We start from the raw sequence: 56,423 nt of genomic DNA on the forward strand, positions 1-56,423 counted from the left end.
ACCCCGGGGCAACGCCACGGGAATGGGGAGAGCGTCGCATGGGTTCGATCACGCACCCGAGCCGCAGCGGTACCGCCGGACTGGCTTGGTCGGTACTGCCGTCGCCGAGGGGCGCCGACCCCCGCCCGACGGGGGCGCCGGAGCTCTCGCTGACCCCGGGGACCCCGCCGCTCGCGCCGCTGGTCCCGTCCCGCCGGACCGCCCCCGCGGGCCGCGGTCGACTATTCTCCGAAGCGAACGGGGCCGCACCGGGCTCCGGAACGGCGCTTGAGGAGGTGGGTCCGGTCACTGGGACCGACGCGGGGACCGACGACGGCCATCAGGAGCCGCCCGGGCGGTCCGAGGAGACGGCGACGGAGCGCAACGCCCGGTTCGAGCGCGATGCGCTCGGCTTCCTCGACCAGATGTACTCGGCGGCGCTGCGCATGACGCGCAATCCGGCCGACGCCGAGGACCTGGTGCAGGAGACGTACGCCAAGGCGTACGCGTCGTTCCACCAGTTCCGTGAGGGCACCAACCTCAAGGCGTGGCTGTACCGCATCCTGACGAACACCTTCATCAACTCCTACCGCAAGAAGCAGCGGGAGCCCCAGCGCAGCGCCGCCGAGGAGATCGAGGACTGGCAGCTCGCGCGCGCGGAGTCCCACATGTCCACCGGTCTGCGCTCCGCCGAGTCGCAGGCCCTGGACCACCTGCCGGACTCGGACGTGAAGCAGGCGCTCCAGGCCATCCCCGAGGAGTTCCGCATCGCGGTCTACCTGGCGGACGTCGAGGGCTTTGCGTACAAGGAGATCGCGGACATCATGGGGACTCCCATCGGTACGGTCATGTCCCGGTTGCACCGGGGCCGTCGCCAACTGCGCGGCATGCTGGAGGACTACGCGCGCGAGCGCGGGCTCGTCCCGGCCGGTGCCGGAGAGGCGAACGAAGCGAAAGGCTCGGGCTCATGAGCTGCGGAGAGCCGCACGAGACGGACTGCACCGAGGTGCTCGACCACCTGTACGAGTACCTGGACCGGGAGATGCCCGAGGGCGACTGCACCAAGTTCGAGGTGCACTTCGAGGAGTGCTCCCCGTGCCTGGAGAAGTACGGGCTCGAACAGGCGGTGAAGAAGCTGGTCAAGCGGTGCTGCGGACACGACGACGTCCCCAGCGACCTCCGGTCCAAGGTCATGGGCCGGATCGAGTTGATCCGCTCCGGCGAGACCGTGACCGAGCCCCTGTCCGGATCGCTGCCCGACCAGGACGCCAAGCCCTCCCCCGAGGGCGTCTGACCCCGGTACGCCCCGCGGGTCCACATCCCGCTCTGCTGCGCAAGAGCACGGCGTGATATCACCCGAACGTGCTAATCCCTCGGTGGGAGCCCCGGCGAATCCCGCATTACCGCTCGTCCGCCACCCCCGGCCCCCTATTCTCCGTGGCCTGTGACGGGGCGGCCCGGCCCTGACGGCCGGGCCCGGGGGAGGAGCGGTGGATGGGGTCGTCGACACCCGTCGCGGGTCGGGCGTACGTGTACGGCCTGACCTGCCTGGCGGTCCTCTGCGCGGCGCCCGGGCTCACCGTCCCCGTGCACGACCCGCATCCGGCGGGCGGTCCGCTCACGGTCGTGGTCCTGCTCGCCCTGCTGTACGCGGGCAGCGAAGCGGTCCCGTACGGGCCCGCCCGGGACCGCCGGGTGCCCCCGGGCACCGGCGCCTTCTACCCGGTGCTCCTTGCCGGAGCGTTTCTGCTGTCCCCGGCCGCCGCCGCCCTCGTGGCGGTGCCCGGCGCACTGGTCCGCCGCCCCGAACGGCACCCGGCCGGCCTCCGCCGCTGCTGGGCCGCGGCCCGGCTGACCCTGGCGACCTGGGCCGCGGCCCGGGTCCACCACCTCCTCGGCGGCCCCGCCGCCCTCGGCGCGGTGTCCGGGCCCGACGTCCCCGGGGCGCTGCTGCCCGTCGCCGGCGCCGTCACCGCCTTCTGCGCCGTGCTCGCCCTGCTCGACGGCGGGGTGCTCGCCCTCGCCGAACGGGTCCCGGCCCGGCGGGCCTGGCGCGGACGGTTCCTGCCCACCCTCGCCCCCGCCAGCGTGCACGGCCTGGTCGGGCTGATGATGGCGGTGCTGTGGCGCAGCCCGTACGGGCCGGTGGCCGCCCTGCTGGTGCTGCTGCCGATGTACGTGTCCTGCTGGTCGTTCGCCCAGTACCACCGCGAACGCGCCGCCCACCAGGCCACCGTCCGGGCCCTGGTGCAGGCCGTGGACCTCAAGGACGGCTACACCCGGGGCCACAGCGAACGCGTCGGCCGGGCCAGCGTCCTGATCGCCCGCGAACTCGGCCTGGACGACGCCCGGGTGGAGACCCTGCGCCTGGCAGGCATCCTGCACGACGTCGGCAAACTCGGCGTCCCCACCCGCTTGTTGCGCAAGGACGGCCCCCTCACCCCCCAGGAGCGCCGGGTGATCGAACTGCACCCCGAGTACGGGCACGAGATGACCCGGGGCATCGGCTTCCTCGGCGAGGCCCGGGCGGCCATCCTCCACCACCACGAGCGCGTCGACGGCAGCGGCTACCCGTACGGGCTCGTCGGCGACCGGATACCCGAGTGCGCCCGGGTGGTGGCCGTCGCCGACGCCTTCGACGCGATGACCTCCACCCGCTCCTACCGCCGCGCCCGCCCGGTGTCCACCGCGGTCGCCGAACTGGAACGGTGCGCGGGCGCCCAGTTCGACCCCCGGATGGTCGCCGCCCTGGCCCGGGCGCTCGCCCGGCACGGCTGGCACCCGGAGGTGACCGCGGACGACCCGCCCGTCCCCCCGCCCCGGTCCCCGCCCGGCGAGGTCCCGCCCTTCCGGAGCGCCCGGTGACCGCGCCGCGCCGCCCGGGCCGCACCGGCGTCCTGGTGCTCGCCGCCGCCGTGCTGTCCGGCCTCTGGGGCATCGGCGGCACGCTGGCGCACGGGGTGCAGGAACCCGGCACCGCCCTGGCCTTCGGCGTGCTGATCGCCGTCGGCGAGCTGGTCCGTTCGCGCGCGGCGGTGGAGGGCGAACGGGAGACCGCGCCGCTGGCCTCGGCCGGGGCCCTGGCCTACGCGCTGCTCGGCGAGAACGCCGGCGCGGCCACCCACCACGGGGTCGCCCAGGTGGTCGCGGTGACGGTGACCGCGGGGCTGCTCGGCGGGGTGCCGCACCTGCTCGCGGGGCGTGGACCCGACCCGGTCGACATCGCGCGCCGGGTGCTCAGCGTCGCGTTCGCCGCGACCTGCTTCCAACCCCCGTACAACTCCGGCGCCCTCGCCGAACTGGTGGACCCCGGGCCGTGGTACGCGCTCTGGATCGTCGGGGTGCTGGTGGCGACCGGGCTGTGCGACGCGGTGGTGGCCACCGCACTGGCCCGGTCCCGGACCGGCTGGCCGTTCGGCCCGCTGCTCCGCGACGAACTGCGGGCCATGGCGCGGATCGGCTCGGCGGTCTGCGCGACCGGCGCGGTCATGGCGCTCACCGCCGCCGTCGCGGGGCTGTGGGCGCTGCCGGTGTTCGCGCTGCCGCTGCTGCTGGCCCAGCTCTCGCTGCACCGCTGCGCCGGGGTGCGGCGCACCTACCGGCAGACGATCGCCTCGCTCGCCCGGGCCACCGAGGTCGCCGGTCACACCCCGCACGGGCACGCCCACCGGGTGGCGGCGCTGAGCTTGGCGATGGGCCGTGAGCTGGGGCTCTCGCAGGCCGAGCGGACGGCCCTGGAGTACGCGGCGCTGATGCACGACATCGGCCAGCTCTCGCTGGTGGACCCGGTGGAGGGCGGCGCCACCGCCTCGCTGCCGGCGTGGCGGCAACGGCGGATCGCCCAGCTGGGCGGCGCGGTCGTGCGACAGACGGGCGTGGCCGTGAAGGTGGCGCTGATCGTGGAGGCGCAGGCCGACCCCTACCGGGAGCAGCCGCTCAGCGCGCGGATCGTCCGCACCGCCAACGCGTACGACGAGATGGTGCGCACCGCCGGAGCCGGGGGTGCGCTCGCCGCCCTGGAGCGGCTGCGGCTGGCGACCGGCCGGGACCACCATCCGGAGGTGGTCGCCGCCCTGGCCCGGGTGCTGGCCAGGGCCACCGCCACGGCCGCCGGGGGACCGACCGGGGCCGGCCGGGTAACCCATCGGTAAGGAGCGGCCGTGAGACCGGTCGTGGTTGGATGCGAAGGGAACGGCCGGAACGCTCGGTACGGCCCTGGCCCGGGCTCGGGTGGCACCGGCGATCCGGGGAAGGAGCCGGGTGGGGTCGGGCCGCGCGGCGCCGGCCCGATCGGAGCAGGACCGGAAGGACGGGCGAAGGCGCTGCGGGAAGGGTGTCCCGGGGCGGCTGGCCCTGGCAGGGTGGGGTCGGGGCGCACGTCCGCGCCCCCGTGAGGACGGCAGGCGGGAATCGTGAGGATCTTCGGCAAGGGACGGCACCGGCCCTCCGCGTCCTGGCGGCAGGCCACGGACCGGGCGTTCACGCTCATCGGTGACGGTCGTTACGAGGACGCCGGAGCCTTGTTGACCCGGGCCGCCGACCTGGAGCCCTGGCTCTCGGAGTCCTGGTTCAACCTGGCCCTGCTGCACAAGTTCCGGCACGACTGGGAGCAGGCCCGGGCCGCCGGGCTGCGGGCGGTCGCCCTGCTGGACCGGGAGACCGGGGCGCCCGACTGGTGGAACGTGGGCATCGCGGCGACGGCCCTCCAGGACTGGCCGCTGGCCCGGCGGGCCTGGCAGGCGTACGGACTGAAGGTGCCGGGGCGGTCCGGGGCGGCGGGCGAGCCGGTCGGCATGGAACTGGGCAGCGCCGCGGTCCGGCTCTCGCCGGAGGGCGAGGCCGAGGTGGTGTGGGGACGGCGGCTGGACCCGGCCCGGCTGGAGGTGCTGTCGATCCCGCTGCCCTCGTCGGGGCGGCGCTGGGGCGAGGTCGTCCTGCACGACGGGGTCCCGCACGGGGAGCGCACCACGGAGGCGGGGCACGCCTACCCCGTCTTCGACGAGATCGAGCTCTGGGCGCCCTCGCCGGTGCCGACCTGGGTGGTCCTGCTGGAAGCGGAGGGCGAGGAGGACCGGGACGCCCTGGAGCGGCTCGCGGCCGACGCCGGCTACGCCGCCGAGGACTGGTCCTCGTCGGTGCGGCTGCTGTGCCGGACGTGCTCCGAGAGCCGGATGCCCAGCGACGAGGGCGACGGCGAGCACCTGGACCCGCACGACCACAGCGAACCCGGTCAGCCCGGCCCGCTGGGCCACCGCACGGCCGGGCGCAGTTGGGTGCGCGAGCGGGAGTGCGGGATCGCGGCGCCCGCCCCGATGGTCCGCGGGTTGCTGGACGGTTGGGTCGCCGACAGCCCGGACACCCGGGACTGGCGCGACCTGGAAGAGGTGTGCTGACCGGCTCCCCCTCTCCCGGCACCCGCGGCGGGCGACCCGTCCGGGCGTGCCGTGGGGCGCCGTAGGGTGGGTGCCGGCAGTCGCCCGGTTCCGGACGTCCCGCCGGGGGGTGTCCCGGGTGGACCGGCGCCGGGCCCTTGAGACACCGAGGAAGGCGTACGGCGGACATGTCCCAGCAGGACGAGCAGCAACACGGCGGAGTGCTCCCCGTGGACGACGAGGGTTTCGTCATCGACACGGCGCAGTGCGCGGAGCGCGAGGCGGCCTACCGCGAGCGGGGCACGTCCCGTCCGATCACGGTGGTGGGCAATCCGGTGCTGCACAAGGAGTGCAAGGACGTCACGGCCTTCGACGACGAGCTGGCCCGGCTCGTGGACGACATGTTCGCCAGCCAGCGCACCGCGGAGGGCGTGGGCCTCGCCGCCAACCAGATCGGCGTGGACCTCAAGGTCTTCGTGTACGACTGCATGGACGACGAGGGCACCCGGCACGTGGGCGTGGTGTGCAACCCGGTGCTCCGGGAGCTGCCGGCGGACCAGCGGGTGCTCGACAGCTCCAACGAGGGGTGCCTCTCGGTGCCGACGGCCTACGCCGAACTGGCCCGCCCGGACTACGCGGTGGTGACCGGACAGGACGAGACGGGGCACCCCGTGACCGTCCGTGGGCACGGCTACTTCGCCCGGTGCCTCCAGCACGAGACGGACCACCTCTACGGCCACCTCTACATCGACCGTCTGTCCAAGCGGGACCGTAAGGACGCGCTGCGCCAGATGGAGGAGGGCACCCCCCGCTACCCCGTGGTGGCCAACCCCTGATCGTCTACGGGGGGCGTCACTCGAACGAGGGATGAGCCGGCCCGTGCCCTCGGACCGATGAGGTCCTCGCACGGAGGCGTGCCCGCCCGTCTTCCCTTGTGATTAAAGGGGCTCCAGGGTTTCGGGAGAACTCCCAAGCCTGGTGATGGGCTCATATGACCGCGCAATGATCGCGCACCAACGGCGTCCGGCCGGGATACGCTCCCGCCGGGCGCCGTGCTTGTGCGCCGTCATGCGCCCCTTAGCGCCCGGGTCACGTGCGATCCAAATTCAGTCACGTATGGGGATGTTCTCGGCAGCTTGGGACGGTGAACGGAGTAAGTCTGTTCCCACCCCGGTCAGTCGTGGTGCTGAATGGAAAGTGCGCGGGGATGCGCGACGGCGCGGTGCGGAGCACCATAGTGCGCCCTACCGTGTGGCAAGGCCGACTGAGAGGGGACGTTCGTGCCTGCTTTCTTCCACAGCGCTACGTCGACGAAGACGCAGATCGCTGTTCCGCCAGCACTGGCACTTCCGCTGATCGAGGACCGGTTTCCCCGGCAGCTGCACCCGCATTGGCCGGACCTCCAAGCCGCGACGCGCACCTGGCTTCTGGAAAAGGAGCTGATGCCGCCCGAGAAGGTCGCGCGGTATGCGGACGGGTTGCGCTACACCGATCTCATGGCCGGGTACTACCTCGGTGCGCCCGTGGATGTGCTCCAGGCAATTGCCGATTACAGTGCGTGGTTCTTCGTCTGGGACGACCGCCACGACCGGGACGTGGTCCACCGGCGCAGCGCCGCCTGGACCCGGCTCCGCGACCAACTGCACGTGGCCCTGGACGCACCCTGGCACCACCTGAGCCACCCGGACGCATTGGTCGCGGCCTTTGCCGACAGCATGGTCCGCTTGTACTCCTTCCTGGGCGAGCGGTGGAACGCGCGTTTCGCCGGACACTTCCACGAAGTGATCGAGGCGTACGACGTCGAATTCCGAAACCGCATGACCGGACGGGTCCCCAGGGTCGCCGAATACCTGGAACTCCGACGCCTCACTTTCGCCCATTGGATCTGGCTGGACCTCCTGGAACCAACAGCACGCTACGAGATACCGCAGCACATTCGCGAACATCCGGCCTATCAGCGGGCCGGACTTTCCTGCCAGGACTTCGCCGCCTGGTACAACGACCTCTGCTCCTTGCCCAAGGAAATCGCGGGAGACGAACACCACAACCTCGGGATCAGTCTCATCCGACATGAGGGGATGACCCTGGAGGACGCGGTGACCGAGGTTCGGAGAAGGGTCGGCGACTGCGTGACGGATTTCATCGAAGCCGAAAAGGAGGTGAACGTTCTGGTGCGGGAACTGAGGGACGGCACCTGGCGCGGTGAACCCCTGGCGGACGCCGTGGAACTCAGTGTGTCGAACATGCGGAACTGGATCAGCTCGGTGTACTGGTTCCACCACGAGTCGGGGCGCTACCAGGTCGACAGTTGGGCCGACCGCTCCACGCCCCCCTACGTCAACGACCAACCGGCGGCGTGCGCCCCCCGCCCCGAGCGGTCGAAACGGGTCAAGCGGGCCAAGCGCAAGGGGGGTTCCCGATGACCGACCGCCGCGCCCCCGCCACCGCGGAACACCGGCGCACGGTGCCGGCCGCACCCCCCTTCGCCAAGGGCGGCGCACCCCTGCTCGGGCACGCCTGGAACCTGGTGCGCGACCCGCTGGGCTTCCTCTCCGGACTGCGCGCCAGCGGGGACCTGGTGCGCATCCGGCTCGGTCCGCGCCAGGCGTACGCGGTGTGCGACCCGGCGCTCGTCGCCACGCTCCTGAAGAGCCCGGACTTCGCGGTCGGCGGTCCGCTGTGGGACACCATGGAGCTCCTCATCGGCAAGGGCGTCGCCACCAGCAACGGACGGGTCCATCGACGGCAGCGACGGATGATCCAACCCGCCTTCCGCATCGACCGGATCGCCGAGCACGCCCGGGTGATGGAGGAGGAGGCCCGGGCGATGGCGGGGCGGTGGCGGCCCGGCGCCACCGTCGACCTCGGGGAGGAGGTGTTCCGGGTCGCGGTGCGGATCGTGGCCCGCTCGCTGATGCACGTGGACTCGATCGACGAACGGGCGGAGCGGCTCAGCGGATCGCTGCACACCGTCTTCGGCGGGCTGTACCGCCGGATGGTCCTGTCGGCGGGGCCGTTCTACCGCATCCCCCTTCCGGCCCACCGTCGGTTCGAGGACGCATTGGCCGATCTCCACCGACTGGTCGACGAGATCATCGCGGAGCGGCGCGAATCGGCCATGGACCGCGAGGACTTGCTGACCGCTTTGTTGGCGGCAAAGGACGAGAACGGTGAAGCCCTCACCGAACAAGAGGTTCACGACCAGACCGTTTCGCTCCTCGTGGCGGGAGCGGAAAACGTCGCCTCGACACTGATGTGGACCTTTCAACTGTTGGCCGAACACCCCGCAGAGGAAAGCCGAATCCGCACCGAGGTCCGGGAGGTCACCGAAGGCCGGCCGGTCGATTTCGGCGATCTGCCCCGCCTGTCGCACACCCGGAATGTCATCACCGAGGCGATGCGGGTGCGCCCCGCCGTGTGGATATTGACCCGGCGCGCGGTGGCCGATTCCACACTCGGTGGCTATCGCATTCCGGCCGGTGCGGACATCGTGTACAGCCCGTATGCGATGCAACGCGATCCGCGGGCCTTCGTCCGGCACCTGGAGTTCGACCCGGACCGTTGGCTCCCCGAGCGGACCCCCGAAGCGGGCCGGCGGGCGATGATGCCGTTCGGCACCGGCAACCGCAAGTGCCCCGGCGACCACTTCAGCATGGCCGAGATGACGATCGTCCTGGCCACCATCGCCCCGCGATGGCGTTTCGTCGCGCTCCGTGAGACCGACGCGGAGCCCCGCATCGGCATCACGCTCCAGCCGCGCCGACTGAAGGTGCGCGCGGTGCCGCTGAGCGGGTCCTGAACCCCCGCCCCGCCGGCCGCGAGCGGCCGGTGGCCGGCCAGGTCCCGGGCCGGTCACCGGGGCCGCACGCCGCGCGGCCCGGCCACCCCGAGGGGCGACCGGGCCGAGGACCGGACGGGAGGGCCGTCAGAAGTCGTCGTCGAAGCCGACGGTGCCCTCCACCGCCACCTGGTAGGCGGAGGGGCGGCGCTCGAAGAAGTTCGTCAGCTCCTGGACGCCCTGGAGCTCCATGAACGCGAACGGGTTCTCCGAGCCGTAGATCGGGGCGAAGCCCAGCCGCTGGAGGCGCTGGTCGGCCACGCACTCCAGGTACTGCCGCATCGACTCGGTGTTCATGCCTGGCAGGCCGTCCCCGCACAGGTCGCGACCGAACTGGAGCTCCGCCTCGACCGCCTCCTTCAGCATGTCGGTGACCTGCTGCTGGAGGGCGTCGTCGAACAGCTCCGGCTCCTCCTTGCGGACCGTGTCGACGACCTCGAAGGCGAAGTTCATGTGCATCGTCTCGTCCCGGAACACCCAGTTGGTGCCGGTGGCGAGGCCGTGCAGCAGACCGCGGGAGCGGAACCAGTAGACGTAGGCGAACGCCCCGTAGAAGAAGAGGCCCTCGATGCAGGCGGCGAAGCAGATCAGGTTGAGCAGGAACCGGCGGCGGTCGGCCTGGGTCTCCAGCCGGTCCAGCTTCTCCACCGAGTCCATCCACCGGAAGCAGAACTCGGCCTTCTCACGGATGGAGGGGATGTTCTCCACCGCGGCGAAGGCGGCGGCCCGGTCCTCCGGATCGGGCAGGTAGGTGTCCAGCAGCGTCAGGTAGAACTGGACGTGCACCGCCTCCTCGAAGAGCTGCCGCGACAGGTACAGCCGCGCCTCGGGGGAGTTGATGTGCTTGTACAGCGTCAGGACCAGGTTGTTCGCGACGATCGAGTCGCCCGTCGCGAAGAACGCCACCAGGCGCCCGATCATGTGCTGCTCGCCCGGGCTCAGCTTGGCCAGGTCGGCGACGTCCGAGTGGAGGTCGACCTCCTCGACGGTCCAGGTGTTCTTGATGGCGTCGCGGTAGCGCTCGTAGAAGTCCGGGTAGCGCATCGGACGCAGCGTCAGCTCGAAGCCGGGGTCCAGCAGGTTCTGGACCCGCCCGCCGCCGGCGGACTGGGTGGGGATCGTCATTACTGGCACGCCTCGCAGGACTCGGGGTTCTCCAGGGAGCAGGCGATCGCGTCGGTGTCCGGCGCGTCCTGCTGCACGGGGAGGGGGGAGGGGGACGCGGTGGGCTCGGCGACCGGGGCACCGGCCGCGCGGGCGATCCGGGTGGCCGGACGGGACCGCAGGTAGTACGTGGTCTTCAGGCCCGACTTCCACGCGTAGGCGTACATCGAGCTGAGCTTGCCGATGGTCGGCGTCTCCAGGAACAGGTTCAGCGACTGCGACTGGTCCAGGAACGGGGTGCGGGCGGCGGCCATGTCGATCAGGCCGCGCTGCGGGATCTCCCACGCGGTGCGGTACAGCGCCCGCACCTCCTCGGGGACCCACGGGAAGTCCTGCACCGAGCCGCTGGCCTCGCGCAGCGCCTCCCGGGTCCGGGCGTCCCACACGCCGAGGTCCTTCAGGTCGCGCACCAGGTACGAGTTGACCTGGAGGAACTCCCCGCTGAGCGTCTCGCGCTTGAACAGGTTGGACACCTGCGGCTCGATGCACTCGTAGACGCCGGCGATGGAGGCGATGGTGGCGGTCGGGGCGATCGCCAGCAGCAGCGAGTTGCGCATCCCGGTGGTGGCGATCCGCTCGCGCAGCTTCGCCCACCGCTCGGGCCAGTGCAGTTCGACCCCGTAGTGGTCGGGGTGCAGCACGCCGCGGGCGGTGCGGGTCTTCTCCCAGGCGGGGAAGGTGCCGGCGCGCTCGGCGAGGTCGGCGGACGCCTCGTAGGCGGTCAGCATGATCCGCTCGGCGAGCCGGGTCGACAGGGCGTGGGCCTCGGCGGAGTCGAAGGGCAGCCGCAGCCGGAAGAACACGTCCTGGAGGCCCATGGCCCCCAGACCCACCGGCCGCCAGCGGGAGTTGGAGCGGCCGGCCTGCTCGGTCGGGTAGAAGTTGATGTCCACGACCCGGTCGAGGAAGGTCACCGCGGTCCGCACGGTGGCGTCCAGCCGCTCCCAGTCGATGGCCTGGTCGGCCGGGGTGCCCGGGGCGCCCACGACGAACGCGCCCAGGTTGACCGAGCCGAGGTTGCACACCGCGGTCTCGCCGTCGTCCGTGACCTCCAGGATCTCCGTGCAGAGGTTGGAGGAGTGGACGGTGTGGCCGGGCTCCGCGGTCTGGTTGGCGGTGCGGTTGGAGGCGTCCTTGAACGTCATCCAGCCGTTGCCGGTCTGGGCCAGGGTGCGCATCATCCGGCCGTACAGGTCCCGCGCCGGCATGGTCTTGCGGGCCAGCCCCGCGGCCTCCGCCGCGCGGTAGGCGGTGTCGAACGCGTCGCCCCACAGGTCGACCAGCTCGGGCACGTCGGAGGGGGAGAACAACGACCACGGGCCGTCCTCGGCGACCCGCCGCATGAACTCGTCGGGCACCCAGTGCGCCAGGTTGAGGTTGTGGGTGCGCCGGGCGTCCTCGCCGGTGTTGTCCCGCAGCTCCAGGAACTCCTCGATGTCGGAGTGCCAGGTCTCCAGGTAGACCGCCGCCGCGCCCTTGCGCCGTCCGCCCTGGTTGACCGCGGCCACCGAGGCGTCCAGGGTCTTGAGGAAGGGCACGATGCCGTTGGAGTGGCCGTTGGTGCCGCGGATCAGCGAACCGCGCGAGCGGATGCGGGAGTACGACAGGCCGATGCCGCCGGCGTGCTTCGACAGCCGGGCCACCTGGTGGTAGCGGTCGTAGAGGGAGTCCAGCTCGTCCTTGGGGGAGTCCAGCAGGTAGCAGGAGGACATCTGCGGGTGCCGGGTGCCGGAGTTGAACAGCGTCGGCGAGGAGGGCAGGTAGTCGAGGCGGCTCATCAGGCCGTAGAGCGCCGCGACCTCGTCCACCGCGCGGGTGCTGTCGTCCTCGGCGAGCCCGCAGCCCACGCGCAGCAGGAAGTGCTGGGGGGTCTCGATCACCTTGCGGGTGTGCGGGTGGCGCAGCAGGTAGCGGCTGTGCAGGGTGCGCAGTCCGAAGTAGCCGAAGCGGTCGTCGGCGTCCTGGTCGACCAGGGCGTCCAGGCGCTCGGCGTGCCGGGCGACGAAGTCCGCGGTCCGGTCGGCGATGAGCCCCTCGCGGTGGCCGGTGGCGACCGACTCGGTGAAGGTGCGCACCCCCTGCGAGGCGGCTTCGGCGGCGATGGAGAGGGTGAGCAGCCGGGCGGCGAGCCGGGAGTAGGCGGGGTCCTCGGAGATGAGTCCGGCGGCGGCCTCGGTGGCGAGTTCGCGCAGTTCGGCCTCGTCGGCGCGGGCGGACCGGCCGCGCAGCGCGGCGGCGGCGACCCGGCCGGGGTCGGCGTCGGGGAGGTCGGCGGTGAGGTCGGTCAGGGTCCGCAGCAGCGCGGTCCCCGGGCCGTCGGTCTGCTCGGCCCGGTTCCCCGGGGCGCCTTGGTCTGCGGACCGCTCGTTCGCAGGAGCCCGATCGACGGTTGACGCCGGATCGGCTGGCGCGATCGTCACGTGAAGCTCTCCCTCGCTCGGCACGGGCCTGACGGGGAAGCGGGCGCGGGCACGCGGACGTGCCCGCCGAAGGCGGTCCGCCGCGTCCACCGGCCCAGTCCACGAGGCCCGGACGTCTCATCTCCACCCGGACCGGTCGGAACGGGTGCGCCACCAGCAGGTCATCGGACTGCTGGGTGTGCGAAAGCACACCGAATACACCGTTGCGGGACAGTTCCGGATTCGCACCGGATTCCCCTGGGGTGGCGGCGAGCATGAGCATACATCTTGTGTTGGGTCCCGATGCTGAGCCCACATCTTGTGTCTGTGTGGCGCACGGCACGTAGGTGGCGAGGACCCTCGGGGCGGTGCGGCACGGCTCGAACACGGCCCCGGGGCGCGGCCGTCGGGGCCGCTCGCGGGGCGTGGCGGGGGCGGGGAGGGGCGCTCGTCGGATGCGGGGTGTCCGGCGGTGACGGGTGCGCCGCGGTGCGTCGTGGCGCCGCCTCGCGGGGCCACCCGTCCGCCGTCGGATTCCCGTGGTGGTCACGCCGGGTGAGCGGTCGGGGGCGGTCTGAAAGTGGCGGCAGAGGTCCAGACAACATCCCCGCAACCGGGGTTCGTGGTCGGCCCTACGCCATTCGACGGGCCGTCGTCCAGCCTGTGGTGCGAGGTTCCTGGGACAGGAGGGGGAGGGGTGTCGGGTGCCCGAAGAGGCCCGTCCGTCCCGTTCCTCCGGTGCTCCGGAGCGGACGCGCCGGTGCCCCGGCGGGCTCGGGAACGGCCCGCCGGGGCACCGGGGTGCGCGGGGTCAGTCCTGGGGGCGCTTGAGCCGGGCCACGAACTTGTAGCGGTCGCCGCGGTAGACCGAGCGCACCCACTCCACGGGACGTCCCTCGCCGTCCACGGAGTGGCGGGAGAGCATCAGCATCGGCAGGCCCACGTCCGTGCTGAGCAGGCCGGCTTCGCGCGGGGTGGCGAGCGAGGTCTCGATGGTCTCCTCGGCCTCGGCCAGGTGGATGCCGTAGACCTCGGCCAACGCCGTGTACAGGGAGGTGTACTTGACCAGGGACCGGCGCAGCGCGGGGAAGCGCTTGGCGGACAGGTGCGTGGTCTCGATGGCCATCGGCTCGCCGCTGGCCAGCCGGAGCCGCTCGATCCGCAGCACCCGCCCGCCGGCCGTGATGTCGAGCAGCTCCGCGAGCCGGTCGTCGGCGGTGACGTACCCGACGTCGAGCAGCTGGGAGGTGGGCTCCAGCCCCTGGGCCCGCATGTCCTCGGTGTAGGAGGTGAGCTGGAGCGCCTGCGCCACCTTGGGCTTGGCGACGAAGGTCCCCTTGCCCTGGATGCGCTCCAGTCGACCCTCGACCACCAGTTCCTGGAGCGCCTGGCGTACCGTGGTGCGGGAGGTGTCGAACTCTGCGGCGAGTGTCCGCTCCGGTGGGACCGGGCTACCCGGTGCCAGCGTGTCGGTCATGTCGAGCAGGTGTTTCTTCAGCCGGTAGTACTTCGGCACGCGTGCGGTGCGGCCCGTTGTTGCCGTTTCCGTCGCCGCGGACGTACCCATCCGGGTAACCTCGCTGGCCATCGTCCGCCTTTCCGGCTGTCGTGCTGCTGCCGCCACCGGCTCCTCCGTCTGTAGCGGCTCACATCGTGACACGGCGTGCCCGGAGTGAGCCGAGCCCCCTCAGGTGTCGGTCCGATAACGGACGTGACAGCCCTTCTTATACACCCTTGACACCCCTAAAGGTCTAGGCCAAGCTCCGGGTACTGGTCTACACCATTAAAGGCCAGGTCCCAGTCCCACGTGCAGTTTCTCGCGTAGTCATTCGCTGTGGGTGTGGGGGGTAGGCATCCTGAGGAGGGTGACGTGAAGCGCAAGCTCATTGCGGCCATCGGTGTCGCGGGCATGGTGTTCTCGGTCGCGGCGTGCGGCAGCGACAAGGACGAGGACAAGAAGGGCTCCGGCGACTCGAAGAAGGGCGGGACGATCACCGTCTGGTCCATGGACGGGTCGACGCCTGACGCCTGGAAGTCGGCCGTCGCGGCCGACTTCGAGAAGAAGACCGGTGCGAAGGTCAAGTTCGAGACCCAGGTCTGGAACGGCATCCAGCAGAAGATCACCACCGCGCTCTCCGAGTCCTCGCCGCCGGACGTCATCGAGGTCGGCAACACCCAGACCCCCGCCTACGCCGCCACCGAGGGCCTCGCCGAGCTGGGCGACCTGAAGAGCGAGATCGGTGCGGACTGGACCCCGGCGCTCAACCAGTCGGCCATCTACAACGGCAAGCAGTACGCCGCGCCGTGGTACGTCACCAACCGCGTGGTCCTCTACAACAAGAAGATCTGGGCCGAGGCCGGTCTGAAGGACACGCCCAAGACGCGTGACGAGTTCTTCAAGGCGCTCGACACCATCAAGGAGAAGACCAAGGCCGAGCCGATGTACATGGCCGGTCAGAACTGGTACTTCTTCGACGGTCTGACCATCGGCAAGGGTGCCGACCTGGTGAAGAAGGAAGGCGACAAGTACGTCTCCAACCTGTCCGACCCGAAGGTCGGCGAGGCCATGGAGCTGTACAAGAAGTACGCCTCCTACTCCAAGGCCCCCAAGGACAAGGACGAGGCCACCCCGCAGCAGGCGGACGTCTTCGCCAAGGGCAAGGTCGCGACCTTCATCGGCACCCCGTCCGAGGCCGGCATCGCCACCAAGGCCAACCCGGCCATCGCCAAGGACATCGGCTACTTCGCCATCCCGGGCGACACGGCCGACAAGCTGGAGGGCGTGTTCCTCGGCGGCTCGAACCTGGTGGTCCCCGCGGGCAGCAAGAACCAGGAGCTGGCCAAGGAGTTCCTGAAGATCGCGTTCGCCGACGAGCACCAGATCGCCTTCGCCAAGCTGCAGGGCTACACGCCGAACAAGGAGTCCCTGCTCCCCAAGATCAAGGGCGCGAACCTTGGTCTCGACGAGGCGTCCAAGGGCGCTTCGTTCGGTGGCACCACCCCGCTGATTCCGGAGTGGGCCGCGGTCGAGAACGTCCCGAACCCGATCAAGGACTACATGACCGCCGTCCTGAACGGTAAGTCGCACGCCGACGCCGCGAAGGAAGCCGACAAGGAGATCAACGAGCGTCTCGCCAAGAAGAACTGACCCCACCGCGCCCGGCGGCGGCGGGCCCGGACCCAGTAGGACACCCGACGGGGTGACCTGAACAGAGGACCGGCCCGCCGCCTCCGGGCGCACCGGTGTGCGCTCCGACGGCGGGGCGACACCAGCATCGAGTACGTACAGCCAAGGAAGAGACGGCGACGACGATGTCAGTGCAGACAGAACAAGCGGACGCGGGCGGGGTGTCCGGCGTCCACAAGGGCGAGGCGCCACCGCCTCGCGGCGCGGGGAGCGCCACCAGGAACGACGGGGGCGGCCAGAGACGGCCACGGCAGAGTGGTTCGCTCATCCCCTACCTGTTGCTGCTGCCGGCGATGATCGTCACCATCGTGCTGCTCGGCTGGCCGCTGGTGAAGAACGGCATGCTGTCGTTCCAGAACCTCAACGCCAAGCAACTGATCCTCCACCTCACCGAGTGGAACGGGATCAAGAACTACACGGAGACGCTGAGCAACAACGACTTCTGGAACGTCGTCCTCCGCTCGTTCTTCTTCACGGTGGCCAACGTCACCCTGATCATGGTGCTCGGCACCCTGGTCGGTCTGCTCCTCGCCCGCCTGGGCAAGCGGATGCGGGTCGTGCTGATGCTGGCCCTGGTGCTCGCCTGGGCCATGCCGATCATCGCGGCCACCACGGTCTTCCAGTGGCTGTTCGCGCAGCGCTTCGGCGTGGTCAACTACCTCCTGGTCCAGCTGGGCTTCGAGGGCATGGCCGACCACAACTGGCTCGGCACCCAGTTCTCCACCTTCGCGGTGGTGACGCTGGTGATCGTCTGGATGTCGATCCCGTTCGTGGCGATCAACCTCTACGCGGCCACCACCACCATCCCCAAGGAGCTGTACGAGGCCGCGGCGCTCGACGGCGCCGACTCCTGGAAGATCTTCCGGACGGTGACCTTCCCGTTCCTGAAGCCCTTCCTGTGGGCCACGCTCTTCCTCGAAGTCATCTGGGTGTTCAAGTCCTTCGCCCAGATCTTCGCCATCAACCAGGGCGGACCCAACCGCTCGACCGAGACCCTCCCCGTGTACGCGTACATCGAGGGCTTCGGCAACCAGCACTTCGGCATGGGCGCGGCGATCTCGATCCTCACGATCCTGATCCTGCTGCTGCTCACCTCCTACTACCTGCGCACGGTGCTCAAGCAAGAGGAGGACGAGCTGTGAAGAGCTCCTTCCTGGGTCGGGTCTGGCCCAACGCCACGGCGGCCCTCCTCGTCGGGGTCTTCGTCTTCCCCGTCTACTGGATGTTCTCCACGGCCTTCAAGGAGGCCAAGGACATCGTCACGGACACCCCGATGTGGTTCCCGACGAGTCCGACGTTCCAGCACTTCAAGACCGCGACCGAGGCCGAGGGCTTCTGGACGCTGCTGCGCAACTCCCTGCTGGTCACGACCATCGCGGTCACCCTCTCCCTGCTCATCGCGCTCTTCGCGTCCTTCGCGCTCGCCCGGATGCGGTTCAAGGGGCGGCGCGGCTTCATCCTCGCGGTCATGATCGCGCAGATGGCGCCCTGGGAGGTCATGGTCATCGCGATCTACCTGATCGTGCGTGACGCGGAGATGCTGAACAGCCTGGTGCCGCTGACCATCTTCTACATGGTCATGGTGCTGCCCTTCACCATCCTGACGCTGCGCGGCTACGTGGCCGCGGTGCCCAAGGAGTTGGAGGAGTCCGCCATGGTCGACGGCTGCACCCGTCCGCAGGCGTTCATCAAGGTGATCTTCCCGCTGCTGGCCCCCGGTCTGATGGCGACCTCGCTGTTCGGCTTCGTCACGGCGTGGAACGAGTTCTCGATGATCCTGGTCCTCAACAAGGACCTCGAAGCCCAGACCCTGCCGATCTGGCTGACCAGCTTCCGGACCACCTTCGGCGACGACTGGGGCGCCACCATGGCGGCCTCCACCATCTTCGCCATCCCGGTCCTGGTCCTGTTCGTCTTCCTCCAGCGCAAGGCAGTCAGCGGCCTCACCGAAGGCGCAGTGAAGGGATAGCACCCGATGACGACGCTTGCTTCCACCGACGTCCTCACCAAGGACGCGCTCACCGTCCTCCAGCCCGGCTTCCCCGGCACCAGTGCACCCGACTGGCTGCTGCGCAGGCTCGGCGAAGGGCTCGCCTCCGTCGGGCTGTTCGGCCGGAACATCCACACGGCCGACCAGCTGGCGGCGCTCACCGCCCAGTTGCGGGCCGAGCGGGACGACGTCCTGGTCGCCATCGACGAGGAGGGCGGTGACGTCACCCGCCTCGAAGTACGGGACGGCTCCTCCTTCCCGGGCAACCTCGCCCTCGGGGCGATCGACGACGTCGACCTGACCCGTGCGGTCGCCCACGAGCTGGGCCGCCGCCTCGCCGAGTGCGGGGTCAACCTCAACTGGGCGCCGTCCGCGGACGTCAACGCCAACCCCGACAACCCGGTCATCGGCGTGCGGGCCTTCGGGGCCGACACCGACCTGGTGGGGCGGCACACCGCCGCCTACGTCGAGGGCCTCCAGGCCGCCGGGGTCGCCGCGTGCACCAAGCACTTCCCCGGCCACGGCGACACCGCGGTCGACTCGCACCACGCGCTGCCCCGCATCGACGTGGACCTGGAGACCCTGCGCGCCCGTGACCTGCCGCCGTTCCTCGCGGCCATCGCGGCCGGCTCCCGGTCCGTGATGAGCGCCCACATCCTGGTGCCGGCGCTCGACCCCGAGCGTCCCGCCACGCTCTCCCGCCGCATCCTCACGGGTCTGCTGCGCGAGGAGCTCGGCTACGACGGCCTGATCGTCACCGACGGCATGGAGATGCAGGCCATCGCCGGCACGTACGGCATCGAGCGCGGCAGCGTGATGGCCATCGCGGCCGGCGCCGACGCGATCTGCGTGGGCGGCGGGCTCAACGACGAGGACACCGTGCTGCGGCTGCGCGACGCGCTCGTCGCCGCCGTGCGCACCGGTGACCTCGCCGAGGAGCGGCTCGCCGACGCGGCGGCCCGGGTGCGGGCGCTGGCCGCCTGGACGGCCTCCGCCGCCCGGGCCACCGAGGCCCGCACCGACATCGGCCTGGTCGCCGCCCGGCGCGCCCTGACCGTCACCCGCGGCGAGGGCTACACCGGCCCGGTCACCGGGGCGCCGTTCGTGGCCTCGTTCCCGCCGGTCGCCAACATCGCGGTCGGCGACGAGACCCCCTGGGGCCTCGTCGGCGAGCTCCGCAAGCTGCTTCCCGGTACCGAGGGCGAGGGCTTCACCGGGGACACGGCGGGCGAAGCGGCGCTGAAGGCCGCCGGGGACCGGCGGATCGTCGCCGTGGTCCGCGACGCGCACCGCCACCCGTGGATGCGCGAGGCCCTCGGCACCCTGATCGCCGCCCGGCCGGACACGGTCGTGGTGGAGATGGGCGTGCCGCGGTCGACCCCGGTCGGCTCGCTGTACGTGGCCACCCACGGTGCCGCACGGGTGTGCGGTACGGCCGCCGCCGAGGCGCTGACCGCCACCCACTGATAGACCAGACCCCCGTGCCGAGTTGGGGCTCGGCACGGGGGCCTGTTCCACGTTCCGCACCGGATGCGGAAAGAGGCGTCGGGCGCCCCCCTCCGAGGGGGGGCGCCCGACGCCTCTTGGTGCGGGTGGCCGCCGGCGGCTCAGATGCCCTGCCAGGCGGGCTTGTTGGCGTAGGCGTGCCGGAAGTAGTCGGCCAGCCTCAGCTTCGAGGCGGCGGCCTCGTCCACCACGACCGTGGCGTGCGGGTGCAGTTGCAGCGCCGAGGCGGGGCACACCGAGGCCACCGGCCCCTCGACGGTCGCGGCGACCGCCTCCGCCTTGCCCGCGCCGGTGGCGAGCAGCACCAGGTGGCGGGCGTCCAGGATGGTCCCGATGCCCTGGGTGATCACGTGGTGCGGCACCTGGTCGATGTCGTCGTCGAAGAACCGGGCGTTGTCGACGCGGGTCTGCTCGGTGAGCGTCTTGATCCGGGTGCGCGAAGCGAGCGAGGAGCAGGGCTCGTTGAAGCCGATGTGCCCGTCGGTGCCGATGCCGAGCAACTGGAGGTCCACGCCCCCGGCGGCGGTCAGCGCGGCCTCGTAGGAGGCGCAGGCTGCGGCGACGTCCTCGGCGGTGCCGTCGGGCCCGAGGAACGCCTCGGCGTTGATGCCGAGCGGCTCCAGCACCTCCTTGCGCAGCACCGAGCGGTAGGACTCGGGGTGGTCGGCGGGCAGACCGACGTACTCGTCAAGCTGGGCTATCCGGGCCCGCCCGACCTCCACCGCACCGGCCCGCACCTTCGCCTCCAGCGCGCGGTAGACGGGGAGCGGGGTGGAACCGGTGGCGACGCCGAGCACCGCGTCCGGCTTGCGGCGCAGCAGCGCCGCCATGGCCTCGGCGATGAGCTCGCCGCCTGCCGCCGCGTCGGGGACGATCACAACTTCCACGCTGGGCCTGCCGATCTGGAGAACGAACACGGACGGAACCACGATAGTGGTATAGACCAATCTAGCAGAAGTGCCCGGTCGCACGGGGGGCGAGCGGATGCGCCGCGGCGCGACCACGGCCGGAGCCGGGGAGCACCACGCCCCCCTGGACAGGCGCCCAGGGCGCTGGGGGAGTGGAATGGGAGGGGGCCCCACCCGCCCCGGAAGCCCGCCCGCCGGAGGGAGCCCGCATGACCGCCACCCCCGTCCCCGACCCCCAGCGCGAGCGGCCCGGCCGGATCATGTCCCGCGAGATGGCGGAACAGCCCGCCGTGCTGCGCCGCATCCTCGACACCGGCGCCCCCGCCGTGCAACGGGTCGCCGAGCGGATCGCCGCCCGGCGCCCCCGCTTCGTCCTGCTCACCGCCCGCGGCACCTCCGACAACGCCGCGCTGTACGCCAAGTACCTGCTGGAGATCCGGCGCGGACTGCCCTGCGGGCTCACCTCGATGTCCACCACCACCGCCTACGGGGCCCGCCCCGACCTGCGCGACGTCCTCGTCATCACGGTCAGCCAGTCCGGCGGCTCGCCCGACCTGGTGGCCTCCACCCGGGCCGCCCGCGAGGCCGGCGCCCTCACCCTCGCCGTCACCAACAACCCGGACTCCGCCCTCGCGGCGGTCTCCGAGTTCCACCTGGACGTCCTGGCCGGCCCCGAACGCGCCCTGCCCGCCACCAAGACGTACACCGCCTCCCTGCTGACCCTGTACCTCTTCGTGGAGGGCCTCGCCGGCGCGGACGGGGGCGCCGCACTGCCCCTGCCGGAGTTGGCCGCCCGGCTGCTGGACCGGCAGGCGGAGGTCCGGGCGCTGGCCGCCCGCTACCGCTTCGCCGAACGCATGGTGATCACCTCCCGCGGCTACGGCTACCCCACCGCCAAGGAGGCCGCCCTCAAGCTCATGGAGACCAGCTACATCCCGGCCCTGTCCTACTCGGGCGCCGATCTGCTGCATGGCCCGCTGGCGATGGTCGACAACATCTCCCCGGTGATCGCCGTCGTCACCGCCGGCAAGGGCGGCGAGGCCCTGCAACCCGTCCTCGACCGGCTGCGGGGCCGCGGCGCCGACCTGGTGGTCGTCGGCCCGCGGGCCCAGGTGGAGGCCGCGTCCGCCGGGTTCGTGCTGCCCACCGAGGACGTGCCCGAGGAACTCCAGCCGGTCCTGGAGATCATCCCGCTGCAACTCCTCGCCCACGAGGTCACCCTCGCCCGCGGCCAGGACCCGGACGCCCCGCGCGCCCTCGCCAAGGTCACCGAGACCCGCTGACCGCCGCCGGTGCGGGGGCGCCCCGGGGCGGCAAACGTCCCCCGGATAGCGTCGCCCCCATGATCGAGCCGTCCCCGCCCGCCCGCCGCACGAGACCCCGCGCCCCGCGCCCGACCCCGGGGGAGGGCACGCCGTGACGCTCTGGGAGATGGTCGCCGTCCTCGCCGCCGGGGCGGGCGCCGGCGCCATCAACGCCGTCGTGGGCTCCGGCACCCTCATCACCTTCCCCGTCCTGCTCGCGGTCGGCCTGTCCCCGGTCACCGCCACCGTCTCCAACGGCCTCGGCCTGGTCCCGGGCGCGTTGAGCGGCGCCTTCGGCTACCGCCGGGAGCTGGCCGGGCAGCGGGCCCGGGTGCTGCGCCTGGGGGTCGTCACCGGGATCGGCGCGGTCATCGGGGCCGCGCTGCTGCTCACCCTGCCCGAGTCGGCCTTCGAGGCGGTGGTGCCGGTCCTGGTCGGCATGGCGCTGGTGCTGGTCGTCCTCCAGCCCCGGATCAGCCGTGCGGTCAAGCGCCGCCACGAGCGCGCCGGCTCCCGTCCGCACCCGGAGGGCGGGGTGCCGCTGCTGGTCGGCATGGGACTGGCCAGCGTCTACGGGGGCTACTTCACCGCCGCCCAGGGGATCATCTACCTCTCGCTGATGGGCTCCCTGATCGACGACACCCTGCAACGGCTCAACGCCGTCAAGAACGTGCTCGCGGCGATCGTCAACGGGGTGGCCGCGGTCTTCTTCCTCTTCGTCGCCGACTTCGACTGGACGGCCGTGCTGCTCATCGCGGTGGGCTCCACGCTCGGCGCCCTGGCCGGGGCCGCGGTGGGACGCCGCATCAGCCCGACGGTGCTCCGCGCGGTGATCGTGACCGTGGGCACCGCCGCACTGGTCCAACTGATCGTGCGGTGAACGCCGGAGCGATCACTTCTCGCCAGCGTCGACCCCCGCCCGACAAACATGGGCCAACGCATGGACAGACGCGAATGGTCTAGTCCAGAATGGAAAACGATGGACCTCCGGGGACTCCCCGGGACCACCATTCCGTTCTCCCCGCACAGGAGGACGGTCGAGGAACCGGAGCTCTCTGCCCTGACTGCACCGGCTCCTCACCCAACGGCCGACCGGGACCGCACACCCGCCGGCCGGGTTTGCTCCGGGCTGCGGTGCCGGGAGGGTTGAGGGTCCCTCCCAGGCACCGTGGCCCGCGGGCCTTTCCGTGACCGTGCGCCCGCCGCCCCGCACGGCCGTCTTCGGACGTCGTCCCCGGGCCGTCGTGATCCGGCCAGGTACGCTCGCCCCGTGCCCTCCATGAACGATCTCGTCCGCCAGCACGCCGCCCTGTCCGACACGGACCTGGAGTGGCTGCACCTGCTGGTGTCGGAGTGGCAGTTGCTCTCCGACCTCTCCTTCGCCGACCTCGTGCTGTGGGTGCCCACCCGGGACGGCACCCGCTACGTCTCCGTCGCCCAGATGCGGCCCAACACCGGGCCCACCTCGTACCAGGACGACATGGTGGGCCACCTGGTGCCGCGCGGCCGGCGCCCGCTGCTGGACGTCGCCCTCGACGAGGGGCGCATCGTCCGCGAGGGGGACCCGGAGTGGCGCGAGGAGGTCCCGGTCCGGGTCGAGTCCATCCCGGTCAGCAGGGAGGGCCGGGTGCTGGGCGTCATCGCCCGCAACACCAACCTGCTGACCGTCCGCACCCCCTCCCGACTCGAACTCACCTACCTCCAGAGCGCCTCGGACCTGGCGCAGATGATCGCCGCGGGCTCGTTCCCCTTCCCCGGCCAGCAGGTCGACATGGACGCCTCCCCCCGGGTCGGCGACGGGCTGATCCGGCTGGACGCCGACGGGGCCGTGCAGTACGCCTCGCCCAACGCCCTCTCCGCCTACCACCGGCTGGGGCTCGCCGCCGACCTGGTCGGCCACCACCTGGGCACCACCACCGCCGAACTCGCCCCGTCCCGGGGGCCGGTGGACGAGGCCCTGGTGAAGATGGCCAGCGGCTGGGCGCCCCGCGAGTTCGAGATCGAGGGCAGCGGGGGAGTGATCCAGCTCCGGGCGATCCCCCTGAAACCGAAGGGCCCGCGCATCGGGTCCCTGGTGCTGCTGCGCGACGTCACCGAGCTGCGCCGGCGCGAGCGGGAGCTGATCACCAAGGACGCCACCATCCGGGAGATCCACCACCGGGTGAAGAACAACCTCCAGACGGTCGCCGCCCTGCTGCGGCTCCAGGCCCGCCGGATCGAGTCCGAGCGCGGCCGAGCGGCGCTGGAGGAGGCGGTGCGCCGGGTCGGCTCCATCGCGATCGTCCACGAGACGCTGTCCCAGAACCTCGACGAGCGGGTGGAGTTCGACGAGATCGCCGACCGGGTCCTCGCGATGGTCGCGGAAATCTCCCCGGGCAAGGTCACCGGCCGCCGCACCGGCCGCTTCGGCGTCCTCGACGCGGAGGTGGCCACCCCGCTGTCCATGGTCCTCACCGAGGTCCTCCAGAACGCCCTGGAGCACGGCTTCGGGCCGCTCGACACCGGCACCGTCGAGGTGTCCGCGGTCCGCGGCGGATCGGTGCAGGAGGCCCGCCTGCTGGTCACCGTCCAGGACGACGGGGTGGGGCTGCCCGAGGGCTTCGACCCGCACCGCTCGGGCAACCTGGGGCTCCAGATCGTGCGCACCCTGGTCGAGGGCGAACTGGGCGGCACCTTCGACATGGCCACGGCTGCGGAGGGCGGCACCCGGGTCACCCTGGACCTCCCGGTCCGCCCCCACCAGCCCCGGCGGGACCCCCGTCAGGCGTAGCCGCCGTTGCTGAGCAGCAGCTGCCCGTTGACCCACCGCCCCTCCGACGAGCAGAGGAACTCCACCAGCCGGGCGGTGTCCCCGGGGGTGCCCAGCCGGCCGAGCGGGGTCCGGCCGCGGACCTCCTCGCGGACCTCCTCGGACATCCAGCCGGTGTCGACCGGGCCGGGGTTCACCACGTTGGCGGTGACGCCCAGGGCGGCGTACTCCCGGGCGGCGGCCAGGGTGATCCGGTCCAGCGCGCCCTTGCTCGCCCCGTAGGGGACGTTGTCCACGGTGTGGTCGCTGGTCAGAGCGATGATCCGACCCGTTCCCGGCTGCGCCGCGAACCGCCGCCCGAACTCGCGGATCAGCAGCCAGGAGGCCCGCGCGTTCACCGCGAAGTGCCGGTCGAAGCTCTCGACCGTGGTGTCCAGCAGACCGGAGTCCACCGACTCGCAGTGGCACATCACCAGCGCGGTGACCGGCCCGAACCGCTCCTCGGCCGCGTCGAAGACCCGCCCGGCCCCCTCCGGGTCGGCCAGATCGGCCGGGATGCCGAGGCCGGCCGCCCCGTGCGCGGCCAGCTCCGCGGTGACCGCCGCGGCGGCCCCGGGCTCCGCGCCCCAGGGCATGCGCTCGTCGTAGGGGGTCCAGTAGGTGAAGGCGAGGTCCCACCCCGTCGCGGCCAGCCGGGCGGCGATCCCCGCGCCGATCCCGCCGGTGCGGCCCACCCCGGTCACCAGGGCCACGGGGCGGGGCGGACGGCCCGTCGCGTTCGGTTCGTCGTCATCGAAGTGCGTCACGGTCCGGGATCGTCGCCCGGGTCCGGACCGGAGGGCAAGGGATTTGTCGCCGCACCCCGATTCCCGTGGCGGGGGTGGGTGTCAGAGAGGCCCGGTCACGGGATATCTTGATGTCGAGACAATGCAGACGTGAAAGGGAGCAACGGTGACTGACTCGACCATCATCTACACCCACACTGACGAGGCTCCGGCCCTGGCGACGCACTCCTTCCTGCCGGTGGTCCGGGCGTACGCCGCGACGGCCGGGATCAGTGTCGAGAGCCGTGACATCTCTCTGGCCGGGCGGATCATCGCCAGCTTCCCCGAGCACCTCGAAGAGTCCCAGCGCATCGACGACGCGCTCGCCGAGCTCGGCGCGCTCGCCAAGAAGCCCGAAGCCAACATCATCAAGCTGCCCAACATCTCGGCCTCCATCCCGCAGCTGAAGGCGGCCGTCGCCGAGCTCCAGCAGCAGGGCTACGCACTGCCGGACTACCCGGACGACCCGAAGACCGACGAGGAGCGCGAGATCCGCGCCCGCTACGACAAGGTCAAGGGCAGCGCCGTGAACCCGGTGCTGCGCGAGGGCAACTCCGACCGCCGCGCCCCCGCCTCGGTGAAGAACTACGCCAAGACCCACCCGCACCGCATGGGCGCCTGGACCCCCGAGTCCAAGACCAACGTCGCGACCATGGGCGAGAACGACTTCCGCTCCACCGAGAAGTCCACCGTGATCGCCGAGGCCGGTTCGCTGCGCATCGAGCTGCTGGGCGAGGACGGTTCCACCACCGTGCTGCGCGAGTCGGTGCCCGTCCTGGCCGGCGAGGTCGTCGACGCCTCGGTGCTCCGCGTCGCCGCGCTGCGCGAGTTCCTGACGGCGCAGGTCGCCCGGGCCAAGGCCGAGGGCGTGCTGTTCTCCGTGCACCTCAAGGCGACCATGATGAAGGTCTCCGACCCGATCGTCTTCGGTCACGTCGTGCGCGCCTTCTTCCCGAAGACCTTCGCCCAGTACGGCGCTGCGCTCGCCGCCGCCGGCCTGTCCCCCAACGACGGCCTGGGCGGCATCCTGAAGGGCTTGGAGGCGCTGCCCGAGGGCGCCGCGATCAAGGCGTCCTTCGACGCCGAGCTCGCCGAGGGTCCGGCGCTGGCGATGGTCGACTCCGACAAGGGCATCACCAACCTGCACGTCCCGTCCGACGTCATCGTCGACGCCTCCATGCCGGCCATGATCCGCACCTCCGGCCACATGTGGGGCCCGGACGGCCAGGAGGCCGACACCCTCGCCGTGCTGCCCGACAGCAGCTACTCCGGCGTCTACCAGGTCGTCATCGACGACTGCCGCGCCAACGGCGCCTTCGACCCGGCCACCATGGGCTCGGTGCCCAACGTCGGCCTGATGGCGCAGAAGGCCGAGGAGTACGGCAGCCACGACAAGACCTTCGAGGTGGCGACCGCGGGCACGGTCCGCCTCGTCGACGAGCAGGGCAACGTCGTCCTGGAGCAGGCCGTCGCCGCCGGCGACGTCTTCCGCGCCTGCCAGACCAAGGACGCCCCGGTCCGCGACTGGGTCAAGCTCGCCGTCACCCGCGCCCGCGCCACCGGCGACCCGGCGGTGTTCTGGCTGGACGGCACCCGCGCCCACGACGCCGTGCTGATCGAGAAGGTCAACGCGTACCTGCCGGAGCACGACACCGAGGGCCTGGACATCCGGGTGCTCTCCCCGGTCGAGGCGACCAAGCTCTCCGTGGAGCGCATCCGCCGCGGCGAGAACACCATCTCCGTCACCGGCAACGTGCTGCGCGACTACCTGACCGACCTCTTCCCGATCCTGGAGCTGGGCACCAGCGCCAAGATGCTGTCGGTCGTCCCGCTGATGGCGGGCGGCGGCCTCTTCGAGACGGGCGCCGGCGGCTCCGCCCCCAAGCACGTCCAGCAGCTGGTCAAGGAGGACTACCTGCGCTGGGACAGCCTGGGCGAGTTCTTCGCCCTCGCGGCCAGCTTCGAGCACCTGGCGCAGGTCGCCGGCAACGCGCGGGCCCAGGTCCTCGCCGACACCCTCGACCGGGCCACGGCCACCTTCCTCAACGAGGACAAGTCGCCGACCCGCCGCGTGGGCGGCATCGACAACCGGGGCAGCCACTTCTACCTGTCGCTGTACTGGGCGCAGGAGCTGGCCAAGCAGACCGAGGACGCGGGTCTGGCCAAGGCGTTCGGTCCGCTGGCCGAGGCGCTGACCGCCGGTGAGCAGACGATCGTCGACGAGCTGATCGCGGTCCAGGGCAAGCCGGCCGACATCGGCGGCTACTACCAGCCCGACCCGGCGAAGGCGGCGGCCGTGATGCGTCCGTCGAAGACCTTCAACGAGGCGATCGCCTCCCTCGGCTGACCGTTCCGTTCCCGGGGTGTCACCCCGGGGAGCAGGTCCAGGTGCGGCCCCGCCCGGCTCAGGCCCGGCGGGGCCGTCCGCCGTACGGACCGCGGGGGCCCGGACACGACGAGGCGGCCGTCACGACCACCGAAGGGGTCGTGACGGCCGCCATCACGCGAGCCCCGGAACCTGGCCGGTTCCGGGGCTCGACGGAAGAACACTGCGGGATGACGCGCTGCGGCTCGGGAGGCGGGAGTTGCGCACGCGCTGTGCGCGCCGCCGGTGCCACGGCCCGTACGGGTGGCTGGGCGTCAGGCGGTGGCCTGTCGAGCCCGGTTGCGGGCGGCGCGGCGCTTCATTGCGCGGCGCTCGTCCTCGCTCAGGCCACCCCAGACGCCCGAGTCCTGGCCGGACTCGAGTGCCCACTGCAAACACTGCTCGATGACGGGGCAGCGGCGGCAGACGGCCTTGGCTTCCTCGATCTGCAGCAGCGCGGGACCGGTGTTGCCGATGGGGAAGAACAGCTCGGGGTCTTCCTCGCGGCAAACGGCGTTGTGACGCCAGTCCATGGCTGCTACCTCTCTTGGTGCTACTTCAGTGTGCTTGTGAATGTGAACGCTTTCACGAATCCCCCGACACGGGAAGGGCCTACACCGGAAAGTGACCCGGGGCGGTCCAAGGGTTCGAGGAGGGATTCGGGCTCTTGGTGGGGGCCGGTGGTGCGGCCCGTCCTGAGCGCCACGTAGAGACTCGCAAACCTCAGCTGCGGATACAACCCCTTCTGGAAAGTTTTTTTTGATTCCTCGGTGTCGACTAGGTCACAGCCGTACTTCCATGGGGTGGATCCTTGCCTAAACGTTCGAGTGCAAGGACTTTCGCACGTTCCGCTCACACAATCACACGCAGTGCACGGTCTACGCCTAGGAACGTCACGCTCGTGCGCAGTCCCAGGTGGTCTCCGTCCATCTGGAGGGGGAGCGGAACCTTCGAATGCAAGGTGAACTCATGGAGGTCGTGAAGGCTGGTCGCGTGCTTGCCGTGAGGGCCGCGCTGGGGGGACGAAGTGACCAATTGTGTGGCGTAGCGGGCGACGGCGGGGGTCGTCAGCCGGCTCAGCCCGAGCACGTCCAGTCCGGTGTCGAACGATGCCTTCGGTGCCGCGTAGACCGGGCGATTGCCGAGGTAGGTCCACGGAGCGGTATTGCAGACTATGGAGACGAGAAGATCTTCCACTGGTTCTCCACCCGGCTGTTCCAAGGTGATGGAACCGTGTCGGCGGTCCGCTCCGAGGAAATGCCGCAACACCTGGCGCAGATACAGCGCGTGGGTCGAACGCTTTCCCAACTCGCGCTGCTGCTCGACCCGTCCGATCACCCCGGCGTCGAATCCCAGGCCGGCACAGAAAGTGAACCAGCGCCCCGGAACCGCCTCGTCCGCGCTGCCCGGAGTGCCGACGGCGCGACCCAGCCCCACCGTGCGCTCGCTCCCCTGCTCGATCGCGCTCAACAGCGCGCCCGTCGCCTCCACGGCGTCGTTCGGCAGACCGAGTGCCCGCGCGAAGACATTGGTCGAGCCGCCGGGGACCACCGCGAGCCGGGGCGTGCGCTCCGGGGCGGGCGGCTGTTCGTCGTCCCCGAGGAGGCCGTTCACCACCTCGTTGACGGTGCCGTCACCGCCGAGCGCGACCACCAGGTCGACCTCGCCGTCCCGGGCCGCCCGCCGCGCCAGGTCCCGGGCGTGCCCGCGGTACTCGGTGGTCACCGCTTCCAGCTTCATCTCGCTCGCCAGCGCGTGGATCAGGACGTCACGCGTACGCGCGCTCGTGGTGGTAGCTGCCGGGTTGACCACGAGGAGTGCGCGCATGTCATGCAGGGTACCCAGCGCGGCGAGGCGCCCCCCACCCCGGGGCGGCGCCGTCCCGGCGTCCCGCCCGGCCCCCGCCCACCCGGCGCGGGCTACTCTGCTGGGGTGAGTGCTGAGCAGAAGTCCGCCCCGGGCGCACGCCCCGAAGAGGCCCCCGCGGGCCCCCGCCCCGGACGGTTGACCGCAGCCGCCGCCCTGACCGGACTGGAGGGTGTCGCACTCGTCGTCGGCGGGGTCTACGTGCTGGTCCGCGGGCTGACCGGGTCCGGCAGCGCAGGACAGGCCGCGATGGCCGGGCTGACGCTGGTGGCGCTCGCCGCGCTGCCGCTGATCGCCGCCCGCGGCCTGCTGGCCCTGCGGAGCTGGAGCCGCGGCCCCGCGCTCATGACCCAGTTGGTCGCCCTCCCGGTGGCCTGGACCCTGCTCCAGGCCGACAGCATGCTGATCCCGGGCGGCATCGCCCTCGGGGTGGCGGCGGTGACCACCCTGGTCCTCCTGGTCAACGTGGAGGCGACCGAGGCCCTGGGCATCACGCCTCCCGGCAGCGGGACGTAGCGCACGGCGCCCGAGCGGTCGCGCACCCCGGCCAGGGGCGCGCTCGCCGAGAGGTGCGCCGGGCTTGCGCGCCATCCGGAACGCCACGCCTGCGCCCCCGCACGCCGGAGCACTCGCGGTATGCATGACGGCGCCCCGAACCGAGTACGGTTCGGGGCGCCGTCATGCATACCGCGGGCTCACTCCTCGACGAGGAGCTTCTCGCGCAATTGGGCCAGGGTGCGGGCCAGCAGGCGGGAGACGTGCATCTGGGAGATGCCGACCTCCTGGGCGATCTGCGACTGGGTCATGTTGCCGAAGAACCTCAGCAGCAGGATGCGCTTCTCGCGCGGCGGCAGGTCCTCCAGCAGCGGCTTCAGGGACTCGCGGTACTCGACGCCCTCCAGGGCCTCGTCCTCCGCGCCCAGGGTGTCGGCGACCGCGGGCGACTCGTCGTCCGTGTCCGGGACGTCCAGGGAGAGCGTGGAGTACGCGTTCGCCGACTCCAGCCCCTCCAGCACCTCCTCCTCGGAGATCGCCAGCTTCTCGGCCAGTTCGTGCACGGTGGGGGAGCGCCCGTGCAACTGGGACAGCTCGGCGGTCGCCGTGGTGAGCGCCAGCCGCAGTTCCTGGAGCCGTCGCGGGACGCGCACCGCCCAGCCCTTGTCCCGGAAGTGGCGCTTGATCTCCCCGACCACGGTCGGCGTGGCGTAGGTGGAGAACTCGACGCCCCGTTCCGGGTCGAACCGGTCCACCGACTTGATCAACCCGATCGTGGCGACCTGCGTCAGGTCGTCCAGCGGCTCGCCCCGGTTGCGGAACCGTCGGGCCAGGTGCTCCACGAGCGGCAGGTGCATCCGGACCAGCCGGTTGCGCAGCTCCGCGTACTCCGGGCTGCCGTCCGGCAGCCCGCGCAGCGTGACGAACATCGCCCGCGCCGCGCTCCGGTCGCGCGGATCGTGCCGGCCCCGACCGGCGCCGGGTCCGCTCACGTCGCGCTCGTGTTCGCTCATGCTTCCCGCCCTCCCCCAGCTCCCGCTGGGAGGTGCCCCCGGTCGCCCGCCCCGGCCGGACGACGACTCGCGTGCGTCCGCGGTGCCGGGAGCGCCCGGCTGTGCCTGCTCCAACCCGGCGGCAGGGTCCGGCGCCGTCGCCGGCCCCGGCCGCCCGACCGGCTCCCGAGTTCCGTCGGTGCCGTCCTCGGGATGCGGCCTGGCCTGCTGTTCGGGGATGCCGCCCGGCGTGCGCGGGGCGGGTCGGCCGCCCGTGCCCCCGGCGGGCGGTCCCGGTGTGTCGTGTCCCTCGTCCCGCACCGGTCCGTCCCCGTTCCTCACGCCGGACCGGGTCCCGCGCCGCGTTGTTTGTAGAGGCTGATCGACACGGTCCGGTCCTCGGCCACGGTCGAGTCGACCTTGCCCGCGAGGGCCGACAACACCGTCCAGGCGAAGGTGTCGCGCTCCGGCGCGCGGCCGTCGGTGGTCGGCGCCGAGACGGTGACTTCCAGGGAGTCGTCCACGAGTCGGAACACACAGCTGAGGACGGAGCCGGGCACGGCCTGCTGGAGCAGGATCGCGCACGCCTCGTCCACGGCGATGCGGAGGTCCTCGATCTCGTCGAGGGTGAAGTCCAAACGCGCCGCGAGGCCGGCCGTCGCCGTCCGCAGCACCGACAGGTAGGCACCCGCAGCCGGCAGCCGGACTTCCACGAAGTCCTGGGTCCCGGGCTCTCCTGCGATCTGGGACACCCTCACCTCCAAGGTGGTACAAGCTCTTCGGGGCTCCGGGGGAGCACCCCCCGGGTAACGCGCAACATGGTGCAGCGGTGACGCTATCGCGCTCACGGCGCGGGTGTCCCGGGGACCCCGCCCCTCGGCATCACTCATCGTAAACACATCGGTACGCACAGTCGGTAGGGGTGGGTGGATACCGATGCGGTGACGGTCCGGCCGCCCGGCACGGCGCGTCGGGGTGTCGTACCCACGGCTCCGCCCACCGAACCGTCGACCGGGCGCTCGTCACACGAGGACGCAGTCGACGAAGCACCAGCGCCACCGCTCGCCGGGCTCGAACGTCCGCATCACCGGATGCCCGGTCTCCTCGTAGTGCCCCGTCGCGTGCCGCAGCGGCGAGGAGTCGCAACAGCCCACGTGGCCGCAGTCGAGGCAGATCCGCAACTGCACCGGGTTGGTCCCCGCGGCCAGACAGCCCAGACAGGTCCGACTCAAGGGTTCCGGTTCCGGCTGGGGCAACGCCGAAACGTGCGTGCACTCCTTCATGCTGGCCCAGGTTACTGATCCGCCCGGCCCCGTGGGGGACCGTGCGGTACGGCCCGGACCGGTCGCCGAGGACCGGCGCCGGCCGGGGAGCCGGACGAGAGGGGACCGTCATGGACGCGCTGTCGGTGGTCGGACTGGTCGCGGCGAGCACCGCGGTGGCGGGTGCGGCGCGCCGCACCCCGGTGCCCGCGCCCCTGCTGCTGGTCACCGTCGGACTGATCGCCGCCTACGTCCCCGGCGTCCCCGAGTTCACCCTCGACCCGCACGTCGTGCTGCCGCTGCTGCTCCCGCCGCTGCTGCACCTGGCCGCGCTGGAGAGTTCGTACCTCGACCTGCGGGCCAACCTGCGTCCGGTCGCGCTGCTGTCGGTGGGGTACGTCCTCTTCGCCACCGTCGCCGTGGGATGGCTGGCCTACCTGCTCCTGCCGGGGCTGCCGCTGACGGCCGCCCTGGTGCTGGGAGCGGTGATCGCACCGCCCGACGCGGTGGCGGCCACGGCCGTAGCCCGGCGGGTGGGCCTGCCGTCCCGGATCACCACCATCCTCCAGGGCGAGTCGCTGGTGAACGACGCCACCGCGATCACCGCCTTCAAGGTCGCCCTCGCGGCCGCGGTGGGGGAGGGCATGAGCTGGGCCGGCGGCGTCCACGAGTTCCTGCTGGCCGCGGTCGGCGGGGTCGGCGTCGGGCTGGTCCTGATGGTTCCGCTGCACTGGCTGCGCACCCACCTGCAAGAGCCGCTGCTCCAGAACACCCTGTCGCTGCTCATCCCGTTCGTGGCGTACGCGGCGGCCGAGCAGCTGGGCGCGTCCGGGGTGCTCGCCGTGGTCGTCGTCGGCCTCTACCTGGGGCACCGGGCCTGGCAGGTCGACTTCGAGACCCGGCTCCAGGAGGCCGCCGTGTGGCGGATGGTGTCGTTCATCCTGGAGTCCGCGGTGTTCGCGCTGATCGGCCTCCAACTACCGGTCGTCCTGCGGGGACTCGGGCCGGTCGGCGGGCCGGACGCGGCCTGGTACGCGCTGGTGCTGTTCGTGCTGGTGGTGCTCGTCCGCTTCGTGTGGTGCTACCCCGCCACCTACCTCCCGCTGTGGCTCTCGCCCCGGATCAGGGCCCGCGAGTCGGACACCGACTGGCGACGCCCGCTGGTGGTGAGCTGGGCGGGGATGCGCGGGGTGGTGTCCCTGGCCATCGCCTTCTCCATCCCGCTCACCGTGCACGGGGGAGGACCGTTCCCCGCCCGCAACCTGATCCTGTTCCTGACCTTCACCACCGTGATCGGCACGCTCGTGGTCCAGGGGCTGACCCTGCCCGGCCTGATCCGGCTGCTGAAGCTGCCGGGGCCGAGCCCGCAGGCCCGCACCCTCGCCGAGGCCGAGGCGCAGAACGCCGCCTCACGGGCGGCCGACGAACGCCTGGCGGAACTCCTGCGCGACCCGCGCAACGCCCTGCCCGAACCCCTCGTGGACCGGTTGCGGCTGGTGCTGGAGCGACGCCGCAACGCCGTCTGGGAACGGCTCGGCTCGCCCAACCCCGTCACCGGCGAGTCGGTCGACGGCACCTACCGCAGACTGACCCGCGAGATGATCGCCGCCGAGCGGGACGTCTTCGTCCGGCTCCGGGACGCCCGGGCGATCGACGACGAGCTGATGCGCACCCTGCTGCGCCGGCTGGACCTGGAGGAGGCGGCGGTGTACCGGGAGGAGGCCGACTGAGCGCCCCGTCACACGGCTTCGGGACCGGGACGACCGGTGACCACCGCGACCAACCGGGTGCCCGAGGGGAAGGCCCCCTCCTCGGTGAGCGACAGCAGCGCCCACAGCAGCTTGGCGACGTACAGGCGCTCCACCGCCAGCCCGTGCCGCTGCTCGAAGTCCGCGGCGAAGGCCCGCAGGTGCGCGGGGACCCGGGCGTACCCGCCGCAGTGGAACCGTTCGTCCAGGGACCAACGGCCGCGCGGCCCGCCGAACGCCGCGTGCTGGAGCGCAGTGGTGGCCCCGGCGAGGAACCCGCCGCCCACCACCGGTATGCCGAGGGCCCGTTGCCGGGGGCCCAGCCCCGCGGCGAGCCCGGCGAGCGTGCCCCCGGTGCCGCAGGCCACCGCGATCACGTCCGCCCGTCCCCGCAACTCCTCGCCGAGCGCCACGCACCCGCGCACGGCAGCGGCGTTGCTGCCGCCCTCCGGGATCACGCACGCCCCGTCGGGGCCGAGGCCGAACTCGGTCAGCAGCGCGGCGACCATCTCCGGCTCGGACGCACGGCGGTAGGTCGCGCGGTCCACGAACCGCAGCCGCATGCCCTCCGACGCGCACCGGGCCAGCGAGGGGTTCAGGGGGCGCCCGGCCAGCTCCTCACCGCGCACCACCCCGATGGTGGGCACCCCGAGCAACCGCCCGGCGGCGGCGGTGGCCCGCAGGTGGTTGGAGTAGGCGCCGCCGAAGGTGACCACGGTGCGGTCACCCGCCGTCGCGAGGTTGGGCGCCAGCTTGCGCCACTTGTTGCCCACCAGCTCGGGATGGATGAGGTCGTCCCGCTTCAGCGCGAGCCGTACGCCCCGGGCCAGGAAGCGCGCGTCCCGCAGCTCCTCCAGCGGCGAGGGCAACCGGGGGCCCAGGCGTTCCACCCCGGTACCCGCTTCTCCGCTCGCCCCTGTCACCTGCACATTCTCCCGCACCGCACGGCGCACCGGCCCGGGACCGCGGCCGAGCCGGGGAGCGGGCCCCGCGGCCCGGCCCCGCCCGTCCCGCCAGCGTCGATCAGTGCCGCAGCACCCCGTCCCCGTGCACGGCGATGTGCTGCTCCAGCTCCTGCACCGCGCGCTGGGTCGCCTCCGGGGTGCCGGTGCCGCGCCGCTCCGCGTAGTACGCCGCACCGAGCCGCTTCAGCAGGTCCGATCCGGCGCGCTGCGCCTGCACCTCGTCGAGCTTCTGCTTGCCCTGGGTGAGTCCCTGCTGGACCTGCTCCCGGGCGCGGTCGAGGAATCCCGCCATCGTGAACCACTTCCGTTCGTCGTGCCGCTCTGCGGCTGGTGAGCCTGTTGGTCGTCCGCTGATGTCGTCCTAGGTACGCGCATCAGGAGAACGCGTACCGGGATCTTGGAGTTCCCACACCTGCCCTGCGGACCCCGACTCACCCGATCGGGCGGGGGCGTGGCGCCGGCTTGACCGACGGCCGGGGAGGAACGGGTGACGGAACGGTTCGGCAAAAACCCGGAGCATGCCCCGAACGGCGGCTTCCAATCCCGCTCTTTTGTGTGATGGCACCGGGGTCCTCGGTGCTGAAAGGCTCCTCCCGCAGATCGGTGCACGCGTGTGGGAGGGCAAGAAGCATGTCGGTAGGCGAAGAGGTCCGCAGCGAACAGCCGCAGCGGAGCCTCGGCACCGCGGCCGCGCGGAACCTGGCCACCACCACCAAGTCGGCTCCGCAGATGCAGGAGGTCAGCGCCCGGTGGCTGCTGCGCATGCTGCCCTGGGTCGACGTGCAGGGCGGCGCGTACCGGGTGAACCGCCGGCTGAGCTACGCGGTGGGCGACGGCCGGGTCACCTTCGTGCAGACCGGCGAAGACGTCCGGGTCGTCCCCGCCGAACTCCGCGAACTGCCCGCCCTGCGGGACTACGCCGACGAGGGCGTGCTCGCGGACCTGGCCGACCGCTGCGAACAGCGCAGCTACGCCCCCGGTGACCTGCTCACCTCCTTCGGGAACCCGTCCGACGAGGTGTTCCTCCTCGCCCACGGCCGCGTCGAGCGGATCGGCGCCGGCCCCTACGGCGACGACGCCGTCCTCGACGTCCTCGCCGACGGCGCGTACTTCGGCGAGCAGGTGCTGACCGCGTCGGACACCATCTGGGAGCACACCGTCCGGGCCGCCACCCACTGCACCGTCCTCGTCCTGTCCCGGTCGGCGTTCCGCGGGGTCGTCGACCGCAGCGACTCGCTCCGCGCCCACCTCGACTCCCTCCGGGCCGCACCCGAACGGCACGCCAACCGGTACGGCGAACGCGAGATCGACCTCTCCTCCGGCCACGTCGGCGAAGCCAGGCTGCCGGGCACCTTCGTCGACTACGAACCTGCCCCCCGCGAGTACGAGTTGAGCGTGGCCCAGACGATCCTGCGGGTCCACACCCGGGTCGCGGACCTCTACGGCCGTCCCATGGACCAGACCGAACACCAACTCAGGCTCACCGTGGAGGCGCTCAAGGAGCGCCAGGAGCACGAGATGGTCAACGACCGGGAGTTCGGCCTCCTCCACAACTGCGCCTACGAGCAGCGCATCCAGCCGCACGAGGGTGCGCCCACCCCCGACGACCTGGACGAACTCCTCAGCCGCCGGCGCGGTTCCAAGCTGTTCCTCGCCCACCCGGGCGCGATCGCGGCGTTCGGCCGCGAGTGCAACGCGCGCGGGCTGGTCCCCGACACGGTGGACGTCGAGGGGACCCGGATCATGACCTGGCGCGGGGTCCCGCTGTTCCCCTGCGACAAGATCCCGGTCACCGCCGCCCGGACCACCTCCATCCTGTGCCTGCGCACCGGCGAGGACGACCAGGGCGTCGTCGGGCTGCGCCAACCGGGCATCCCCGACGAGATCGAACCGAGCCTGTCGGTGCGGTTCATGGGCATCGACCGGCAGGCGGTCACCTCCTACCTCGTCACCTCCTACTACTCGGCCGCGGTCCTCGTCCCGGACGCACTGGGCGTCCTGGAGAACGTCGAGATCGGCCGCCGGCGGTGACCCGCACCGGCCCGGCACCCGGGAACGGAGCCGACACCCTCGCCGCACCGGCCGTGCCGTCCCCCGCGCCGCCATCGACGGGCGCCGACGACGAGGCGACCGCGCTGCTGGAGGGGGCGCGGGCCGACGTCGACCCGGAACTGCGCCGGGCCGTGGACGCCATGCCCGGCCCGCTGCGCCGGGTGGCCCGCTACCACTTCGGCTGGGAGCGGGCGGACGGCACCCCCGCCACGGGCAACGCCGGCAAGGCCGTCCGTCCGGCCCTGGTCATGGCCGCGGTGCGGGCGTTCGGCGGCCGTCCGCAGGAGGCGGTGCGGCCCGCGGCGGCCGTGGAGCTCACCCACAACTTCACCCTCTTGCACGACGACGTGATGGACCGTGACACCACCCGCCGGCACCGGCCCACCGCCTGGACGGTGTTCGGCGTGCCGGACGCGATCCTCACCGGCGACGCCCTCGCCGCGGTGGCCGCACGGCTGCTCGCCGAGGACCCGCACCCGGCGGCGGCGCGGGCGGCGGCCCTGCTCGCCGGCTGCGTGGTCGAACTGTGCGCGGGGCAGCAGACCGACACCGCGCTGGAACGGCGGAACCCGGGCGAGGTGACGCTCGCCGACTGCATCGCCACGGCTGAGGCCAAGACCGGTGCGCTGCTGGGCTGCGCCTGCGCCATGGGCGCGCTGTACGCGGGGGCGGAGGAGGAGGCGGTGGCCGCGCTCGACGCCTTCGGCCGGGAGGCCGGCCTGGCCTTCCAGCTGATCGACGACGTGATCGGGATCTGGGGCGACCCCCGGCGCACCGGGAAGCCCGCCGGGGCGGACCTGTTGGTCCGCAAGAAGTCCTTCCCGGTGGTCGCCGCGCTCTGCTCGGGCACCGCGGCGGGCGCCGAACTCGCCGAACTGTACGCCGCCCCCGCCGGGTCCACCGGCCCCGACGACCTGGCCCGCCTGGTGCACGCGGTGGAGGCGGCGGGCGGCCGGGACTGGGCGCAGCACCAGGCCGCGGACCGGATGGGGCGCGCGGTGCAGTCGCTGGCGCGGGCGCTGCCCGGGCCGGAGTCCGCCGGCGAGTTGCTGTCCCTGGCCGAATTCGTCACCCGCCGCTCGGCGTAGCCGTGTTGCCCGCCCCGCATGACCCTCCGTCATCCGGCCTGGGGTTCAATGAGGTCTTCCAGTAGGGACGCGGTACAGGAGGCGGCGGCGTATGGGCGTGGGGATTCGGACCGGGGGAGCCGCGGACCGGGAGGCCGTGGTCCGACTGCTCGACGAGGGCTTCCGGGACGACCCGGTCAGCGGCTGGGTGTTCCCGGACGAGGAGGGGTTCCGCCGTGCGCACCCCCTGATGATGGAGGCGATCCTCGACATCGTGCTGGAGGCGGGTCGGGTGGACCTCACCGAGGACGGGGCCGCGGTCGCCCTGTGGCTGAGCATCCCCGAGGGCGGGCCCGAGGAGGGCGGGCCCGAGGAGGACGAGGACGGTCCGGCCCGGATGCGGGAGGCGGTCGACCCCGCCAACGAACGCATCGAGTGGATCGGCCGGCTGACCGAGGGCTGCCATCCGCAGCACGCCGCCCACGAGTACCTGTGGATGATCGCGGTGGATCCGTCGCGCCGGGGCGAGGGCCTGGGCACCGCCCTGATCCGCTCGGTCCTCGACCGCTGCGACCGCGAGGGCACGGCCGCCTACCTGGAGGCCAGCAGCGCCCGCAGTCGGGACCTGTACCGACGTCTGGGCTTCGAGGTCCGCGAGCCGGTCCTGGAGCTGCCGGACGGTCCGACGATGTGGCCGATGTGGCGGGAGGCCGCCGCTTGAGCCCTCGGGCCGAGGTGCCTACCGGGTGATGACGAAGGTGTACGCGGTGGCCGTGAGGGTGAGGACCGCGCAGACGGCCCAGAGGGCCCACCAGACGGCGGCGGGGTCGGTCGTCGTGAGGGCCAGACCGCCGGCGGCGACGCCGAGGGGGCCGGGAATGGTACGGACATAACGGGCCTTCATCGGCTCCCCTGCTCGATCGGGCTCTCCGGAGAACCGTGCTGGGCGGGGTCCGGCCGTGTCAAGCGGCCCCGAACGGTGGGACACGACGGGGGGCGACCCGTGGTGACGGGTCGCCCCCCTCGTGCCCCCGGTCGGTGCGCGTGGCACGGGCGCGGGGGCGGGAACCGGGCGGTTCAGCCCTGCTTGGTCTCCCAGAAGATCTTGTCGATCTGCGCGATGTAGTCGAGCGCCTTCTGGCCCGTCGCCGGGTCGGTGGACGCCTTGGCGGCCGAGAGGGCCTTCAGGGCGTCGTTGACCAGCTGGTGCAGTTCGGGGTACTTCTCGAAGTGCGGGGGCTTGAAGTAGTCGCTCCACAGCACCGAGACGTGGTGCTTGGCCAGTTCCGCGCGCTGTTCCTTGATGACGGTGGCGCGCGCCTGGTAGTGCGGGTCGTCGTTGCCGGCCATCTTGTCCTGCACGGCCTTGACCGACTCCGCCTCGATGCGGGCCTGGGCCGGGTCGTAGACACCGCAGGGCAGGTCGCAGTGGGCGCTGACCTTGACCTTGGGTGCGAATAGGCGGGAGAGCATGGAGCCGTCCTTCCTCGTGATCGTCTTCTCAGGTGGGACATTACTCCGTGGGAGAGGGCTTTTCGCGAGGGCCCCCTAGGGCCTAGGACGAAAGACCGGGCGGTTTTTCGGACCGGTGGCGTACGCGGGGGACGGACCAGGAGGTGTCTGATGCCGGAGACGGCACGGGAACGGGAATGCGGTGCGCAGTTCGGGCTGGCCGAGGTGGAGGGGCCGTCGATGGTGCCGACCCTGTACCACGGGGACCGGCTCCTGGTGCGCTACGGCGCTCGGGTGAAACCCGGGCAGGTGGTGGTGCTGCGCCACCCCCTGCAACAGAACCTCCTGATCGTGAAGCGGGCCGTGGCGCGCCGGGACGGCGGCTGGTGGGTCCTCGCCGACAACCCGACGGCCGGTGCGGACAGCACGGTCTACGGGACGGTGCCGGAGGAGTTCGTCCTGGGCCGCGTCCTCGCCCGGTACCGTCCGCGCCGGTCCGGGGGTCAGCGACCGCGGGCGGGTGTGCTCTCCTGGCTGCTGACCGCGGCGCGGCCGGTGTCCGCGCGCTCCGCCTCCCGGCGTTTGCGGGCGCGGTAGGCGGCCACGTTGGCACGGGTGGCGCAGCGGTCCGAGCAGTAGCGGCGGGAGCGGTTGGTCGAGGTGTCCAGGTAGGCGTTGCGGCAGGGCGCGGCCTCGCACAGGCCCAGCCGGTCGACGCCGAACTCGGTCAGGTGGATGGCGAGCCCCATCGCCGCGATGGCGGCGTAGCCGGCGGTGGCGTTCGAGGGGTGGTCGGCCAGGTGCATGTGCCACAGCGGGCGGCCGTCGTCGTCGCGGTGGTCGTGGCCGGAGACCTGGGGGCTCACCGGGAACTCCAGGAGCAGGGAGTTCAGCAGGTCCACCGCGAGGGTCTCGTCCCCCTGGTCGGCGGCCTCGAAGACCGCCCGCAGCCGGGAGCGCACTGAACGCAGCCGGGTCACGTCGGTGTCCGTGGCGCGACGGGCGGCCGACTGGTTGGCGCCGAACAGCTCCCGCACCGCCTCCACCGAGGTCAGCGAGTCCTCGCCCCGGACCGGCTCCTCGCTGTTGACCAGGCGCACGGCGTAATCCGAGTAATAGGCCAGTTCCACTTGTAGTCCTTACGGGTGCCGTCTATCGTCGGGACAGGTGCGGTGGGTAATGACTGCTCATCGCCCAAGGGTATTACGTTCATCGATCGATCCTCAGTGGCCGTACGGGCGAGGAAGGCGGACGACATGACCGGGACCACCACCGGGACCGACTGGCGGGCCTGGCAGGAGAGCTGGGACCGACAGCAGGAGTGGTACATGCCGGACCGCGAGGAGCGGTTCCGGGTCATGCTGGACGTGGTCGAGGCGGTCGTCGGGCCCGAACCCCGGGTGCTGGACCTCGCGTGCGGTACGGGGAGTATTACGGATCGGCTGCTGCGGAGGTTCCCGAACGCCCGAAGCACCGGAGTGGATCTCGACCCTGCGCTGCTCATGATCGCTGAGGGCACCTTCGCCGGGGACGACCGCGTCTCCTTCGTGACCGCCGACCTCACCGCGCCCGACTGGCGGGAGCGGTTGCCGTACGACTCCTACGACGCGGTGCTGACCGCGACGGCGCTGCACTGGCTGCACACCGGGCCGCTGGCCGCGCTGTACGGGCAACTCGCCGGGGTGGTGCGGGAGGGCGGCGCCTTCCTGAACGCCGACCACATGGTCGACGGCGCGACGCCCCGGATCAACGAGGCGGAGGCGGTGCTGCGCCGGGCGCGGCGCGAGGCCGCCCGGGCCGAGGGGGCCCTGGACTGGGCCGACTGGTGGGCCCTGGCGGCCGAGGACCCGGCGCTCTCGGCGGCCACCGCACGCCGGTTCGAGATCTACGGGGAGCACGCGGACGGGGACACGCCCTCGCTGGACTGGCACGTACGGGCCCTACGGGACGCAGGGTTCGCCGAGGCCCGGGGGGTGTGGGCCTCGCCCTCCGACGCGATGGTCCTCGCCCTGCGCTGACGACCGCCGGTCGCTCCCGCTCCGCCCGGCGGAGCGGGAGCGACCGTTCAGCGTGCGGTCACAGGACCTTCGACAGGAAGGACCGGGTGCGCTCGTGCCGGGGGTTGGTCAGGACCTCGCGGGGGTCACCGGACTCCACGACCACCCCGCCGTCCATGAAGACCAGCGAGTCGCCGACCTCCCGGGCGAAGCCCATCTCGTGGGTGACCACGACCATCGTCATGCCCGACTCGGCGAGGTCCCGCATCACGTCCAGCACGTCGCCGACCAACTCGGGGTCGAGCGCGGAGGTGGGCTCGTCGAACAGCATCAGCTTGGGGTCCATCGCGAGCGCCCGGGCGATCGCCACCCGCTGCTGCTGCCCGCCGGAGAGCTGCGAGGGGTAGTTGCCCGCCTTGTCGGCGAGGCCGACCCGGTCCAGCAACTCGTGCGCACGCTCCCGAGCCCGGGCCTTCGCCTGCTTCCTGACCTGGATCGGCGCCTCGATGACGTTCTCCAGGGCCGTCTTGTGCGGGAACAGGTTGAAGCGCTGGAACACCATGCCGATGTCACGGCGTTTGAGTGCGACCTCGGCGTCCTTCAACTCGTAGAGCCTGTCGCCCTTCTGACGGTAGCCGACGAGTTCCCCGTCCACGTACAGCCGCCCGGCGTTGACCTTCTCCAGGTGGTTGATGCAGCGCAGGAACGTCGACTTGCCGGAGCCGGAGGGGCCGATGAGGCAGAACACCTCGCCGCGCGCGACCTCCAGGTCGATGCCCTTGAGCACCTCGACGTTGCCGTAGGACTTGTGGACGCCTTCGGCCTTCACCATCGCGGTCATGCCGCGGCCCCCTTCCGGCCGGACAGGGAGAACACGTTCTTCTTGACCCGCTGCCAGGGCGTCGGCGGCAACTGCCGGCTGGAGCCCCGGGCGTAGTGCCGCTCGACGTAGTACTGGCCGACGCTCAGCACCGAGGTCATGATCAGGTACCAGGCGGCCGCCACGAACAGCATCTCCACGGGCGAGCCGGAGGTCTGTCCGATGTCCTGGGCGTATCTGAGCAGCTCGTAGTACTGCACCGCCGACACCAGGGAGGTCGTCTTCAACATGTTGATGACCTCGTTGCCGGTGGGCGGCACGATGACGCGCATGGCCTGCGGGATGACGATGCGGCGCAGCGTCTTGGAGTGGCTCATCCCCAGGGCGTGGGACGCCTCGGTCTGGCCCTCGTCCACCGAGAGCAGGCCCGCCCGGCAGATCTCCGCCATGTAGGCGGCCTCGTTCAGGCCCAGGCCGAGCAGTGCCGTCAGGAACGGCGTCATGAAGCTCGACCAGTAGTCCTTGTAGATGGGCCCGAGGTCGACGTACTCGAAGACCAGGCCCAGGTTGAACCAGACGAACAACTGGACCAGGACCGGGGTGCCCCGGAAGAACCAGATGTAGAACCAGGCGATGGACGAGGTCACCGGGTTCTTCGAGAGCCGCATCACCGCGAGGAGGATGCCGCCCACGATGCCGATAAGCATGGAGAGTGCGGTGAGCAGCAGGGTGCTGCCGACGCCCTTGATGATGCGGTCGTCGAGGAAGTAGTCGGGGACCGCACCCCAGTTGATCTTGCCCTGGGCGAACGCGTAGACGATCGAACCCAGCAGTGCCAGGGCGATGAGGGCGGCGACGTACCGACCGAAGTGCCGGACCGGCACGGCCTTGACGGCCTCCGGTCGGGGGGACGGCGGGGCCGCGGGGGCGCCGCCGTCCGTCTTGCCGATGTCAACGGACACGGTGTCTTGCCTTTCGATGCCGTGACGGCTTCAGCGTGCGGGGCGGCTCACTTGCCGCCGTTGACCACGGCCTTCTCGACGGCGCCCGCTTCGACGCCCCACTTGGCGATGATCTTGCCGTACTCGCCGTTGGCGATGATGGCGTCGAGCGCGGCCTTCAGGGCGTCCCGGAGTTCGGTGTTGCCCTTGGCCACGGCGATGCCGTACGGGGCGGCGTCGACCTGCTCGCCGACGATCTCGAAGTCCTTGCCGCCGCCGGAGGTCTTCACCGCGTAGGCGGCGACCGGGAAGTCCGAGGAGCCGGCGTCGGCGCCGCCCGAGCGCAGTCGGGTCTGGGCCTGGGCGTCGGTGTCGAACGCCTCGACGGCGAGCTTCTCGTCACCGCACTTCTCGGCCTGGTCCTTGGCGAGGTCGTGGGAGACCGTGCCGCGCTGCACGACGATCTTCTTGCCGCACAGGTCGTCCCAGGTGGCGATGGACTGGGTCTTGCCCTTGGGCGTGTAGAGGGAGACGCCCGCGTTGAAGTAGTCGACGAAGTCGACGCCCTCGCCGACCTTCTTGCCGGTGTCGCCGTCCACGCCGTTCTGCCGGTCCTTGGTGTCCGTCATCGCGGACATGGCGATGTCGTAGCGCTTGGCGCGCAGCCCCGTGACCAGGGTGTCGAAGGTGCCGTTCTCGAACGTGAACTTCACTCCGAGCTGCTTGCCGAGCGCATCGGCCACATCCGGGTCGATACCCGCGGTCTTGCCCGAGGCGTCCTTGAATTCGACCGGCGGATACGCGATGTCCGAACCCACCTTGATCTCACCCTTGTCCCGGATGGCCTGGGGGAGCTTGTCGGCCAGCGGTGCGGCGGCAGCACTGCTCTTGCCGGCGTCACCAGCGGGTTCCTCGGCCTTCTTCTCCTTCGTCTGGTCACCGCAGCCGGTCAGCAGCAGCGAGCCGGCGACCGCGATCGCACCGAACGCGACGAGCCGAGCCTGCCCGGACTTCGCAGCGAACGGGCGATGGGGGGAGCGAGCGGTCATGGTGAATCCTCCGGCGAGTGGGTGGGGTGCCGGTGGTCGGCGGGCACACACCTTCGGGTGTCGCGACCACGAGTGATTACGGCATCTTGCCATTCGTGCCTGGTCAAACAGCCCGTTACGCATGTCAAAATCGGATAACGGGCGGCCTCCGAAATGCGACAGGTCGGTACATCCCAGGCCGGATCTTCTGCGGGGTCGTTCTTCGTTCGCCGGAAAATCTTCGGCACCCCTCCGGGCCGGCCGATGCTCTTTGCTAGAGCAATGCGGGCGTCTATGGGTCTGTCATGTTCTTGTCCGTATATTCATGACATTCGCCTATGAGTCACATCACCGTCCGTCCCTCGACTCGTCCGCGAAGCCGTCCGTCCGGTATGAAGGTTCATCACACCCCCCACCAGGGGCTCAGGGCGCGCGTGCGGCGCGCCCGTCGCTCCGGGTCCGTATGCGTCACAGGCAGTAGCGCCGTCGAGGTGTTCCCACCCCGCGGCAGCGGATCCGGGCGGTGCCCGCCCACCCCTTTACCAGGAGTGGTCACCCTCAAACAGCAGAGAATTAAGGGGTAAGACAAGTGGCAGCGGAGATCGTCAATCCTCGCAGCGACAGTGACAGCGGTGTGTCCGGGGCCGACGGCGCCGCGCGCGGTCAGGGCGACGGGAAGTACGAGGGCGGCGCCGAACCCCTCGATTCGCTCGACCCCGTGTTCGCCCTGCACCGGGGCGGCAAGATGGCCGTCCAGGCCACCGTGCCCGTCCGCAACAGGGACGACCTGTCCCTGGCCTACACCCCCGGCGTGGCGCGGGTGTGCAGCGCCATCGCCGAACAGCCCGACCTCGTCCACGACTACACCTGGAAGTCCCAGGTCGTCGCCGTGGTCACGGACGGCACCGCCGTGCTCGGACTCGGTGACATCGGTCCCGAGGCGTCCCTGCCGGTCATGGAGGGCAAGGCGATCCTCTTCAAGCAGTTCGCCGGCGTCGACGCCGTTCCGGTGGCCCTCGCGACCACCGACGTGGACGAGATCGTGGAGACGGTGGTCCGGCTCGCCCCCTCCTTCGGCGGCGTCAACCTGGAGGACATCTCCGCGCCGCGCTGCTTCGAGATCGAGCGCAAGCTCCAGGAGCAGCTGGACATCCCCGTCTTCCACGACGACCAGCACGGCACGGCGGTCGTCACGCTCGCCGCGCTGCGCAATGCCGCGAAGCTGACCGGTCGGACGATCGACGAGCTGCGCGTGGTGATCTCCGGGGCCGGGGCCGCCGGGGTCGCCATCGCCAAGTTCCTGCTCGAAGCGGGCATCGGCGACGTGGCGGTCGCCGACCGCAAGGGCATCGTCAGCCGGGACCGGGACGACCTCAACCCGGCCAAGCGGGAACTCGCCGAGATCACCAACCGGGCCGGCCTGACCGGGAGCCTGGAGTCCGCGCTCGCCGGCGCGGACGTGTTCGTCGGGGTCTCCGGCGGCACGGTGGCCGAGGCGGCGGTGGCCTCGATGGCGGACCGGGCGTTCGTGTTCGCCATGGCCAACCCGGACCCCGAGGTCCACCCCAGCATCGCGCACAAGTACGCGGCCGTGGTGGCCACCGGCCGCTCCGACTTCCCGAACCAGATCAACAACGTGCTCGCCTTCCCGGGCATCTTCGCCGGGGCGCTCCAGGTGCGGGCCTCCCGGATCACCGAGGGCATGAAGATCGCCGCGGCCGAGGCCCTGGCCGCGGTGGTCGGTGACGAGCTCTCCGCCGAGTACGTGATCCCGTCGCCGTTCGACGAGCGGGTCGCCCCCGCGGTGACCGCTGCGGTGGCCGCGGCGGCCCGGGCCGAGGGCGTCGCCCGCCGTTAGGCCGGCCGGACCGCTAAGTCGGCCCGCCCGTCCACGTCCTCCACGGGGGCGTGGTGGCCGGTCCCGGAGGTCTCCGGGGCCGGCCTTCCTGCGTCCGGGGCGCGCTCCTGCCAGGGAGGGTGCTCCGCGTCACCCGGGTCGGGCGTTCCGGCCGGGCGCGCCCGGGCCTATCGTCGCGGGCATGTTCGCCGCCTACGCCGCACGCATCGACCGCGATCACCCCCTGGAGGGGCTGGAGCTGGGGGAGCGCCCCGCCCCCGTGGCCCGACCGGGCTGGACCACCGTGAACGTCCGGGCCGCCTCGCTCAACCACCACGACCTGTGGTCCTTGCGGGGGGTCGGGCTCGCCGAGGACCGACTGCCGATGATCCTCGGCTGTGACGCCGCCGGGGTGGACCAGGACGGCAACGAGGTCGTCCTGCACTCCGTCATCGGCCAGACCGGGCACGGGGTCGGACCCCGTGAGGGACGTTCCCTGCTGAGCGAGAAGTATCCGGGCACCTTCGCCGAGCAGGTGTCCGTACCGGAGTGGAACGTGCTGCCCAAGCCGGCCGGGCTCAGCTTCGAGGAGGCCGCCTGTCTGCCCACCGCCTGGCTCACGGCGTACCGGATGCTCTTCACCAACGCCGGTGTGCGGCCCGGGGACTCGGTGCTCGTCCAGGGGGCCGGGGGTGGGGTGGCCACCGCCGCGATCGTGCTGGGCAGCGCCGCCGGGCTCCGGGTCTTCGCCACCAGCCGGGACGAGGCCAAGCGGCGGCGGGCGGTGGAGTTGGGGGCGGTGGAGGCGCTGCCGCCCGGGGCCCGACTGCCGCGGCGGGTCGACGCGGTCATCGAGACCGTGGGGGCCGCGACCTGGTCCCACTCCGTCAAGTCGCTGCGGCCCGGGGGGACCCTGGTGATCTCCGGGGCCACCAGCGGCGATGCGCCCTCGCGCGCCGAGCTGACCCGGGTGTTCTTCCTGGAGCTGCGGATCGTGGGCTCCACCATGGGCTCCAAGGACGAGTTGGAGGACCTGCTCGCGTTCTGCGACACCACGGGGGTGCGGCCGGTGATCGACCGGGTGCTGCCCTTGGACCGGGCCCGGGAGGGCTTCGAACGGATGGCCGGGGGCGGGCAGTTCGGGAAGATCGTGCTGACCGTGTAGACCGCCCGAGCGGGCGCCGTCCGCCCATCGACCCGGTGCGTCACCTCCGGTCGGCGAGGGGAGCACCAAGGCCCCGGTGGACCGCCCGTCACCCCCGGAGGACGCGGCCCGCTCTCCGGGCCCGCGCTCGCGGCAGGCCGAGGGCCCCTATCGGGCGGAACCGGCGTCCCGTGCCTCGGGGCGCAGCACGCCGGCGATCCGGGCCGCGGCCGTGGACAGATGGTCCCGGACCTCGCTCAACTGCTCGGCCGTGACCCCGTGGTCCCGGGCCGTGTCCCGGACGTCGTCCCGGAAGCGGTCCAGGAGCCGTTCGAGGTCGCGGGCCGGATCACCGGAGGAGGGCTCCTGCGCCCACGGGGGTGCGAAGTCGACCGGGAAGTCGGGTGCGGCGTCCGTGTACGCCGGGCCCTCCGCCCCCGCCCGGCCCGCGGGAGGTCCATCGGCCCCGGAACGGTCGGCCCGGTGGGCTCGGTCGGCGGGGGGTGCGTCCGGCGTGCCGAACCGGCTGAACTCCTCCATCAGTTCGCTGAGCGCCTCGGGCACGCCCGTGGGCCAGTCGTCCGGGGGGACATGGGAGCGCACCTGGTCCTGGACCCGCTCGACGATCCGTTGGACCTGCTCCTGGGCGCGGGCCTGGGCCTCCTTGGCCAGTCGACGGGCATGCTGGGCCTCCTCGCGGGCCCGGCGGCTCTCGTCCCTCGCCCGTCGGGCCTGGTCCTTCCAGCCCTGCTTGGCCCGGGTGAAGTCCTCCTTCGCGCGCCGCCACGCCTCCGGGTCCCCGAGCACCCCCGCGAGGGGGTCGGAAGGGGCGGTGGTGCCGTGGCCGTCCGGCTCGTCCGCCGAGGGGTTCATCCGTCGGGCGGCCGTGCGCAGGTCGCGGCGCACGTCGTGGGCGGCGGCGCGCACGTCGTTGCGGATCTCCGCGGCGAGCTCGGCCACCGATGCGCGGATCTCCACCTCCAGATCGGCCAGCTCGCCGCTGCGGGCGGCCAGCTCGGCGCGGCCGGCCTCCGTGATCGAATAGACCTTGCGGCCGCCCTCGGTGGCGTGGGTGACCAGTCCCTCGGCCTCCAGCTTGGCGAGCCGCGGGTACACCGTCCCGGCCGAGGGCGCGTACAGCCCGCGGAAGCGCTCCTCCAGGAGGCGGATCACCTCGTAGCCGTGGCGGGGGGCCTCGTCCAGCAGCTTCAGCAGGTACAGGCGGAGGCGGCCGTGGGCGAAGACGGGAGGCACGTCACCGCCCCTTCCGACCGGTGCCGGTGCCGAGGGGCGCGGCATCGGGTGGGGGTGCGGTGACCGGGGCGCCGTGGCACCGCCGCTGCGGCGAGGTGATGGACCACTCGGTGGTGGTGGGCATGGTGCGGCCTCCCTTGACCCCGGGGCACGCGCCATATCGCGTCTCCCGCAATACACGATATATCGCAGGTGGTCGAGGTCAAAGCGGAGCGGCGGGGCGCTCACGCGCACGGCCATCCAGCGGCGTACGCCCCCGAGCGCCCCCCGCGAGGGGCGCACGGCGTGCTCGGGCGATCTGCCTTAGCGTGGGGGCATGCTGTCCGACGCTAACCCCGACACCGGCGCGCTCCTGCTGTGCAGGGCGGCGCCCGAGACCGTCACCGCAGCGGCCCGGCTGCTGCGGGAACCCTTCCGGTGCGTCGCCGCGGGGGACGGCTGGACGGCCCTGGTCCCCGGGACCGCACCCTGGGGGGACGGCGGGGACCCGGTGGAGCGGGTGGTCGCGGGCTGGGCCGGCGCGCTCGCGGTCGGCGGCCAGTGGGCCGTGGTGGCGCTCTGGTGGGACCCCGACCACAGTGGATTCCTGCTCGCCTCCGGTTTCCGCCGCCCGGTCGGCTTCGCCTGGCTCGCGGCCGGCACCCCGGTCGGCGAGGACGAGGCCGTCCACACCTTCGCGCTGCGGCTCGGCCTCGACCCGGTGCTCGACGTGCAGGCACTGGAGGAACTGGCTCGCCCGGACTCCGCGGCGGACGCACGGGCCCGGCTGATCGGGCTGGTCGCGGTGCTCGCCCGGACCGGAGTGGTCCTGCCGCCCGGGTTGGCCCCCGGTGCGCCCCTCGCCGAACTGTGGGCGCTCGCCGCCCGGTACGAGGTGGCGGCGGCCCACGGGTGGGCGCTGCCGGTGCGGGCGCTCTCGATGGCCCAACTCGCGCTCGGCGTGCCCATGACGGCGTGGGGCCTGAGGACCCGACGCGGGCCGTGGGTGGCGGCCGGGGCGGTGCTCCTCGCCTCCGGCGCGCTGGGGCTGCGCCGGACCCGCTGAGCGGCTGCCGCCGGCGCCGGCCGGCGGCGGTCCCGCAGGCCCCCGGAACCGCCCCTCCCCGACGACCCCGCTTCTCGCGCTAGTCGTCCTCGTCCTCGTCGTCGAGACGGGCCAGCCAGGTGGCCAGGCGCTCCACGGGGACCTCGAAGTCCGGATTCAGGTCGACGAAGGTGCGCAGTTGCTCGGCGAGCCACTCGAAGGTGACCTCCTCCTCGCCCCGCCGCTTCTCCAGCTCCTCGATGCCCCGGTCGGTGAAGTACACGTTCCACTCCTGGTCAGGACCCTACGTTGGTGCCTTCAGGGTAAGGCCCCGGAACGGGCGGAGGGCCCGGGTGTCACCACCCGGGCCCTCCGCACGGCTCATGCCGGAGGCGTCACGCCTCGAACACCTCGCGCACCAACTGCTCCTGCTCGGCCTGGTGCCGCTTGGCGGAGCCGACCGCCGGCGACGAACCGTGCGGGCGGGAGATCCGCCGCAGCCGCTCGTCGTGCGGGAGGTCCGCCCCGACCGCCAGGTCGAGGTGGTCGATCAGGTTCAGCGCGATGAACGGCCACGCACCCTGGTTCGCCGGCTCCTCCTGGGCCCAGAGGTACTTCTCCGCGTTCGGGTACTTGGAGATCTCCGCCTGGAGCTCCGCACCCGGCAGCGGGTACAACCGCTCGATGCGGATGATCGCCGTGTCGGTGATGCCGCGCTTGACCCGCTCGGCGTCCAGGTCGTAGTAGACCTTGCCCGCGCAGAAGACGACCTTGCGCACCGCCGCCGGGTCCACCGAGGCGTCCCCGATGACCGGGCGGAAGCCGCCCGTGGTGAACTCCTCCGTCTTCGACGCCGCGGCCTTGAGCCGGAGCATCGACTTCGGGGTGAAGACGACCAGCGGCTTGTGGTGCGGGTTGTGGACCTGCCAACGCAGCAGGTGGAAGTAGTTCGACGGCAGGGTCGGCATCGCGACCGTCATGTTGTTCTGCGCGCAGAGCTGGAGGAAGCGCTCCGGGCGGGCGGACGAGTGGTCCGGGCCCTGGCCCTCGTAGCCGTGCGGCAGCAGCAGGGTGACGCCCGAGGTCTGGGCCCACTTCTGCTCGGCGGAGGAGATGAACTCGTCCACCACGGTCTGGGCGCCGTTCACGAAGTCGCCGAACTGCGCCTCCCACATCACCAGGGCGTCCGGGCGGGCCAGCGAGTAGCCGTACTCGAAGCCCATCGCCGCGTACTCCGACAGCAGGGAGTCGTAGACGTTGTACCGGGCCTGGTCCTCGGTCAGGTACAGCAGCGGGGTGTAGTCCTCGCCGGTGGCCCGGTCGATCAGGACGGCGTGCCGCTGGCCGAAGGTGCCGCGGCGGGAGTCCTGGCCGGAGAGCCGGACCGGGGTGCCCTCCATCAGCAGCGAGCCGATGGCGAGGGTCTCGCCCATGCCCCAGTCGATGGTGCCGTCCTCGACCATCGCCGCACGGCGCTGGAGCTGCGGCAGCAGCCGCGGGTGCACGGTGACCCGCTCGGGGATGTTCACCTGGGACTCGGCGATGCGCTTGACGACCTCCTGGGAGATCGCGGTGCTCACCGCCACCGGGAACTCGGCCTGCGGCTCGGGGATGTGCACCTCGCCGGGCTGCGCGGTGGCCTCGCGGACCTCGGTGAAGACCTTCTCCAGCTGCCCCTGGAAGTCCTGGAGCGCCTGCTCCGCCTCCTCCAGGGTGATGTCGCCGCGACCGATCAGGGACTCGGTGTAGAGCTTGCGCACCGAGCGCTTCTTGTCGATCAGGTCGTACATCAGCGGCTGGGTGAACGCCGGGTTGTCGGTCTCGTTGTGCCCGCGGCGGCGGTAGCAGATGAGGTCGATCACGACGTCCTTGTTGAACGCCTGACGGAACTCGAACGCCAGCCGCGCCACCCGCACGACGGCCTCGGGGTCGTCCCCGTTGACGTGGAAGATCGGGGCCTCGATCATCCGGGCCACGTCCGTCGCGTACATCGACGAGCGGGAGGACTCCGGCGCGGCGGTGAAGCCGACCTGGTTGTTGACGACGATGTGGACCGTGCCGCCGGTGCGGTAGCCGCGCAGCTGCGACATGTTCAGCGTCTCGGCCACGACGCCCTGGCCGGCGAAGGCCGCGTCACCGTGCAGGGCCACCGGCAGGACGGTGAAGTCCGTGCCGCCCTTGTTGATGATGTCCTGCTTGGCGCGGGCGACGCCCTCCAGCACCGGGTCGACCGCCTCCAAGTGGGAGGGGTTGGCGGTGAGCGAGACCTTGATCTGCTCGCCGTCCAGACCGGTGAAGGTGCCCTCGGCGCCCAGGTGGTACTTCACGTCGCCGGAGCCGTGCATCGACTTCGGGTCGAGGTTGCCCTCGAACTCGCGGAAGATCTGCGCGTAGGACTTGCCGACGATGTTGGCGAGGACGTTGAGCCGGCCGCGGTGGGCCATGCCGATGACGACCTCGTCGAGGCGGGACTCGGCCGCCGAGTCGATGACCGCGTCCAGCAGCGGGATGACGGACTCGCCGCCCTCCAGCGAGAAGCGCTTCTGACCGACGTACTTGGTCTGGAGGAAGGTCTCGAACGCCTCGGCGGCGTTCAGCCGGCGCAGGATGCGCAGCTGCTCCTCGCGCTCCGGGTTGGAGTGCGGGCGCTCCACCCGGTCCTGGATCCACTTGCGCTGCTTGGGGTCCTGGATGTGCATGAACTCGATGCCGGTGGTGCGGCAGTACGAGTCGCGCAGCACGCCGAGGATGGAGCGCAGCTTCATCATGGACTTGCCGGCGAAGCCGCCGACCGCGAACTCCCGCTCCAGGTCCCACAGGGTGAGGCCGTGCTCGGTGATGTCCAGGTCGGGGTGCTTGCGCTGGCGGTACTCCAGCGGGTCGGTGTCGGCCATCACGTGGCCGCGGACCCGGTAGGAGTGGATCAGCTCGAAGACGCGGGCGGCCTTGGTGACGTCGTCGTCGTGCGAGGCGTCGATGTCCTTGAGCCAGCGGACCGGCTCGTAGGGGATGCGCAGCGCTTCGAAGATCTCGTCGTAGAAGCCGCTCTCGCCGAGCAGCAGGTTGGCGACGACGCGCAGGAACTCGCCGGAGGCGGCGCCCTGGATGACCCGGTGGTCGTAGGTCGACGTGAGCGTCATGACCTTCGAGATGCCGAGCTTGTTCAGGGTGTCCTGGGAGGTGCCCTGGAACTCCGCCGGGTAGTCCATCGCGCCGACGCCCATGATCACGGACTGGCCGGGCATCAGACGCGGCACGGAGTGGACGGTGCCGATGCCGCCGGGGTTGGTCAGCGAGACCGTGACCCCGGTGAAGTCGTCCATCGTCAGCTTGTTGTCCCGGGCGCGGCGGACGATGTCCTCGTACGCCTGCCAGAACTCGAAGAAGTTGAGCGTCTCGGCCTTCTTGATGGCCGCGACGACGAGCTGGCGGTCACCGTTCGGCTTGACCAGGTCGATCGCGAGCCCGAGGTTGATGTGCTCGGGCTTGACCAGGGTCGGCTTGCCGTCCTTCACCGCGAAGGAGTGGTTCATCGCCGGCATGGCCTTGATGGCCTGCACCATCGCGTACCCGATGAGGTGGGTGAAGGAGATCTTCCCGCCCCGGGCGCGCTTGAGGTGGTTGTTGATGACGATGCGGTTGTCGAACAGCAGCTTCACCGGCACCGCGCGCACGGACGTGGCCGTGGGCAGTTCCAGCGAGGCGTTCATGTTCTTCACGACGGCGGCCGAGGGGCCACGCAGCGTCACCAGCTCCGGGCCGGCGGGCGTTTCGGCCGCGGGCTTCGCGGCGGGCGCCGGCGCGGCGGCCTTGGCCGGAGCGCCCTGTGCGGTGGCGCTCGGCGCGGGGGCCGGAGTCGGTGCGGTCTGCGGGGCCGCAGCGGCCTTAGGGGCCGGAGCGCTGGGGACGGTCGCGGCCGGCGCGGGCTTCGCGACCGGTGCCTCGGGGGCGGCGACCTCCGCCGGAGCCGGGGTGGCAGCGGCCCCCGGCTTGTAATCGGCGAAGAAGTCCCACCAGGCACGGTCTACCGAGTTCGGGTCCTGGAGGTACTGCTGATAGATCTCGTCGACGAGCCACTCGTTGGCACCGAACGCGGCGGCAGGGCCCTGGCCCTGACCTGCGTGTTCGGTGGTGGGGGAGCTCGGGTTACTGGGGGACTGTGGCGACACGGCGGCAACCGCCCTCTTCCGCTTCACAAGATGATGGACAGCGGGAATTAAGGCTACGCCTTGCGGGGCCAGGAGTGCAGGCGGGACGGGTGATCCGTCGCGTAAGTCACACCGGAACCCGTGTTTCGGGGCGTGAAATGGCGGGAAACAAGCGGGGTTCCCGGTCGTGCGGGGGCAAATGCGCACGTCAGGGCGTGGCGGGGCGGTCGGTGGAGCGCGTCGTGCGCACCACTGCCAGCTCTCGGCCGTACTGGATCGTGTCAGCTCACTCGTTCATCAGGGGACGTCCGGAACCTGAACGGATTCCTTGCGGACGTGACCGTATGTGACGAGAACGTCTCCGGGAGCCGCCATGGCGCAGGGGGCGGTCCTGGTGATCTTCGGCCTGCCGACCCGAACCCTAACGTCAACCGGAGCCGCGGGACAGCCCCGGAAGGATGACCTGGATGCGGCAGCCCCGGGTGGACTCCGCGACCCCGATCCGGCCGCCGTGCAACTCCACCGCCCACCGGGCGATCGCGAGCCCGAGCCCGGTCCCGCCGTCGCTGCCCCCGGGGCCCACCGGCACGGTCGTCGGGAGCGCCGCCCCGCCCGCGGCGGGATCGGTGTAGGGCCCCCGGTTGAACCGCTCGAACACCCGGTGCCACTCCGACTCGGGGATGCCCGGCCCCTCGTCCACGACCTCCAGCGTCAGCGAGTCCGGGCCGGCGCCCCCGCGGGCCTTCACGGTGACCCGGCCGTGCGGGGGGCTGTGCTTGACCGCGTTGTCGATGAGGTTGGCGACCACCTGGTGGATGCGCTCCGGGTCCGCGTGCGCGGTGAGCTCGGGGGGGCACACGTCCAGGTGCAGGTGGACGTCGGTGCGGGTGTGGCTGCCGGAACCGGAGGCGAGGCCCCCGCGGGCCGAGGACACCATGTTGGCCTCCTTCAACACGCCCGACAGGTACGGCCACACCTCGAAGCGGCGGGCCTTCAGCGGGACCACCCCGTTGTCCAGCCGCGACAGGTCCAGCAGGGTCTCCACCAGCCGCCCCAGCCGCTCGGTCTGCTTGAGCGCGGTGCGCATGGTCTCCGGGTCGGCGGCCGACACCCCGTCCACCACGTTCTCCAGCACCGCCCGCAGCCCCGCGATCGGGGTGCGCAGCTCGTGCGAGACGTTCGCCACCAGCTCCTTGCGCTGGCGGTCCTGGGCCTCCAGGTCGTCGGCCATGCGGTTGATGGTGGCGGCCAGGTCGCCCAGTTCGTCCCCGCGGTCGTGGCCCCGCACCCGGCGGGTGTAGTCGCCGTGCGATATCGACCGGGCCACGGTGTTCATCTCGTCCAGCGGCGCGGTCAGCGAGTGCGCCACGAACTGGGTGATCAACAGGGTGGCGATGACCGAGAACACCGTGATGAACCGCAGTTCGGTCTCGGTGCGCACGGCGATCATCAGAAGTCCGGTGGTGATGAACACCGAGACCACGACCAGCGTGCCCAGCTTGGTCTTGATGGAGAACGGGCGCAGCCGGGGGGCGCCGGGGCCCTGCGGGCCGGGGGGCCCGCTCACGGCGTCGGGGTCTCCAGCGCGTATCCCACCCCGTGCACCGTGCGGATGCGTTCCGCCCCGATCTTGCGGCGCAGCGCCTTGATGTGGCTGTCCACGGTCCGGGTGCCGGAGGCGTCCGCCCAGTCCCACACCTCGGCGAGCAACTGCTCCCGGGAGAGCACCGCGCGCGGGGTGTTCGCCAGACACACCAACAGGTCGAACTCGGTCGGCGTCAGGTGCACGTCCCCGCCCCGCACCCGCACCCGGCGCTGGGCGTGGTCGATCTCCAGCTCGCCCAGGCGCAGCGTGCCGCCGCGGGGGGTGGTGGCCGCGAGGGCGGCCCGCTCCACGCGGCGCAGCAGGACGTGAACCCGGGCGGCCAGCTCCCGCATCGAGAACGGCTTGGTCATGTAGTCGTCGGCGCCGACCCCGAGGCCGACCAGCATGTCCGTCTCGTCGTCGCGGGCGGTGAGCATCAGCACCGGAACGGGCCGCTGGGCCTGGACCCGGCGGCAGACCTCTAGGCCGTCGAAGCCCGGCAGCATCACGTCCAGGATCAGCAGGTCGGGCTGCCAGGCCTGGGTGGTGTCGACGGCGGTGGGTCCGTCGCCCGCGGTCTGGACGAGGAACCCCTCCGCGCGCAGCCGGGCGGCGATCGCCTCGACGATCGTCGCGTCGTCCTCCACCACGAGCACGCGCCGCTGGGCGCCGGGCGACACCGGGGCGCCGCCGTGTTGAGTGGTGTGTGTCTGCTCCATCGCCCGCCCCTGACTGAGCCGTTGGGAATCCGTGGGGTGATCCCATGGTTGTGCCCGACGCGTGGTGATCGACGCGCCGGTTGCAGACTAAGGGCACGGAGCGTGAACAGGCTATCCAGTGCGGACGGCGAGGTGAACGACGTCCGGAACGCCCCGGGCGACCGGGATTTCCTGGGTACGGACCCCTTGGAACCCGGAATTCCGCAATGTTCCTTCAAAAACGGCGGAGGGTTGCGCGGACCAGATGGCGAGCACCCCGCCGGGGGCCAGTCGCTCGCGGCACAGGGCGAGGCCGGTGGGGGTGTAGAGCCCCTCGTTGTCCTCGGTGACCGTCCAGTCGGGACCGTTGTCGACGTCCAGGCAGAGCGCGTCGTAGCTGCGCCCGGCGGTGCGCAGGTGCTCCAGCAGACCGGTGTGGAGGACCTCGGTGCGCGGGTCGTCC

General features: G+C 71.7%; 51 protein-coding genes and 1 riboswitch (1 of these 52 cut by a window edge). Of the genes, 26 read left to right on the plus strand and 25 right to left on the minus strand.

The annotated features are described in order from the left end of the window. The first annotated feature begins 275 nt into the window (after positions 1-275). From ACSMX9_RS20665 to ACSMX9_RS20700, 8 genes are all read left to right on the plus strand, one after another. Positions 276-950, plus strand: a complete 675-nt coding sequence (locus ACSMX9_RS20665; RefSeq protein WP_445395900.1) for a sigma-70 family RNA polymerase sigma factor — start codon at positions 276-278, stop codon at positions 948-950. Continuing rightward, complete coding sequence (gene rsrA / locus ACSMX9_RS20670) at positions 947-1,273, plus strand: mycothiol system anti-sigma-R factor (RefSeq protein WP_351248077.1); 327 nt, start codon at positions 947-949, stop codon at positions 1,271-1,273. Before ACSMX9_RS20665 ends, rsrA begins: the two co-directional genes overlap by 4 nt. Positions 1,274-1,473: 200 nt before the next feature. Further along, the gene (locus ACSMX9_RS20675) at positions 1,474-2,844 is read left to right on the plus strand and encodes an HD-GYP domain-containing protein (RefSeq protein WP_445395902.1); all 1,371 of its coding nucleotides are present in this window, start codon (positions 1,474-1,476) and stop codon (positions 2,842-2,844) included. Then, on the plus strand, positions 2,841-4,130 hold the full coding sequence (locus ACSMX9_RS20680; protein WP_445395904.1) for an HD-GYP domain-containing protein: 1,290 nt from the start codon (positions 2,841-2,843) through the stop codon (positions 4,128-4,130). Before ACSMX9_RS20675 ends, ACSMX9_RS20680 begins: the two co-directional genes overlap by 4 nt. Positions 4,131-4,391: 261 nt before the next feature. After that, the gene (locus ACSMX9_RS20685; RefSeq protein ID WP_445395906.1) at positions 4,392-5,372 is read left to right on the plus strand and encodes a tetratricopeptide repeat protein; all 981 of its coding nucleotides are present in this window, start codon (positions 4,392-4,394) and stop codon (positions 5,370-5,372) included. A gap of 167 nt (positions 5,373-5,539) precedes the next feature. Beyond that, positions 5,540-6,187, plus strand: coding sequence for a peptide deformylase (def, locus tag ACSMX9_RS20690; protein WP_366116712.1), 648 nt, complete (start codon positions 5,540-5,542; stop codon positions 6,185-6,187). 444 nt (positions 6,188-6,631) lie between these two features. Beyond that, positions 6,632-7,774 carry an epi-isozizaene synthase gene (gene cyc1 / locus ACSMX9_RS20695; RefSeq protein WP_445395908.1) on the plus strand — a complete coding sequence of 381 codons (1,143 nt, stop codon included), beginning with the start codon at positions 6,632-6,634 and terminating at the stop codon, positions 7,772-7,774. Then, on the plus strand, positions 7,771-9,150 hold the full coding sequence (locus ACSMX9_RS20700) for a bifunctional albaflavenone monooxygenase/terpene synthase (RefSeq protein ID WP_445395910.1): 1,380 nt from the start codon (positions 7,771-7,773) through the stop codon (positions 9,148-9,150). Before cyc1 ends, ACSMX9_RS20700 begins: the two co-directional genes overlap by 4 nt. 126 nt (positions 9,151-9,276) lie before the next feature. On the opposite strand, the gene ACSMX9_RS20705 is transcribed toward ACSMX9_RS20700, so the two are convergent. The 3 genes from ACSMX9_RS20705 to ACSMX9_RS20715 all read right to left on the minus strand — a co-directional run bounded on the left by ACSMX9_RS20705 (position 9,277) and on the right by ACSMX9_RS20715 (position 14,319). After that, a complete protein-coding gene (locus ACSMX9_RS20705) occupies positions 9,277-10,314 on the minus strand; it encodes a ribonucleotide-diphosphate reductase subunit beta (RefSeq protein ID WP_351248065.1) in 1,038 nt (345 codons plus the stop codon). Then, a complete protein-coding gene (locus tag ACSMX9_RS20710) occupies positions 10,314-12,773 on the minus strand; it encodes a ribonucleoside-diphosphate reductase subunit alpha (RefSeq protein WP_445395912.1) in 2,460 nt (819 codons plus the stop codon). Before ACSMX9_RS20710 ends, ACSMX9_RS20705 begins: the two co-directional genes overlap by 1 nt. A gap of 138 nt (positions 12,774-12,911) precedes the next feature. Then, a riboswitch (cobalamin riboswitch) is annotated at positions 12,912-13,035 on the minus strand. 528 nt (positions 13,036-13,563) lie between these two features. Beyond that, complete coding sequence (locus ACSMX9_RS20715) at positions 13,564-14,319, minus strand: GntR family transcriptional regulator (protein ID WP_445403049.1); 756 nt, start codon at positions 14,317-14,319, stop codon at positions 13,564-13,566. A gap of 303 nt (positions 14,320-14,622) precedes the next feature. Between ACSMX9_RS20715 and ACSMX9_RS20720 the strand changes: the two genes are divergently transcribed. From ACSMX9_RS20720 to ACSMX9_RS20735, 4 genes are all read left to right on the plus strand, one after another. Beyond that, positions 14,623-15,900, plus strand: a complete 1,278-nt coding sequence (locus ACSMX9_RS20720; RefSeq protein ID WP_445395914.1) for an extracellular solute-binding protein — start codon at positions 14,623-14,625, stop codon at positions 15,898-15,900. A 164-nt stretch (positions 15,901-16,064) separates the two neighbouring features. After that, complete coding sequence (locus ACSMX9_RS20725; protein ID WP_351248056.1) at positions 16,065-17,081, plus strand: carbohydrate ABC transporter permease; 1,017 nt, start codon at positions 16,065-16,067, stop codon at positions 17,079-17,081. Continuing rightward, a complete protein-coding gene (locus ACSMX9_RS20730) occupies positions 17,078-17,908 on the plus strand; it encodes a carbohydrate ABC transporter permease (protein ID WP_445395916.1) in 831 nt (276 codons plus the stop codon). The genes ACSMX9_RS20725 and ACSMX9_RS20730 overlap by 4 nt, the downstream gene beginning before the upstream one ends. Before the next feature lie 6 nt (positions 17,909-17,914). Further along, positions 17,915-19,396 carry a glycoside hydrolase family 3 protein gene (locus tag ACSMX9_RS20735; RefSeq protein ID WP_351248052.1) on the plus strand — a complete coding sequence of 494 codons (1,482 nt, stop codon included), beginning with the start codon at positions 17,915-17,917 and terminating at the stop codon, positions 19,394-19,396. 140 nt (positions 19,397-19,536) lie between these two features. Here the strand turns inward: ACSMX9_RS20735 and nagB are convergent, their stop codons facing one another. Further along, on the minus strand, positions 19,537-20,322 hold the full coding sequence (gene nagB, locus ACSMX9_RS20740; RefSeq protein WP_445403050.1) for a glucosamine-6-phosphate deaminase: 786 nt from the start codon (positions 20,320-20,322) through the stop codon (positions 19,537-19,539). A gap of 230 nt (positions 20,323-20,552) precedes the next feature. Between nagB and ACSMX9_RS20745 the strand changes: the two genes are divergently transcribed. The 3 genes from ACSMX9_RS20745 to ACSMX9_RS20755 all read left to right on the plus strand — a co-directional run bounded on the left by ACSMX9_RS20745 (position 20,553) and on the right by ACSMX9_RS20755 (position 24,417). After that, complete coding sequence (locus ACSMX9_RS20745; RefSeq protein WP_445395918.1) at positions 20,553-21,626, plus strand: SIS domain-containing protein; 1,074 nt, start codon at positions 20,553-20,555, stop codon at positions 21,624-21,626. A 133-nt stretch (positions 21,627-21,759) separates the two neighbouring features. Continuing rightward, a complete protein-coding gene (locus ACSMX9_RS20750) occupies positions 21,760-22,527 on the plus strand; it encodes a sulfite exporter TauE/SafE family protein (RefSeq protein WP_351248048.1) in 768 nt (255 codons plus the stop codon). Positions 22,528-22,926: 399 nt separating this feature from the next. Next, the gene (locus tag ACSMX9_RS20755; protein ID WP_445403051.1) at positions 22,927-24,417 is read left to right on the plus strand and encodes a sensor histidine kinase; all 1,491 of its coding nucleotides are present in this window, start codon (positions 22,927-22,929) and stop codon (positions 24,415-24,417) included. On the opposite strand, the gene ACSMX9_RS20760 is transcribed toward ACSMX9_RS20755, so the two are convergent. After that, positions 24,408-25,202 (minus strand): SDR family oxidoreductase, encoded by a 795-nt coding sequence (locus ACSMX9_RS20760; RefSeq protein WP_445395920.1) that lies wholly within the window; start codon positions 25,200-25,202, stop codon positions 24,408-24,410. The two genes, ACSMX9_RS20755 and ACSMX9_RS20760, sit on opposite strands and share 10 nt — an antisense overlap. Positions 25,203-25,347: 145 nt before the next feature. Between ACSMX9_RS20760 and ACSMX9_RS20765 the strand changes: the two genes are divergently transcribed. Further along, positions 25,348-27,567 (plus strand): NADP-dependent isocitrate dehydrogenase, encoded by a 2,220-nt coding sequence (locus ACSMX9_RS20765; protein ID WP_445395922.1) that lies wholly within the window; start codon positions 25,348-25,350, stop codon positions 27,565-27,567. Positions 27,568-27,860: 293 nt separating this feature from the next. Here ACSMX9_RS20765 and ACSMX9_RS20770 read toward each other — a convergent pair whose 3' ends face one another. Together ACSMX9_RS20770 and ACSMX9_RS20775 are read right to left on the minus strand one after the other, a co-directional pair. Continuing rightward, entirely contained in the window at positions 27,861-28,118 is a 258-nt protein-coding gene (locus ACSMX9_RS20770; protein WP_007491230.1) for a WhiB family transcriptional regulator, read from the minus strand. 319 nt (positions 28,119-28,437) lie between these two features. Beyond that, a complete protein-coding gene (locus ACSMX9_RS20775; RefSeq protein ID WP_351248041.1) occupies positions 28,438-29,412 on the minus strand; it encodes a diacylglycerol/lipid kinase family protein in 975 nt (324 codons plus the stop codon). 105 nt (positions 29,413-29,517) lie between these two features. On the opposite strand from ACSMX9_RS20775, the gene ACSMX9_RS20780 reads away from it, so the two are divergent. Next, positions 29,518-29,967, plus strand: a complete 450-nt coding sequence (locus ACSMX9_RS20780) for a hypothetical protein (RefSeq protein ID WP_445395924.1) — start codon at positions 29,518-29,520, stop codon at positions 29,965-29,967. A gap of 179 nt (positions 29,968-30,146) precedes the next feature. On the opposite strand, the gene ACSMX9_RS20785 is transcribed toward ACSMX9_RS20780, so the two are convergent. From ACSMX9_RS20785 to ACSMX9_RS20795, 3 genes are all read right to left on the minus strand, one after another. Then, the gene (locus ACSMX9_RS20785; RefSeq protein ID WP_366113765.1) at positions 30,147-31,280 is read right to left on the minus strand and encodes an RNA polymerase sigma factor SigF; all 1,134 of its coding nucleotides are present in this window, start codon (positions 31,278-31,280) and stop codon (positions 30,147-30,149) included. Beyond that, on the minus strand, positions 31,277-31,690 hold the full coding sequence (locus ACSMX9_RS20790; protein WP_307661212.1) for an anti-sigma regulatory factor: 414 nt from the start codon (positions 31,688-31,690) through the stop codon (positions 31,277-31,279). Before ACSMX9_RS20790 ends, ACSMX9_RS20785 begins: the two co-directional genes overlap by 4 nt. Positions 31,691-31,960: 270 nt before the next feature. After that, a complete protein-coding gene (locus ACSMX9_RS20795; protein WP_351240988.1) occupies positions 31,961-32,221 on the minus strand; it encodes a UBP-type zinc finger domain-containing protein in 261 nt (86 codons plus the stop codon). Between the two features lie 110 nt (positions 32,222-32,331). On the opposite strand from ACSMX9_RS20795, the gene ACSMX9_RS20800 reads away from it, so the two are divergent. Beyond that, the gene (locus ACSMX9_RS20800; RefSeq protein WP_445395926.1) at positions 32,332-33,930 is read left to right on the plus strand and encodes a Na+/H+ antiporter; all 1,599 of its coding nucleotides are present in this window, start codon (positions 32,332-32,334) and stop codon (positions 33,928-33,930) included. An 8-nt stretch (positions 33,931-33,938) separates the two neighbouring features. Here ACSMX9_RS20800 and ACSMX9_RS20805 read toward each other — a convergent pair whose 3' ends face one another. Further along, positions 33,939-34,871 (minus strand): 1-aminocyclopropane-1-carboxylate deaminase/D-cysteine desulfhydrase, encoded by a 933-nt coding sequence (locus tag ACSMX9_RS20805; RefSeq protein ID WP_445395928.1) that lies wholly within the window; start codon positions 34,869-34,871, stop codon positions 33,939-33,941. 100 nt (positions 34,872-34,971) lie between these two features. Beyond that, complete coding sequence (locus ACSMX9_RS20810) at positions 34,972-35,205, minus strand: hypothetical protein (RefSeq protein WP_351240994.1); 234 nt, start codon at positions 35,203-35,205, stop codon at positions 34,972-34,974. A 338-nt stretch (positions 35,206-35,543) separates the two neighbouring features. Here ACSMX9_RS20810 and ACSMX9_RS20815 point away from each other — a divergent pair, with 338 nt between their 5' ends. The 3 genes from ACSMX9_RS20815 to ACSMX9_RS20825 all read left to right on the plus strand — a co-directional run bounded on the left by ACSMX9_RS20815 (position 35,544) and on the right by ACSMX9_RS20825 (position 38,753). Then, a complete protein-coding gene (locus ACSMX9_RS20815; RefSeq protein WP_445395930.1) occupies positions 35,544-36,944 on the plus strand; it encodes a family 2B encapsulin nanocompartment shell protein in 1,401 nt (466 codons plus the stop codon). Next, the gene (locus ACSMX9_RS20820; protein WP_445395932.1) at positions 36,941-38,053 is read left to right on the plus strand and encodes a family 2 encapsulin nanocompartment cargo protein polyprenyl transferase; all 1,113 of its coding nucleotides are present in this window, start codon (positions 36,941-36,943) and stop codon (positions 38,051-38,053) included. Before ACSMX9_RS20815 ends, ACSMX9_RS20820 begins: the two co-directional genes overlap by 4 nt. 91 nt (positions 38,054-38,144) lie before the next feature. Then, a complete protein-coding gene (locus ACSMX9_RS20825) occupies positions 38,145-38,753 on the plus strand; it encodes a GNAT family N-acetyltransferase (protein ID WP_445395934.1) in 609 nt (202 codons plus the stop codon). Between the two features lie 18 nt (positions 38,754-38,771). Here ACSMX9_RS20825 and ACSMX9_RS20830 read toward each other — a convergent pair whose 3' ends face one another. Both ACSMX9_RS20830 and sodN read right to left on the minus strand, forming a co-directional pair. Continuing rightward, entirely contained in the window at positions 38,772-38,936 is a 165-nt protein-coding gene (locus ACSMX9_RS20830) for a hypothetical protein (protein ID WP_445395936.1), read from the minus strand. Positions 38,937-39,109: 173 nt separating this feature from the next. Beyond that, on the minus strand, positions 39,110-39,505 hold the full coding sequence (gene sodN, locus ACSMX9_RS20835; RefSeq protein WP_351241002.1) for a superoxide dismutase, Ni: 396 nt from the start codon (positions 39,503-39,505) through the stop codon (positions 39,110-39,112). 150 nt (positions 39,506-39,655) lie between these two features. Here sodN and sodX point away from each other — a divergent pair, with 150 nt between their 5' ends. Further along, a complete protein-coding gene (sodX, locus tag ACSMX9_RS20840; RefSeq protein WP_445395938.1) occupies positions 39,656-40,081 on the plus strand; it encodes a nickel-type superoxide dismutase maturation protease in 426 nt (141 codons plus the stop codon). Here sodX and ACSMX9_RS20845 read toward each other — a convergent pair. Beyond that, positions 39,988-40,614 (minus strand): CGNR zinc finger domain-containing protein, encoded by a 627-nt coding sequence (locus tag ACSMX9_RS20845; protein ID WP_445395940.1) that lies wholly within the window; start codon positions 40,612-40,614, stop codon positions 39,988-39,990. The two genes, sodX and ACSMX9_RS20845, sit on opposite strands and share 94 nt — an antisense overlap. Before the next feature lie 126 nt (positions 40,615-40,740). Between ACSMX9_RS20845 and ACSMX9_RS20850 the strand changes: the two genes are divergently transcribed. After that, a complete protein-coding gene (locus tag ACSMX9_RS20850; protein ID WP_445395942.1) occupies positions 40,741-41,502 on the plus strand; it encodes a class I SAM-dependent methyltransferase in 762 nt (253 codons plus the stop codon). Positions 41,503-41,560: 58 nt separating this feature from the next. Here ACSMX9_RS20850 and ACSMX9_RS20855 read toward each other — a convergent pair whose 3' ends face one another. The 3 genes from ACSMX9_RS20855 to ACSMX9_RS20865 are packed head-to-tail and all read right to left on the minus strand — an operon-like array spanning position 41,561 to position 44,291. Continuing rightward, positions 41,561-42,322: an amino acid ABC transporter ATP-binding protein gene (locus ACSMX9_RS20855; protein WP_445395944.1), complete on the minus strand. Its 762-nt coding sequence runs from the start codon at positions 42,320-42,322 to the stop codon at positions 41,561-41,563. Beyond that, positions 42,319-43,263 (minus strand): amino acid ABC transporter permease, encoded by a 945-nt coding sequence (locus tag ACSMX9_RS20860; RefSeq protein ID WP_351241012.1) that lies wholly within the window; start codon positions 43,261-43,263, stop codon positions 42,319-42,321. The genes ACSMX9_RS20855 and ACSMX9_RS20860 overlap by 4 nt, the downstream gene beginning before the upstream one ends. A 47-nt stretch (positions 43,264-43,310) precedes the next feature. Next, complete coding sequence (locus ACSMX9_RS20865) at positions 43,311-44,291, minus strand: ABC transporter substrate-binding protein (protein ID WP_445395946.1); 981 nt, start codon at positions 44,289-44,291, stop codon at positions 43,311-43,313. 568 nt (positions 44,292-44,859) lie between these two features. On the opposite strand from ACSMX9_RS20865, the gene ACSMX9_RS20870 reads away from it, so the two are divergent. Both ACSMX9_RS20870 and ACSMX9_RS20875 read left to right on the plus strand, forming a co-directional pair. Beyond that, on the plus strand, positions 44,860-46,128 hold the full coding sequence (locus ACSMX9_RS20870) for an NAD(P)-dependent malic enzyme (protein WP_351241016.1): 1,269 nt from the start codon (positions 44,860-44,862) through the stop codon (positions 46,126-46,128). A gap of 181 nt (positions 46,129-46,309) precedes the next feature. Further along, complete coding sequence (locus ACSMX9_RS20875; RefSeq protein WP_445395948.1) at positions 46,310-47,272, plus strand: zinc-binding dehydrogenase; 963 nt, start codon at positions 46,310-46,312, stop codon at positions 47,270-47,272. A 147-nt stretch (positions 47,273-47,419) separates the two neighbouring features. Here the strand turns inward: ACSMX9_RS20875 and ACSMX9_RS20880 are convergent, their stop codons facing one another. Both ACSMX9_RS20880 and ACSMX9_RS20885 read right to left on the minus strand, forming a co-directional pair. Beyond that, positions 47,420-48,505 (minus strand): helix-turn-helix transcriptional regulator, encoded by a 1,086-nt coding sequence (locus ACSMX9_RS20880; protein WP_445395950.1) that lies wholly within the window; start codon positions 48,503-48,505, stop codon positions 47,420-47,422. Between the two features lies 1 nt (position 48,506). After that, positions 48,507-48,629, minus strand: coding sequence for a hypothetical protein (locus tag ACSMX9_RS20885; RefSeq protein WP_445395952.1), 123 nt, complete (start codon positions 48,627-48,629; stop codon positions 48,507-48,509). 192 nt (positions 48,630-48,821) lie between these two features. Between ACSMX9_RS20885 and ACSMX9_RS20890 the strand changes: the two genes are divergently transcribed. Next, the gene (locus ACSMX9_RS20890; RefSeq protein WP_445395954.1) at positions 48,822-49,550 is read left to right on the plus strand and encodes a hypothetical protein; all 729 of its coding nucleotides are present in this window, start codon (positions 48,822-48,824) and stop codon (positions 49,548-49,550) included. A 79-nt stretch (positions 49,551-49,629) separates the two neighbouring features. On the opposite strand, the gene ACSMX9_RS20895 is transcribed toward ACSMX9_RS20890, so the two are convergent. The 5 genes from ACSMX9_RS20895 to ACSMX9_RS20915 form a co-directional block, all read right to left on the minus strand. Then, positions 49,630-49,812, minus strand: coding sequence for a DUF6104 family protein (locus tag ACSMX9_RS20895; RefSeq protein ID WP_031091411.1), 183 nt, complete (start codon positions 49,810-49,812; stop codon positions 49,630-49,632). 112 nt (positions 49,813-49,924) lie between these two features. After that, a complete protein-coding gene (locus ACSMX9_RS20900; protein WP_445395956.1) occupies positions 49,925-53,698 on the minus strand; it encodes a multifunctional oxoglutarate decarboxylase/oxoglutarate dehydrogenase thiamine pyrophosphate-binding subunit/dihydrolipoyllysine-residue succinyltransferase subunit in 3,774 nt (1,257 codons plus the stop codon). 406 nt (positions 53,699-54,104) lie between these two features. Further along, entirely contained in the window at positions 54,105-55,244 is a 1,140-nt protein-coding gene (locus ACSMX9_RS20905; RefSeq protein WP_445395958.1) for a HAMP domain-containing sensor histidine kinase, read from the minus strand. Continuing rightward, positions 55,241-55,981, minus strand: a complete 741-nt coding sequence (locus ACSMX9_RS20910) for a response regulator transcription factor (protein WP_351241032.1) — start codon at positions 55,979-55,981, stop codon at positions 55,241-55,243. Before ACSMX9_RS20910 ends, ACSMX9_RS20905 begins: the two co-directional genes overlap by 4 nt. A gap of 111 nt (positions 55,982-56,092) precedes the next feature. Next, positions 56,093-56,423: the 3' end of a spermidine synthase gene (locus ACSMX9_RS20915; RefSeq protein WP_445395960.1), read on the minus strand. Its footprint extends 371 nt past the window's final position; 331 of the gene's 702 nt are visible here — the last part of the coding sequence; its start codon lies beyond the right edge, outside the window; the stop codon is at positions 56,093-56,095.

It is taken from the genome of Streptomyces sp. LE64 (assembly GCF_052606915.1).

Excerpts from the sequence above, each read along its gene's own strand:
- ACSMX9_RS20800 (WP_445395926.1), top strand. The coding sequence starts at position 32,332 with ATGGACGCGCTGTCGGTGGTCGGACTGGTCGCGGCGAGCACCGCGGTG.
- ACSMX9_RS20675 (WP_445395902.1), top strand. The coding sequence starts at position 1,474 with ATGGGGTCGTCGACACCCGTCGCGGGTCGGGCGTACGTGTACGGCCTG.
- ACSMX9_RS20875 (WP_445395948.1), top strand. The coding sequence starts at position 46,310 with ATGTTCGCCGCCTACGCCGCACGCATCGACCGCGATCACCCCCTGGAG.
- rsrA (WP_351248077.1), top strand. The coding sequence starts at position 947 with ATGAGCTGCGGAGAGCCGCACGAGACGGACTGCACCGAGGTGCTCGAC.
- ACSMX9_RS20705 (WP_351248065.1), bottom strand. The coding sequence starts at position 10,314 with ATGACGATCCCCACCCAGTCCGCCGGCGGCGGGCGGGTCCAGAACCTG.
- ACSMX9_RS20775 (WP_351248041.1), bottom strand. The coding sequence starts at position 29,412 with ATGCGCGCACTCCTCGTGGTCAACCCGGCAGCTACCACCACGAGCGCG.
- ACSMX9_RS20795 (WP_351240988.1), bottom strand. The coding sequence starts at position 32,221 with ATGAAGGAGTGCACGCACGTTTCGGCGTTGCCCCAGCCGGAACCGGAA.
- ACSMX9_RS20810 (WP_351240994.1), bottom strand. The coding sequence starts at position 35,205 with ATGGCGGGATTCCTCGACCGCGCCCGGGAGCAGGTCCAGCAGGGACTC.
- ACSMX9_RS20725 (WP_351248056.1), top strand. The coding sequence starts at position 16,065 with ATGTCAGTGCAGACAGAACAAGCGGACGCGGGCGGGGTGTCCGGCGTC.
- ACSMX9_RS20855 (WP_445395944.1), bottom strand. The coding sequence starts at position 42,322 with ATGACCGCGATGGTGAAGGCCGAAGGCGTCCACAAGTCCTACGGCAAC.
- ACSMX9_RS20885 (WP_445395952.1), bottom strand. The coding sequence starts at position 48,629 with ATGCCCACCACCACCGAGTGGTCCATCACCTCGCCGCAGCGGCGGTGC.
- ACSMX9_RS20825 (WP_445395934.1), top strand. The coding sequence starts at position 38,145 with ATGGGCGTGGGGATTCGGACCGGGGGAGCCGCGGACCGGGAGGCCGTG.
- ACSMX9_RS20910 (WP_351241032.1), bottom strand. The coding sequence starts at position 55,981 with ATGGAGCAGACACACACCACTCAACACGGCGGCGCCCCGGTGTCGCCC.
- ACSMX9_RS20770 (WP_007491230.1), bottom strand. The coding sequence starts at position 28,118 with ATGGACTGGCGTCACAACGCCGTTTGCCGCGAGGAAGACCCCGAGCTG.
- ACSMX9_RS20755 (WP_445403051.1), top strand. The coding sequence starts at position 22,927 with ATGAACGATCTCGTCCGCCAGCACGCCGCCCTGTCCGACACGGACCTG.
- sodN (WP_351241002.1), bottom strand. The coding sequence starts at position 39,505 with ATGCTCTCCCGCCTATTCGCACCCAAGGTCAAGGTCAGCGCCCACTGC.
- ACSMX9_RS20715 (WP_445403049.1), bottom strand. The coding sequence starts at position 14,319 with ATGGGTACGTCCGCGGCGACGGAAACGGCAACAACGGGCCGCACCGCA.
- ACSMX9_RS20830 (WP_445395936.1), bottom strand. The coding sequence starts at position 38,936 with ATGAAGGCCCGTTATGTCCGTACCATTCCCGGCCCCCTCGGCGTCGCC.
- ACSMX9_RS20745 (WP_445395918.1), top strand. The coding sequence starts at position 20,553 with ATGACCGCCACCCCCGTCCCCGACCCCCAGCGCGAGCGGCCCGGCCGG.
- ACSMX9_RS20815 (WP_445395930.1), top strand. The coding sequence starts at position 35,544 with ATGTCGGTAGGCGAAGAGGTCCGCAGCGAACAGCCGCAGCGGAGCCTC.
- ACSMX9_RS20865 (WP_445395946.1), bottom strand. The coding sequence starts at position 44,291 with ATGACCGCTCGCTCCCCCCATCGCCCGTTCGCTGCGAAGTCCGGGCAG.
- ACSMX9_RS20700 (WP_445395910.1), top strand. The coding sequence starts at position 7,771 with ATGACCGACCGCCGCGCCCCCGCCACCGCGGAACACCGGCGCACGGTG.
- def (WP_366116712.1), top strand. The coding sequence starts at position 5,540 with ATGTCCCAGCAGGACGAGCAGCAACACGGCGGAGTGCTCCCCGTGGAC.
- ACSMX9_RS20890 (WP_445395954.1), top strand. The coding sequence starts at position 48,822 with ATGCTGTCCGACGCTAACCCCGACACCGGCGCGCTCCTGCTGTGCAGG.
- ACSMX9_RS20735 (WP_351248052.1), top strand. The coding sequence starts at position 17,915 with ATGACGACGCTTGCTTCCACCGACGTCCTCACCAAGGACGCGCTCACC.
- ACSMX9_RS20850 (WP_445395942.1), top strand. The coding sequence starts at position 40,741 with ATGACCGGGACCACCACCGGGACCGACTGGCGGGCCTGGCAGGAGAGC.
- sodX (WP_445395938.1), top strand. The coding sequence starts at position 39,656 with ATGCCGGAGACGGCACGGGAACGGGAATGCGGTGCGCAGTTCGGGCTG.